The following is a 57,002-nucleotide window of genomic DNA, read 5'->3' as shown; positions in this document are numbered from 1 at the left end:
GGAAACCTCTGGATTACACCCCACGTGAATCGTTCCTCAACCCCGGCTTCCGCGTCTCTATTTACTGAGTAATTTGTGCAGCAGGGCAATTACCTGCTGCACCTCTTCCTGCGTTAATGCGCCATCTTTTGCCCACTGCACGCGTCCGTCCTTGTCGAGTACGGCGATAGCGGAGCTCTCTTCATCCAGTTGCCAGGCTTTACGCGCAATGCCATTGCTGTCGACAATGAATTGCGACCACGGGTAGAGCTTCTTATTGCTCTCCAGACTGCTGCGCACAAACATACCGGAGCCGGGAATGGCGTCATCCGTGTTGACGATAGTGGTGGTCTGGTATTTGTCGTGCGGCAGGTTGGCGGCTTTGATCGCCTCGATCAGCGTCGCATTTTTCTCTTTGGCGGAGGTGCGTCCGGCAATGTGTTGCACAATTCGCACTTTGCCTGGCAACTGCGCGCTATTCCAGCTTTTGTAGCTAAACTTATCGTTATCGAGAATCAGTTCGCCGCGATCGGCGATCCCCACCGGCGGTACGCGCTGGTCAGTCTCAAACTTATGTGCGGAGGCAATCATCGGCAGTAGCAGGCACGACAGCGCCAGCAGATTTCGTAAGGTCATAGGTTTTCCTTCTTTCTTTTATTTTGCAGGTGATCCGACCACTTGGGTCTGGAATTTAATCATATGTGCGAATGATGCTTTTTCCCGCAAGCGCGATGCCAGTTTGCGGACGGGCGCACAAATCCTGCGAAAAATGAAGGCTTATACTGAAGACAGCGAAGCGTTGAAAAGATAATTCTGAATAATTGTAACTTGAAGGTAAATAAACTTATACACGCTGGAAACATCAACGAGATAGTCTATAGTCATAGGGCATTAAAATTTGCGCCTGAGGATTGTCGGACCGATTGTGGTACCGCAAAGGCGTAATGCTCAGCAGGAGACAACAATGAAAATTTTCCAACGATACAACCCGCTGCAGGTGGCGAAGTACGTGAAGATCCTGTTTCGTGGACGGTTATATATCAAGGATGTAGGCGCTTTTGAATTTGATAAGGGTAAGATTCTTATCCCAAAAGTGAAGGACAAACTGCATTTTTCCGTGATGTCCGAAGTTAACCGTCAGGTCTTGCGTCTGCAAACTGAGATGGCTTGATCAAAGTGCTATGCAGTAGTTAAAAAAACGGCTCCTGATGGGAGCCGTTGATGTTTCTGTAAGGCGTTAAGACGCCTTTGCCTCTTCTTTTGCATCTGGCAGTTTTGGTACCAGAACGGTAGGTTTACTGTCCAGACGCGTCACCAGCAGCTGATCGATCTTGTAGTTATCGATATCCACCACTTCAAATTTGTAACCTGAATACTTCACCGAGTCGGTGCGTTTCGGGATTTTACGCAGCATGAACATCATAAAGCCGCCGATGGTTTCATAGTTGCCGGACTGCGGGAACTCGTCGATATCCAGCACGCGCATTACGTCATCAATCGGTGTACCGCCGTCGACTAACCATGAGTTTTCATCACGTGCCACAATCTGCTCTTCCAGACCCTGACCTACCAGATCGCCCATCAGCGTCGTCATAACGTCGTTGAGCGTGATAATCCCCACCACCAGCGCGTACTCGTTCATGATGACGGCAAAGTCTTCGCCTGCGGTTTTGAAGCTTTCCAGCGCTTCAGAGAGCGTCAGCGTGTCCGGGACGATCAGCGTATTGCGGATCTGTACGCCGCTGTTCAGCGCCATGCTTTGGTTTGCCAGTACGCGGTTGAGGAGATCCTTTGAATCAACATAACCAATGATGTGGTCGATATCTTCGTTACACACCAGGAATTTGGAGTGCGGATGTTCCGCCACCTTGTTCTTCAGGCTTTGCTCATCTTCATGGAGATCGAACCAGATAATATTCTCGCGCGAGGTCATTGAAGACGGGACGGTACGGGATTCCAGTTCGAACACATTTTCAATCAGCTCATGCTCCTGCTTGCGCAGAACACCCGCCAGCGCACCCGCTTCGACCACGGCGTAAATGTCGTCCGAGGTGATGTCGTCTTTACGCACCATTGGGATCTTAAACAGACGGAAAATGTTGTTTGCCAGACCGTTAAAGAACCACACCAGCGGGCGGAAGACCAGCAGGCAGAAGCGCATCGGGTTGATGATACGCAAAGCCACAGCTTCTGGCGCAATCATACCGATGCGTTTCGGGGTTAAATCCGCGAACAGGATGAACAGGCCAGTAACCAGCGAGAACGACAGAATAAAGCTTAACTGTTCGGACAGCTCTGGAGTGAAGTACTTCGAGAAAAGGCTGTAAAACGCCGGGGAGAATGCTGCATCACCGACGATACCGCCGAGAATGGCGACCGCGTTAAGGCCAATTTGCACGACGGTAAAAAACATGCCGGGGTTTTCCTGCATCTTCAAAACACGTTGTGCGTTTACGTTGCCTTCATCGGCAAGCAGTTTAAGTTTTATTTTGCGTGATGCAGCAAGCGAGATCTCAGATATCGAGAAAAACGCACTCACGGCGATCAGGCAGAGAATGACTAAAATACTGTTTAACATATCTTATCCGACCGTTCGGGTCAGATCCTCGGAAGGGAGAAGTTGATACTCATCGTCTTTCAAGCTGCAGGTGCGTTAGCTGCACTCATTCACCCCAGTCACATAGTTTTCTATGCTCCTGGGGATTCACGAGTTTGCCGCCTGCCTGCAACTCGAAATCCTTAGAGTATAAATCCAATGGAATATTCATTGAAAACCGGCTCGTGGAAGTGAGCCGGTAAATTCAGAAGCTAGTATAGCGTAAGGCACTGTAAAGTCGCCAGAGGGGGAAATTATCCTTGTGGCGGCAGGCAAACACCAATACCACCAATGCCACAATATCCGTAAGGATTTTTGTGCAGATACTGCTGGTGATCGTCCTCGGCATAATAGAACGGGGTTGCCGTAGTGATTTCCGTGGTAATGGTGCGCTCGTCGCCTGCGGCGGTCATTGCTGCCTGAAAACGCTCAAAGCTGGCCTGTGCGGCGGCGCTTTGTTCCGGCGTTAACGGGTAAATGGCGGAGCGATACTGCGTGCCCAGGTCGTTCCCCTGACGCATGCCTTGAGCCGGGTCGTGATTTTCCCAGAACACCTGCAGCAGTTGTTCGTAGCTGATAACATGCGGGTCATAGACGATGCGTACCGCTTCGGCATGCCCGGTATCGCCAGAACACACTTCACGATAGGTTGGGTTTGGGGTGTAGCCGCCGGTGTACCCGGCCGCCGTGCTGTAGACCCCTGGCAATGACCAAAATAAACGCTCAACGCCCCAGAAGCATCCCATGGCGAAATAAGCTATCTCCATACCGTCGGGCACGTTGGTCATCGAATGTTGGTTAACCGCATGCAGCGTTGCCACTGGCATCGGGGTGTTGCGTCCAGGTAGCGCATCTGCTTGAGTAACAAGATGCTTTCTATCAAATAAACTCATGGCCGTTCTCCCGAAATCAGTCATTTGGGTTAAGGTTGTAACGAGACGCGTCTTTGCCCACAATAAACGGCGTGAATACGTCTAGAGTTAAACATAAGAAATATTTGGGTTGTCGTCTGTTTTTCAACTCTTATTGTTGATTTTTTGTTAAGCCGAGGAACGGCATAGTATTTTTTTCCAGGGGTGGGAAAAAAGGATATTCAGGAGAAAATGTGCCACATATCCGTCAGTTATGTTGGGTGGGATTACTGTGCTTAAGTGGCTCCGCCGCCGCCGCGAATGTTCGCTTACAGGTCGAAGGATTATCAGGACCGCTGGAGAAAAACGTCCGTGCGCAGCTGTCCACGATTCAAAGTGATGAAGTCACTCCAGACCGACGCTTTCGTGCGCGCGTTGATGATGCCATCCGCGAAGGGCTAAAAGCGCTGGGCTACTTTGAGCCGACCATTGATTTTGAACTGCGTCCACCGCCGGCAAAAGGCCGCCAGGTGCTGATTGCCAAAGTGACCCCCGGCGAGCCGGTGCTGATTGGTGGCACTGAGGTGATTTTGCGCGGTGGCGCGCGTACGGATAAAGATTATCTGGATCTGCTGAAAACGCGCCCGGCAATCGGCACCGTGCTGAATCAGGGGGACTATGACAACTTCAAAAAGTCACTCACCAGCGTGGCGCTGCGTAAAGGTTATTTCGACAGTGAATTTAATAAAAGCCAGCTCGGGATAGCGCTTGAGCGTCGCCAGGCGTTCTGGGATATCGATTACAACAGCGGCGAACGCTATCGCTTTGGGCATGTCACCTTTGAAGGCTCGCAAATTCGCGATGAGTATCTGCAAAATCTGGTGCCCTTTAAAGAAGGTGAAGAGTACGAGTCGAAAGATCTGGGCGAACTGAACCGTCGTCTGTCGGCGACCGGATGGTTTAATTCCGTGGTCGTCGCACCGGAGTTTGATAAAGCCCGCAAAACCAAGGTGCTACCCCTGAAAGGCGTGGTCTCACCGCGAACCGAAAACACCATCGAAACCGGGGTCGGTTATTCAACTGACGTCGGGCCACGGGTGAAGACCTCGTGGAAAAAGCCGTGGATGAACTCCTACGGGCACAGCCTGACGACCAGCGCCAGTATCTCGGCGCCAGAGCAGGTGCTTGATTTCAGCTATAAAATGCCGCTGTTAAAGAACCCGCTGGAGCAGTATTACCTGGTACAGGGCGGCTTTAAGCGTACCGATTTAAACGACACCGAGCAGGATTCCACAACGCTTGCGGTTTCCCGTTACTGGGACCTCTCCAGCGGCTGGCAGCGCGCGATTAACCTGCGCTGGAGCCTCGACCACTTTACCCAGGGTAATGTCACCAACACCACTATGCTGCTCTATCCGGGCGTGATGATCAGCCGGACGCGTTCACGCGGCGGCCTGATGCCTGTCTGGGGCGATTCCCAGCGCTACTCTATTGATTACTCGAACACGGCCTGGGGTTCAGATGTTGATTTCTCCGTTTTCCAGGCGCAAAACGTCTGGATCCGCACGCTGTACGACAGGCATCGCTTTGTGATGCGCGGTAATCTCGGCTGGATTGAAACCGGAGACTTCGACAAAGTGCCGCCGGACCTGCGTTTCTTTGCCGGGGGCGATCGCAGTATTCGCGGCTACAAATACAAATCTATTTCGCCGGAAGGCAGCGACGGCAAGCTGAAAGGGGCCTCCAAGCTGGCAACTGGCTCGCTGGAATACCAGTACAACGTGACCGGTAAATGGTGGGGAGCGATGTTTGTCGATAGCGGCGAAGCGGTCAGCGACATTCGCCGAAGCGATTTCAAAACCGGTGCCGGGGTCGGCGTACGCTGGCAATCGCCGGTTGGACCTATCAAGCTCGACTTTGCCGTCCCGGTCGGCGACAAAGATGAACATGGTTTACAGTTTTACATCGGTCTGGGGCCTGAATTATGAGTTTATGGAAGAAGATAAGCCTCGGCGTGCTGGTTTTTATCCTGCTGTTGTTAGGCACGGTGGCGTTCCTCGTCGGTACCACCTCGGGCCTGCATCTGATCTTCAAAGCCGCTAATCGTTGGGTTCCGGGTCTGGAAATTGGTCAGGTCACCGGCGGCTGGCGGGATCTATCACTGAAAAATATTCGCTACGACCAGCCTGGCGTGGCGGTGAATGCTGGTGAAGTGCATTTGGCCGTGGGGCTTAACTGTCTGTGGGACAGCAGCCTGTGCGTCAACGATCTGGCGCTGAAAAACATCAACGTGGCGATCGACAGCAAAAAGATGCCGCCATCCGCGCCGGTTGAGGAAGAAGAGAGCGGTCCGCTTAATCTTTCCACGCCTTACCCCATCACGCTTTCGCGCGTGGCGCTGAACAACATCAATATCAAAATCGATGACACCACGGTTTCAGTGCTGGATTTTACTTCCGGCCTGAACTGGCAGGAAAAAACGCTGACGCTGAAGCCAACGTCATTACAGGGGCTGCTGATTGCTCTGCCTAAAGTGGCGGAAGTGGCACAGGAAGAGGTTGTCGAACCGAAGATTCAAAACCCGCAGCCGGATGAAAAGCCGCTCGGGGAAACGCTAAAAGATCTGTTCTCAAAACCGGTGCTGCCGGAAATGACCGATGTCCATCTGCCGCTCAATCTCAATATTGAAGAGTTTCGCGGCGAGCAGCTGCGTGTGACCGGGGATACGGATTTAACAGTACATAGTATGCTGCTGAAAGTGAGCAGCATTGACGGCAACATGAAGCTCGACGCGCTGGATATCGACTCGAATCAGGGAACGGTAAAAGCCAGCGGCACGGCGCAACTGACCGACACGTGGCCGGTTGATATTACGTTAAACAGCACGCTAAACATCGACCCGTTAAAAGGCGAAAAGGTGAAGCTGAAGGTCGGCGGTGCGCTGCGCGAACAGCTGGAAGTCGGCGTCAATCTGTCTGGTCCGGTGGATATGGACCTGCGTGCACAGACGCGCCTGGCAGAAGCCGGATTGCCGCTCAACATTGAGGTGGTGAGTAAGCAGGTTTACTGGCCGTTTACCGGTGAGAAACAGTTCCAGGCCGATGACATCAAGCTCAAACTGACCGGCAAGATGACCGACTATACGCTGTCGATGCGTACCGCCGTGAAAGGTCAGGATATTCCTCCGGCTACTATCACGCTGGACGCCAAAGGCAACGAGCAGCAGATTAATCTCGACAAACTCAGCGTTGCGGCGCTGGAAGGGAAAACCGAGCTGAAAGCACTGGTGGACTGGCAGCAGGCGATCAGCTGGCGCGGGGAGCTAACGCTGGATGGTATCAATACTGCGAAAGCGATCCCGGACTGGCCGTCAAAACTGAATGGCCTGGTGAAAACGCGCGGCAGTCTGTACGGCGGAAGCTGGCAGATGGAGGTTCCGGAGCTGAAGCTGACCGGCAACGTGAAGCAGAACAAGGTCAATGTGAACGGTTCGCTGAAGGGGAACAGCTACCTGCAGTGGACGATTCCGGGCCTGCATCTGGAGCTGGGACGCAACAGTGCGGACGTAAAAGGCGAACTGGGGGTTAAAGACCTCAACCTCGACGCGACGATTGATGCCCCAAGCCTGGATAACGCGCTGCCGGGGCTGGGCGGTACGGCGAAAGGGCTGGTAAAAGTTCGCGGTACGGTTGAAGCACCACAGCTGCTGGCGGATATTACCGCCCGTGGTCTGCGCTGGCAGGAACTTTCCGTTGCTCAGGTGCGCGTCGAAGGTGATGTGAAATCGGCCGAGCAAATCGCCGGTAATCTCAACGTTCGTGTAGAGCGAATTGTACAACCTGACGTGAATATTGGTCTGGTGACGCTCAACGCCAAAGGCAGTGAAAAGCAGCATGAACTGCGGTTACGTATTCAGGGTGAGCCGGTTTCAGGGCAACTGGATCTTGCCGGGAGCTTTGATCGCAAAGAACAGCGCTGGAAAGGGGAGTTAAGCAATACCCGCTTCCAGACGCCGGTCGGTCCGTGGTCGCTCAACCGGGCTATCGCGCTGGATTATCGTAATCAGGAACAGAAAATTAGTATCGGGCCGCACTGCTGGAACAACCCGAATGCGGAGCTGTGCGTACCACAAACCATTGATGCCGGTGCAGAAGGTCGCGCGGTGGTGAATCTTAACCGCTTCGACCTGGCGATGCTAAAACCGTTTATGCCGGAGACAACCCAGGCCAGCGGTGTGTTCACTGGCAAAGCTGATGTGAGCTGGGACACCACCAAAGAGGGGCTGCCACAGGGGCAGGTCACCCTGAGCGGACGTAACGTCAAGGTCACGCAAAGCGTGAATGATGCCCCGCTCCCCGTGGCGTTTGAAACGCTGAATCTGACCGCCGACCTGCACAACAACCGTGCCGAGTTGGGCTGGCTGATTCGTCTGACCAACAACGGGCAGTTTGACGGACAGGTACAGGTAACGGACCCGCAAGGGCGTCGTAATCTGGGCGGTAACGTCAATATTCGCAACTTCAATCTGGCGATGGTGAACCCCATCTTCTCGCGCGGTGAAAAAGCGGCAGGGATGATCAACGCCAACCTGCGGCTGGGCGGCGATGTGCAAAGCCCGCAGCTGCTCGGACAGCTGCAACTGAGTGGTCTGGATATTGACGGTAACTTCATGCCGTTTGACATGCAGCCAAGCCAGTTAGCCGTTAACTTCACCGGAACACGCTCAACGCTGGCGGGCGTGGTGCGTACGCAGCAGGGAGAAATTAACCTGAGCGGCGATGCCGACTGGAGTCAGATAGACAACTGGCGGGCGCGTGTTGCGGCTAAAGGCAGCAGGGTACGTATTACCGTACCGCCGATGGTCCGCCTCGACGTATCGCCGGACGTGGTCTTTGAAGCCACCCCGAGCCTGTTTACTCTCGATGGTAACGTGGATGTGCCGTGGGCGCGTATCGTGGTACATGACCTGCCGGAAAGTGCGGTTGGGGTTTCCAGCGATATGGTCATGCTTAACAACAATCTGCAGCCGGAGAAACCGCAGACCGCCGGTATTCCGATCAACAGCAACCTGAATATCCACGTCGGTAACAACGTGCGTCTTGACGCCTTTGGTCTGAAAGCGCGTCTGACGGGCGATCTGAAAGTGGTGCAGGATAAGCAAGGTCTGGGACTTAACGGGCAAATTAATATCCCGAGCGGTCGCTTCCACGCCTATGGTCAGGATCTGATTGTGCGTAAGGGCGAGCTGTTGTTCTCCGGTCCGCCGGATCAGCCGTTGCTCAACATCGAAGCGATTCGTAACCCAGATGCCACCGAAGACGACGTGATCGCTGGCGTTCGCGTCACCGGTACCGCCGATGAACCGAAGGCGGAGATCTTCTCCGACCCGGCAATGTCGCAGCAAATGGCGCTTTCCTACCTGCTACGTGGACAAGGGCTGGATAGCGAACAGAGCGATAGCGCAGCGATGACTTCAATGCTTATTGGTCTGGGGGTTGCACAAAGTGGTCAGGTTGTGGGTAAAATCGGGGAGACATTTGGCGTAAGCAATCTGGCACTGGACACGCAAGGGGTGGGCGACTCATCTCAGGTGGTTGTCAGCGGATATGTACTGCCAGGTCTGCAGGTGAAATATGGTGTGGGTATATTTGACTCCTTAGCGACACTCACGCTACGTTATCGTCTGATGCCTAAGCTATATCTGGAAGCAGTGTCTGGCGTAGATCAGGCACTTGATTTGCTCTATCAGTTCGAGTTTTAGCAATGCGAATATTTGTCTACGGCAGTTTACGAACCAAACAAGGCAACAGCCACTGGATGACCAATGCCCTGTTGCTGGGAAATTTCAGTATCGATAACTACCAGTTGTACAGCCTGGGCCACTATCCAGGCGCGGTTCCGGGAAATGGAACAGTACACGGGGAAGTTTATCGTATTGATAACGCCACGCTGGCAGAGCTTGACGCTCTGCGTACCCGCGGCGGTGAATACGCACGCCAGTTAATTCAAACGCCGTACGGAAGTGCATGGATGTACGTGTACCAACGTCCGGTTGATGGCTTAACGCTGATTGAAAGCGGTAACTGGTTAGACAGAGACCAGTACTGATATATCGTCTACCAAAATAAACAACGCCGCCTTCGGGTGGCGTTGTTTATTAAAGGCTTAAAACTCCACGCGCGCGCCGAGGTTATAGCGGCGTCCTTCCACCTGCGCGGATTCATTCCATGCAGTCGTCAGTTTCGGATCTTCATCCAGCACGTTGTAGATCCCTGCCATCAGCTGCGTGTGCTTATTGAGCTTATAACGTACGCCTACGTCGACCATCGTGTAGTCATCGTACTTATAGTTATTGCCGCTGTTGCGGTTACTGCTGCGGTAATTCACCGTACTCCATACGTCCAGACTCTGCGTTGCCGCCCAGTTCAGCGACAAGTTCGCCATATGGCGCGGATAATCGTTGAGCGCGTAGCCTTTGTTTACGCCGCTTTTCTGTTCGCTATGGTTCCAGGTGTAGTTAGCGTTGGCTTTTACATCGGCGCTAATCTGCCAGTCGGCATTCAGTTCTATGCCGTACACGTCCGCTTTGCTGACGTTGAAGTATTTACTGACGGAGTCCGCCTTGTAGCCATTCACGGAGCACTGATTCGTCGATGTAGTTTCGCAAATGGTTTGTTCAGCAATTTTGTCTTTGAACTGCGTATAGAAGACGGTGCTATCCAGTGACAGCACATTCCCTGTCCAGTAGAGGCCCAGCTCAGAGTTAACGCTTTGTTCTGGTTTCAGATCGTCGTTACCGACGGTCAGGAAGGGATAAGGTACGGTCGAGCCGTATGGGGTGACAAAGTCGCTGGATGTCGCACGCAGCTCAGGTTTTTTATAACCTGCGGAAACGCCGCCCTTCAGCGCCCAGTCATTGCTGAAGGCCCAGTTACCGTACATTTTCGGCGTAATATGTGTGCCAAAGTTATCATCCTGGTCCATACGCGCTGATGTGGTCAGGATGAAGTCGTCAATGCTCCAGCCGTCTTCAGCAAACAATGCCCAACCGTTACGGCTGATTTTTGTCACTGGCTCAGATCCGGGCAGCGTTTTGTTGGCCACATCAAAGCGGTCATTCAGCTCTTCGCGGGTGAAATTCGCCCCAACGGTCAGTTTATGGTTGTCGAGCGTGAAGGTGGTTTGCGAATTAGCGACGTAGTTCTCCATCTGCACATACTGCGGCGACTGGCCGTCATAAACGTACTTCGAACGGCCTTTTTCATAGTTTATGTAGTTGGTCGTTGCAATGGTGTCGTCGGCATACCAGCCGGTATGCGTTAAGGTGGCGGCGTTACGATCGAACAGCCATGACCACGGCGCGCCGCGCTTCTGGGTACGGTTTTTCTCCTGCTCACCGGTGACCACATTGAGGTCGAACAGGTTATTTTCGCTAGCGGCCAGGCCCAGCGTCATATCAACGGATTTACGGTTGTGTTTACCGAAATAGTTATTGCGATCGTCATCGCGACGGTCAAGCCAGTCGGCCGCTACGCTAAGGCCGAGAACATCGGGCACAATCGGCCCCATGGTAAACAGATTCATCTGGCTGGTATTACCCAAATACTGGTGTTCCTGAAGCCAGGTATTGGCGGCAATTGCCGTCGTCCACTCTTTTGCGCCATACGGTTTTTTGGTAATCACGTTGACCACACCGCCGATGGCATCTGATCCGTACAGCGAGGACATGGGCCCGCGGATAACTTCGATACGCTCAATGGCCTCCATCGGCGGTAAGAAGTTGGCTTCAGTACCGATGTCATGTCCGTAAGGGCGAGATTCACCGGTATTTTGTTTGACGCTGTTGACCATAAACGCGGTATAGGACGGGTCCATGCCGCGAATCATAATGCTGCCAGCGTTCATACCGCTGCTGTTGGTGACCGAGACGCCAGGAAGGTTTTTAATCGCTTCACCAATGCTACGGTCCGGCTGAATATCCAGCGTTTTACGATCGATAACGGAAATGGTGGCCGGCGCTTCGCGCTTTTGCTGCGAGAACCCGGATGCGGTGATCACCATTTCATCTTCGCTATTGCGTGAGGTTTCGGTGAGTTCTTCTGCCTGAGTGGGGAAAATAACACCGCCTGAGAATGCAACGATCCCTGTCAGCGTAATAAGTTGACGCGTTTTCATAATATAGACACCTGAAAAGTAAAAAATAAAAGCATCACCTTGCAGCCCAGAAAAGCTGCAAGGTGTCAGAAGCGTTTTTAATTATTAATATTTGGAGAGGTCGATTTTCAGCACATAGTCGGGCTTCACACCGGTCATTTTTTCCGGCTGTTTGACGCTGACATACAGGGTGTTGGCATCAGACGAGAGCGCCAGGCTGTTAGGTAACGCATTGGTTTCAATGCTTTGTTTTACCTGATAAGTCTTGCTGTCCACAATGCTGATGCGCTTTGCATTACGGTGGGTGATATACACTTCCTGGCGCTTTTCGTTATATATCACTGCCAGCGAGTTGATAACCTTAATGGGCGCAATAACCTTACCGGTATTAATATCAACAACCAGTACATCCGCTAAATCAGGATCGGTCAGGAATGCGCGATTATTTTTTGCATCCAAAGCAATATTCAGGAAAAAATGTTTTTTGCCTGGCTCAATACTAAAGCGGTTAATAATTTGATGGTTAGTGGTATCCAGCGTAATAAGTTCGTTGCGGCCATTTACGACATACAGGCGGTTCTTATTGGCATCTACGGCCATGCCGGTCGGATACTGGCCCATGTTTTCAAGGGTGGCGATTTTCTCGCGCTTTTGCGTATCCACCACCCAGACAATGCCCTTTTCAGCCACGCCGGAAACGTACAGGCGGTGATGCTGTTTATCGAGCACCATTTCGCGGGTATGGACAATTTCTTTCGAGTTTTTGGCTTCGCTCAGTTGCAGTATTGCCAGCTCTTTACCGCTGCGGGTATCAATGAGCGTGACCGAACCCTCCAGCGTGTTGCCGACATAGAGCACCTGGTTTCCTGCATCCAGGGCAGTGGCAAAGGCACGACGGCTGGTTTCGATAACTTCAGTCGTGGTGAGCTTCTCCAGATCGAGTTTATAGATAAGCCCGCTGGTTTTATCTTTATCAAACGACGGCGACGAGGCAGCAAAAAGCGCATTCTGCTGGCTATCAACCGCCAGTTCATACACGCCGTTGCCAACGTCGCGGGTCAGAAAATCTTGCTCAGGTAGCGTCTGCGCCACGCTGGACAGGCTGGTAAATAACAGTGCTGTGGCGAGAGCCACGCAGGAATAGCGTTTCAGGGACTTCACATTGTGGAGGTTCATTGACTTTTATTCACATTTATTTACATGCTGAGAATGATAATGAGATCCAATCTCATTCGCAATTGAGATAAATGAAATGTGACTACCCAATCTGGTAGGTCAAAAAGAAAACAGCGAAGGGGAGGGGGAAAAGAAAATAGAAATTAAAAAACCCTTACTAACCAGGGGCTGGCGTTCAGGGCTTTAAGCTAACGCGAACTTACTTCTTCGCGCGCTCGAAGGAAGCAACGATTTCAGCTTTAGCAGCTTCAGCGTTGTCCCAACCGTCAACTTTCACCCATTTGCCCGCTTCGAGATCTTTGTAGTGCTCGAAGAAGTGGGTGATCTGCGCTTTCAGCAGTTCCGGCAGGTCGGTCACATCTTTGATGTGATCGTATTCTTTGCTCAGCTTGGTGTGCGGTACCGCAACCAGTTTCGCATCTTCACCGGATTCGTCGGTCATTTTCAGTACGCCAACCGGACGGCAGCGGATCACTGAACCTGGCTCCAGTGGGTACGGAGTCGGGACCAGAACGTCTACCGGGTCACCGTCCAGAGACAGGGTGTGGTTGATGTAACCGTAGTTGCACGGATAGAACATCGCGGTGGACATGAAGCGGTCAACGAACAGGGCGCCGCTCTCTTTGTCAACTTCGTATTTGATCGGATCTGCGTTGGCAGGGATCTCGATAACAACGTAGATATCTTCCGGCAGGTCTTTACCGGCAGGGACGTTGAGTAAGCTCATGTCTGTTTCCTTTAAATAAGCTATGGCAAACAAGTGGCGGGTATTATAGCCAACTCGCGCGGAATGTCTCCGCTTGTTTTCGCTTTCTCTGCGTGCATTTTCTTCTTTTTACCTCTCTCTCGTGACAGAAAAATCCATATCTTCAGCCACATTTTTCATAGCGAGATGAAAGCGATTACAAAGTTGTGATTAACGTTTTATTTACTTTTTTGAAGTGTGATGTAACGCAATCCGTTACATGCTCAATTGTCTATAGTTTTTTCGCAACGGTTAATTAACCAACAATAATCACCCTACGAGGACGCACTTATGTGGAAGCGCTTACTTTTAGTCACAGCAGTTTCGGCAGCCATGTCGTCTATGGCAATGGCAGCCCCTTTAACCGTAGGATTTTCGCAGGTTGGCTCTGAATCCGGCTGGCGCGCCGCAGAAACCAACGTCGCGAAAAGCGAGGCCGAAAAGCGGGGAATTACGCTGAAAATCGCTGATGGCCAGCAAAAGCAGGAAAACCAGATTAAAGCAGTCCGCTCATTTGTTGCGCAGGGCGTCGACGCCATCTTTATTGCGCCGGTCGTGGCAACGGGTTGGGAGCCGGTTTTAAAAGAAGCTAAAGATGCCGACATTCCGGTCTTTTTGCTCGATCGTTCCATCGATGTAAAAGACAAATCTCTCTATATGACCACCGTCACCGCCGACAACGTGCTGGAAGGTAAATTGATCGGCGACTGGCTGATTAAACAAGTGGACGGCAAGCCGTGTAATGTCGTTGAGCTGCAAGGGACCGTTGGGGCCAGCGTGGCGATCGATCGTAAAAAAGGCTTTGCTGAAGCTATCGCTAATGCGCCAAACATCAAAATTATTCGCTCTCAGTCCGGTGACTTCACCCGCAGTAAAGGGAAAGAAGTGATGGAGAGCTTTATCAAAGCGGAAAACAACGGCAAGAACATCTGTATGGTTTACGCCCACAACGATGACATGGTGATCGGTGCGATTCAGGCGATCAAAGAAGCGGGCCTGAAACCTGGCAAAGATATTCTCACCGGTTCTATCGATGGCGTACCGGATATCTACAAAGCGATGATTGACGGCGAAGCCAACGCCAGCGTCGAGCTGACGCCAAATATGGCTGGCCCGGCATTCGACGCACTGGAGAAATTCAAAAAAGACGGCACGATGCCTGAGAAGCTGACCATTACCAAGTCGATCCTCTATCTGCCGGATACGGCAAAAGAAGAGTTAGAGAAGAAGAAAAACATGGGCTACTAAGCCTTCATGAAAATGCCGGGGGCGCTGCGCTTGCCCGGCCTACATTATGCTCTTTTGTAGGCCGGATAAGCGTAGCGCCATCCGGCGTGATGCAGGGGGAACCATGACCACCGACCAACATCAGGAAATCCTCCGCACCGAAGGATTAAGCAAATTCTTTCCCGGCGTCAAAGCGTTGGATAACGTGGATTTCAGCTTGCGTCGTGGCGAGATTATGGCGCTGCTGGGAGAAAACGGAGCCGGCAAATCGACGCTCATCAAAGCGCTGACCGGCGTTTACCATGCCGATCGCGGCACTATCTGGCTCGAAGGCCAACCGATCACCCCCAAAAACACCGCCCATGCCCAACAACTGGGGATTGGCACCGTGTACCAGGAAGTGAACCTGCTGCCCAATATGTCGGTTGCCGATAACTTATTTATTGGTCGTGAACCGCGGCGCTTTGGCCTGCTTCAGCGCAAGCAGATGGAAAAACGCGCGACGGAGCTGATGGCGTCATACGGTTTTTCCCTCGACGTGCGCGAGCCGCTGAACCGCTTTTCCGTGGCGATGCAACAAATCGTCGCCATCTGTCGGGCGATCGATCTCTCCGCGAAAGTGCTGATCCTTGATGAGCCGACCGCCAGCCTTGATACCCAGGAAGTTGAAATGCTGTTTGGCCTGATGCGGCATCTGCGCGATCGGGGCGTCAGCCTGATCTTCGTCACCCACTTTCTTGATCAGGTTTATCAGGTCAGCGATCGCATTACCGTTCTGCGTAACGGCGGCTTCGTTGGCTGCCGTGAAACCCGAGAACTGCCTCAGATCGAACTGGTCAAAATGATGCTGGGCCGTGAACTGGATACCCATGCGCTACAGCGTGCGGGCCGCACGTTGCTGAGTGATAAACCGGTGGCGGCATTCAGCGGCTTTGGCAAAAAAGGCACCATCGCGCCATTTGATCTACAGGTGCGTCCCGGTGAGATCGTCGGTCTCGCCGGACTACTGGGATCCGGGCGAACGGAAACGGCGGAGGTGATCTTCGGTATTAAACCCGCCGACAGCGGAAGTGCGCTGATCAAAGGCAAACCGCAGACCTTGCGATCGCCACATCAGGCTTCGTGTCTGGGGATCGGCTTCTGTCCGGAGGATCGCAAAACGGATGGCATTATTGCCGCCGCTTCGGTGCGGGAAAACATCATTCTGGCATTGCAGGCGCAGCGCGGCTGGCTGCGGCCTATTCCCCGGAAAGAACAAAACGAGATTGCCGAGCGGTTTATCCGCCAGCTTGGTATTCGTACTCCGAACGCTGAGCAGCCGATCGAATTTCTCTCCGGCGGCAATCAGCAAAAAGTATTGCTCTCGCGTTGGTTACTGACCAAACCGCAGTTCCTGATCCTCGATGAACCCACGCGTGGGATCGACGTTGGCGCGCATGCGGAGATCATCCGCCTGATCGAAACGCTGTGCGCGGATGGTCTGGCGCTGCTGGTCATTTCATCCGAACTGGAAGAGTTAGTGGGCTATGCCGATCGGGTCATTATTATGCGCGATCGCAAACAGGTGGCCGAGATCCCCCTGGCTGAACTGTCCGTACCGGCGATCATGAATGCCATTGCGGCCTAAGGAGACTATGGTGATGCCTCAATCTCTCCCTCAATCCAATCCGTCTAAACGGCGGTTCCGTTGGCCAAAGGGGATGCCACAGCTGGTGGCGTTACTGCTGGTGCTGCTGGTGGATAGCCTGGTCGCCCCGCACTTCTACCAGGTGATTTTGCAGGATGGTCGGCTGTTCGGTAGCCCGATTGATATTCTCAACCGTGCCGCGCCCGTGGCGCTGTTGGCGATTGGTATGACGCTGGTGATTGCAACCGGTGGCATCGACCTTTCCGTGGGGGCCGTCATGGCTATTGCTGGCGCCACTACCGCGGCGATGACGGTGGCCGGGCACAGTCTGCCGGTAGTGCTGCTTGCCGCCTTGGGCTCCGGCATTCTGGCTGGGCTGTGGAATGGGATTCTGGTGGCCATCCTCAAGATCCAACCGTTTGTCGCCACGCTAATCCTGATGGTGGCCGGGCGCGGGGTGGCGCAGCTTATCACTTCCGGGCAGATCGTCACCTTTAACTCGCCCGAACTGTCATGGTTTGGCAGCGGCTCGCTCTTACTATTCCCCACGCCGGTAATTATTGCACTGCTCACGCTGGTGGTGTTCTGGCTGCTGACGCGGAAAACGGCGCTGGGTATGTTTATCGAAGCGGTGGGTATCAACATTCGTGCGGCAAAAAACGCCGGGGTGAACACCCGCATTATCGTGATGCTCACCTATGTGCTGAGCGGCCTGTGCGCGGCTATCGCTGGTATTATCGTCACGGCGGATATCCGCGGGGCAGATGCCAATAACGCCGGTTTATGGCTGGAGCTGGATGCCATCCTGGCGGTGGTTATCGGCGGCGGGTCGCTGATGGGCGGGCGCTTTAACCTGCTGCTGTCGGTGGTAGGCGCCTTGATTATTCAGGGCATGAATACCGGGATTTTGCTGTCGGGCTTCCAGCCGGAACTGAATCAGGTGGTCAAAGCCGTGGTGGTGTTGTGTGTGCTGGTCGTGCAGTCACAACGCTTTATCAGCCTGATAAAAGGAGTGCGTGGTCATGATAAAACGTAATTTACCGCTGATGATCACCCTCGGCGTGTTTGTGCTGGGTTATCTCTACTGTCTGACGCAGTTTCCCGCTTTTGCTTCCACCCGGGTCATTTGCAATATCCTGACCGATAACGCCTTTCTGGGCATTATTGCCGTGGGCATGACCTTCGTGATCCTCTCTGGCGGGATCGACCTTTCCGTTGGCTCGGTGATCGCCTTTACCGGCGTATTTCTGGCGAAGGCCATTGGCTATTGGGGCATTTCTCCGCTGCTGGCGTTCCCTTTGGTTTTGCTGATGGGCTGCGCGTTTGGTGCGTTTATGGGGTTACTGATTGATGCGCTGAAGATCCCGGCATTTATTATCACCCTGGCGGGAATGTTCTTCCTGCGCGGCGTCAGCTATCTGGTCTCTGAAGAATCTATACCGATTAATCATCCGGTTTATGACACGCTCTCAAGCCTGGCATGGAAAATTCCCGGCGGTGGTCGCCTGAGCGCGATGGGATTGCTGATGCTGGCGGTTGTCGTCATCGGCATATTCCTGGCGCACCGTACGCGCTTTGGTAATCAGGTTTACGCGATTGGCGGCAACGCCACCTCTGCCAACCTGATGGGCATCTCAACCCGCAGCACCACCATCCGCATTTATATGCTGTCTACCGGGCTTGCGACGCTTGCCGGCATTGTCTTTTCCATTTACACCCAGGCGGGCTATGCGCTGGCGGGCGTTGGCGTCGAACTGGATGCGATAGCCTCAGTTGTGATTGGCGGAACGCTGCTCAGCGGTGGGGTCGGTACAGTGTTAGGGACGTTGTTTGGCGTCGCTATTCAGGGGCTGATCCAGACCTACATTAATTTTGACGGCACATTAAGTTCCTGGTGGACGAAGATCGCGATTGGCATTTTATTGTTTATTTTTATAGCGTTACAACGCGGTCTGACGGTGCTTTGGGAAAATCGTCAAAGCTCGCCGGTTACCCGAGTGGGTACGGCGGCAACACCAAAGTAACATCCTGATTTTGCACAAAACATTTAAATACCTAAACTTTTTCCGGTTGTAGTCGATAGGTTCTGTACAGGTCTGTTTTAACCCTACAACCGGAAATATAACGATGCCAAAATCCCTTTCAATTCGATCAAGTTTGTTGGTGTTATTGTCTCTGCTGACGTTCCTTCTGCTACTGACCGGTGGCATGGGGCTATATGCGTCTACCCGTGTCATTACCTCGTTGATTTATCACGGTATTATGAGCGCTGCAATGTTGGCTGCTATCGCATTGCTGGCGGTCATTTGGTTTATGCTGCGAAATAAGTTTCTCAAACCGTTGGATAACATGGTTGAGCAACTGGAACGTCTGGCAACGGGGGATTTGTCGCCGGTTACCGCGTTGTCGGCCAGCGCCGAATTCAACCGCCTGAACGCGGCAATGGATGACATGCGCTATGCGCTGGGCGACTCGGTACAGCGCGTACGCGATGCCAGCTCGCAAATTGATATTGGCAGTCGTGAACTGACGGCCGGTAACCAGCACCTGGCGCAACGCACTGAATCGACAGCCACTTCGCTGGAGCAGACCGCCGCCAGCATGGAAGAACTCACGGCGACGGTGAAACAGAATGCGCAGAACGCGGAACAGGCGCACCAACTGGCAAAATCGGTGTCGGATACCGCCGATCGCGGTAGCGAAATGGTATGCTATGTGATCGAGAAAATGCGCGATATTTCCGGAAGTTCCAGCCGAATCGCCGACATCCTCAGCGTGATTGATGGCATTGCTTTCCAGACCAATATTCTGGCGCTCAATGCTTCCGTTGAAGCGGCGCGGGCTGGTGAGCAGGGGCGGGGCTTTGCGGTTGTGGCTGGTGAAGTGCGTAATCTGGCCAGCCGCAGCGCCGAGGCGGCCAAAGAGATCCGTACGCTAATCAGCGATTCGCACACCCATGTGGGGGAAGGCAGTGAACTGGCGCAGCAGGCGGGCGAAACCATGGATGAAATCGCGACCGAGGTTATGCGTATGACCAAACTGATGCGTGAAATTGCCAGTGCGTCCCAGGAACAGAGTCGCGGCATAGAGCAGGTGAATATCGCGGTGATTCAGATGGATGAAACGGCGCAGCAAAACGCGGCGCTGGTACAGCAGTCTTCAGCGGCTACCCGCTCGCTGGAAGAGCAGTCTTCAGCGCTAATCGAAGCAATGGCCGTATTTAAGCTACAGAAAGCGTAAGCAGACGATGGATTTTGTAGGCCGGATGGCAACGCTACGCGTTTATCCGGCCTACGTCCGTGCGATGAATAATAATTACGCGTCCGGGAACTCGCGGATAAAGCGTTCTACATCTTCAACCATATGGTCGTTACCCACGAAGAAGGAACGGCGCTGGTGCAGACTTTCTGGGGTGATATCCAGAATGCGTTCTTTACCATCGCTGGCTTTGCCGCCCGCCTGCTCGGCCAGGAAGGCCATCGGGTTGCATTCATACAGCAGACGCAGTTTCCCTTGCGGGTGGCTGGCGGTGCTTGGGTACAGGTAGATCCCGCCTTTCAGCAGATTGCGATGGAAATCCGCAACCAGAGAGCCAATGTAGCGCGAGGTATACGGGCGCTGGGTTGGCTTATCTTCTTCCTGGCAGAATTTAATGTACTTCTTCACGCCGTTCGGGAATTTGATGTAGTTACCTTCGTTAATGGAGTACGTGCTGCCTTTCGCCGGGAAGCGCATACGTTCCTGGCTGAGGCAGAATACGCCCAGAGAAGGATCGTAAGTGAAGGCATGTACGCCACAGCCGGTGGTATACACCAGCATGGTGGAAGAACCATAAACAACGTAACCTGCAGCAACTTGCTTGTTGCCCGGTTGCAGGAAATCCTCTTCCGTGACCGGTGTGCCGACTGGGGTTACGCGGCGGTAAATAGAGAAAATCGTACCGACAGAGACGTTAACATCGATGTTGGATGAGCCATCCAGCGGATCCATTAGCACAACGTATTTAGCGTGTTCACAGCCTTCAAAGACGACGATTTCATCTTCTTCTTCTGAGGCAATGCCCGCCACAATGTCGCGCGCCTTCAGTGCAGCTTTCAGTTTTTCGTTCGCGAACAGATCGAGTTTTTGCTGAACCTCTCCCTGCACGTTCTCAGCACCGCTGGCACCCAGGATATCGACCAGACCGGCCTTATTGATATCGCGGTGGATGATCTTGGCGCCCAGCTTTATTGCCGACAACAAAGCAGTGAGCTCACCGGTAGCATGAGAAAACTCGTGCTGCTTTTCGACAATAAATTCACCTAACGTTTTCATAACACTTTCCCTGCAATTTATGTGGAGTAAAGCGACCGCAACAATATTAACAAATATTTCCTTTGTTGCGCTTAGGTGAATCGCGCCAGCAAACTGCGGAATATCCTGAAATGCGTTTCTCACTTGCCGGACATGTGCGTAAAATGGCCCCCAGATTAAAAAAGGATAGTGACGTATGCGCATTCATATTTTGGGAATTTGTGGCACTTTCATGGGCGGTCTGGCGATGCTGGCGCGCTCGCTCGGTCATGAAGTAACCGGTTCGGACGCCAATGTGTATCCGCCGATGAGTACCTTACTTGAGAAGCAAGGCATTGATCTGATTCAGGGTTACGATGCCAGCCAGCTCGACCCACAGCCGGACCTGGTGATCATTGGCAATGCCATGACCCGTGGTAATCCGTGCGTGGAAGCGGTGCTGGAAAAGAACATTCCGTACATGTCAGGCCCGCAGTGGCTGCATGACTTTGTCTTGCGCGATCGCTGGGTACTGGCGGTTGCGGGTACGCACGGCAAAACCACTACCGCCGGAATGGCGACCTGGATCCTCGAAGCCTGCGGCTATAAACCTGGCTTTGTGATCGGCGGCGTTCCGGGCAACTTTGAGGTTTCCGCGCGCCTCGGCGAGAGCGACTTCTTCGTGATTGAAGCGGATGAGTACGACTGCGCGTTCTTCGACAAGCGTTCTAAATTCGTGCATTACTGCCCGCGCACGCTGATCCTCAATAACCTTGAGTTCGATCACGCGGACATCTTTGACGATCTGAAAGCTATTCAGAAACAGTTCCACCACCTGGTGCGTATCGTGCCGGGCCAAGGACGCATCATCTACCCGGAAAATGACATCAATCTGAAACAGACGATGGCGATGGGCTGCTGGAGCGAACAAGAGCTGGTGGGCGAACAAGGTCACTGGCAGGCGAAAAAGCTGACCACCGATGCCTCCGAGTGGGAAGTGTGGCTGGACGGTGAAAAAGTCGGCGAAGTGAAGTGGGGCCTGGTGGGCGAGCACAACATGCACAACGGCCTGATGGCGATTGCAGCCGCGCGTCATGTTGGCGTCGTGCCTGCGGATGCGGCCAATGCATTGGGCTCGTTCATCAACGCCCGTCGCCGTCTTGAGCTGCGCGGTGAAGCCAATGGCGTGACGGTGTATGACGATTTTGCCCATCACCCGACGGCCATTCTGGCAACGCTTGCGGCACTGCGCGGTAAAGTGGGCGGCACGGCGCGCATCATCGCGGTGCTGGAACCTCGCTCGAACACCATGAAAATGGGCCTGTGCAAAGATGACCTGGCGCCGTCGTTAGGGCGTGCAGACGAAGTGTTCCTGCTGCAACCCCCGCACATTCCGTGGCAGGTAGCAGAAGTCGCTGAAGCCTGCGTTCAGCCGGCACACTGGAGCGGCGATGTGGATGCACTGGCAGATATGGTGGTGAAAACCGCACAGCCTGGCGATCACATTCTGGTGATGAGCAACGGCGGGTTTGGCGGTATTCATCAAAAACTGCTGGATGGTCTGGCGAAGAAAGCTCAGGCAGAAGAAGAGTAAAAAAATGCCCGGTGGCGCTACGCTTACCGGGCCTACAACGGATCGTAGGCCGGATAAGGTATTTGCACCGCCATCCGGCACTTTCGGCGGACGAAGAGGTTAGGCCTCGTTTTCCGCCAGTTCACGCAGATACTGGAAGATCTGGCGGGAAGATTTTGGCGGCTTGTTGCCCGCTTTTTCTTTCCTGGCGTTACGCACCAGCGAACGCAGTTGCTGACGGTCGGCGTCAGGCCACAGGTTCATCACTTCTTCGATAGCTTCATCGCTACCGTCAACCATACGGTCACGCAGTTGCTCCAGCTTATGGAAGACAACGACCTGTTGGTTGTGACGGTTTTTCAGCTTGTCCAACGCCTGACGGATAGGATCAACATCGCGCTGGCGCAACATTTTGCCAATCAGCTGCAGCTGACGACGGCGACCTTCCATCTTAATACGCTGGGCCAGCTCAATCGCGGCACGTAAATCCGCATCGAGCGGGATTTTATCCAGCGCGTTTTTCCCCAGTTTTACCAGTTCCACACCCAGGTGTTTTAACTCCTCGGCGTCACGTTTTATTTCACTTTTACTGACCCAGATAATTTCATCGTCTTCGTCTTCGATGTCATCACCGGGAACGTCGTCGAGCCAGTCTTCGGGCTGCTTAGTCATGTCAGGCTCCTTAAAAAAAGAGGCTAATGTTACCAGTTAAGATGCGCACTGAAAAACGGTTCTCTGTTAGACTTCAGAGAAACTCTCTCTACATTATGGCATTTGCGATGAAAGTAATCTCACAAGTTGAAGCGCAGCGTAAGATTCTGGAAGAAGCAGTCTCGACGGCACTGGAATTAGCATCAGGTAAGTCGGATGGCGCGGAAGTCGCTGTGAGCAAGACCACGGGTATTAGCGTCAGCACCCGTTATGGTGAAGTGGAGAACGTCGAATTCAATAGCGATGGTGCACTGGGGATTACGGTTTACCACCAAAACCGTAAAGGCAGCGCATCGTCCACCGATTTAAGCCCGCAGGCGATTGCACGCACCGTGCAGGCCGCGCTGGACATTGCACGTTACACTTCGCCGGACCCGTGCGCGGGCGTGGCAGATAAAGAACTGCTGGCCTTTGATGCGCCCGATCTGGACCTGTTCCACCCGGCGGAAGTTTCCCCTGACGAAGCTATCGAACTGGCTGCCCGCGCTGAACAGGCGGCACTACAGGCCGACAAACGCATCACCAATACCGAAGGTGGCAGCTTTAACAGCCACTATGGCATCAAAGTGTTTGGCAACAGCCACGGTATGCTGCAGGGCTACTGCTCCACGCGCCATTCTCTTTCCAGCTGCGTAATTGCAGAAGAAAATGGTGATATGGAGCGCGATTACGCCTACACCATTGGCCGGGCGATGGGCGATCTGCAAACGCCGGAGTGGGTGGGGGCAGATTGTGCTCGCCGTACCTTATCTCGCCTGTCTCCGCGTAAGCTGTCCACCATGAAAGCGCCGGTGATTTTCGCCAATGAAGTGGCGACCGGACTGTTCGGACACCTGGTTGGCGCCATTGCAGGCGGCTCGGTGTACCGCAAATCCACCTTCCTGCTCGACTCGCTGGGCAAGCAAATTCTGCCGGAATGGCTGACCATTGAAGAACATCCGCACCTGCTGAAAGGGCTGGCGTCTTCACCGTTCGACAGCGAAGGCGTACGGACCGAACGCCGCGACATTATTAAAGACGGTGTGCTGACTCAGTGGCTGCTGACCAACTATTCCGCACGTAAGCTGGGGCTTAAGAGCACCGGTCATGCAGGCGGGATCCACAACTGGCGAATTCCGGGACAGGGTCTAAGCTTCGAGCAGTTGCTCAAAGAGATGGGCACAGGTCTTGTGGTTACCGAGCTGATGGGACAGGGCGTAAGCGGCATTACCGGCGATTACTCGCGCGGCGCGGCGGGCTTCTGGGTCGAAAACGGCGAAATTCAGTACCCGGTGAGTGAAATTACCATCGCCGGTAACTTAAAAGAGATGTGGCGTAATATCGTCACCGTCGGCAACGATATTGAAACGCGCAGTAATATTCAGTGTGGTTCGGTCCTGTTGCCGGAGATGAAGATCGCCGGGCAATAATATCCGTCATACTTCAAGCTGTGGCGTGAATTATTGAGGGTATCTGGCGTTTGTTTATTTTTGAATAATAAAAAAGGAAGTGAGCAATGCGTAAACACCTGTTAGCGATCGTCGCAGCTTCAACGCTGGTTCTTGGTTCTTCTGCGTTTGCAGCCGATCTTGAAGACGATATGGGGATCCTCAACGACAACCTGAAAATCGTCGAAAAAACGGACAATGCGACTGAACTGAAAGATGCATTAACCAAAATGCGTGCAGCCGCGCTGGACGCGCAAAAGGGAACGCCGCCGAAGCTGGAAAACAAATCCCCGGACAGCCCGGAGATGAAGGACTTCCGTCACGGTTTTGACACGCTGATCGGTCAGATCGACGGTGCGTTGAAGCTGGCGAACGAAGGTAAAGTTAAAGAGGCGAAAGCCGTTGCGGAAGAGCTGAAAACCACGCGCAACGAAAACCACAAGAAGTTCCGCTAATCTGCGCTATCCGGCCTGCATACCCGTAGGTCGGATACAACACCCCGCTACTGCACGCCCCATAAGTAAACGCTATCCCCATCACATTTTTTCATTTTTATCGTCCATTCATTGTTCGCACTTCCTTCCATTTTTCTGCTCGCTCTTGCGATCTCAATCACATTCTTCCAGTGATAAATCGTGGTTCCAGCTCTTTTTGCGGCACAGATCACTATCGCTGCACACCTTTCCACTTCGAAGTGGAAAACAACTCGCTACAAACTCATAACCTCCGTCGCTAATTTACCCTCAGAGACATTAACGGGGTAAGACGAGTGAATAACGGAGCTGTAATGAATGACATGGGGGAATCGGTGGAACTGGCCGACCGCATGCTGGCGCAGGTGTATGCCTTGCTGCGTGAACGCAACATTATTCCCAACGCCGTACAGGAACAGATGCTGACGTCGCATGTTCGCGCCATGGCGCACCGCTCGGTAACGGGTGAACCCTTACCAGAAGTCGATGCCAGCTTGTTTGATGAAATATCTGCCGAATCAATGGCGCTTGCCCGCGACGTGGTCGCCGAGTTTGGCAATCTTCCTGAGGAAGAGGCCTGGCTGCTGTCGGTGCACTTCGAAGTCGCGAAAGACAACCTTTAAGGAGCAAAAGATGGAACAGATTACCGTAGTGATTGGCGATCGTCTGGGTAAAGGCCAGAAAGTGGCGGCAGGCGTAGAGAAAGCGGGTGGCCGTGCCGTTGTGGTGCCGGGCGTTGCAGCAGATATGAAGCTGGGTGACGTGATGAAAGCGGAAAACGCCACCTTTGGTATCTCGTTTTGCGGCAGCGGTGGTGCGGGAGCGATTACCGCGCAGACCAAATACGGCTACAAGGCGAAATACGGCATGCGCTCGGTCGATGAAGGGGTAACCGCCATCAACGAAGGGTGCAACGTACTGGGATTCGGCTTTATGGACAAAGAAGAGCTCGGCGAGCGCCTGGTGCAGGCGTGGCAAAAGAAACACGGCGCTTAAGCATGAAAGAGCAATTCACCACCACGGTGAGAGTCACGGGTAAGGGCGAGACCAAAGCTCGCGCCTTTGCCGATGCCCTGAACCACGTTCAGGCTGCGGTGATGAAAGCGTCGCCGCATATTTTACTGCGTATTGAGCCACAGGATGTGCAGGTTGTTCAAGCGCGTGAATCGGTGCGTAAAGAGGCGTTTTTATTCCTCTTTTTGCGCCGGGAAAGACGCACTTTCAGCGTGGAGCTGGACGTGACCGTCAACGTGACTGCCATCAATCTCGACAAGGTGGATTTCGTTACGCAACGCTGATTTTCTATTAAAAGGCATAATTATGTTCCTGATAATATTAATAAAATCGCTCATCATCGGCGCGTTGGTTGGCGTTGGTGTCGGCGCTGGGGCTGCACGCATGTTTCATGCGCCTACCACTCAAGGGATGGGCGCGTTTCGTACTCTGGGAGAACTGAATTCCTGCGAAGGGGATCCGGCTTCTCACTTCTCGTTCGGCCTGGGTTTCTTCTTTAACGCCTGGGCTTCCTCTGTTGCGGCGGGGGCGTTCACGCAGGACGTCGACCATCGCATCATCCCCAACTGGGGCGCCGCCGCGCTGATGATTAAAAATCGCAACGTCGGTGAAACGCTGCACGACCCCAAACGCATGGCAATTGCCTGCGGCGTTATCGGGATGATCGTGGTGACCTTCCTGAACCTCACCGCATCATCCGTACCGGAAGCGTTGCAGGTTACCGCCGTCAAGGTGCTGGTGCCCGCGGCTAACCTGCTGGTTAACACCGTGATGCCAGTAATCTTCTGGCTGGCGGCGATTGACGCCGGTAAGAAATCTGGCTTCTGGGCCACCGTTTTTGGCGGCGCGGCGCAGCTGATCATGGGTAACGCCGTTCCGGGTCTGGTTCTCGGCATTCTGATCGGCAAAGGTGTTGAAGAGAGCGGCTGGAACCACGTCACTAAAGTGATGATGGTGGCTATCGTCGCGCTGTTTGTCCTGAGCGGCTTCTTCCGTGGCTTCGACATGAAGATGATCGAATCCTTCCATCTGACCGTGCCTAACTGGCTCGAACTTATCCACAACTCGCTCAGCGGCAAATAACGGAGGTCATCATGGAACAGAATAAAGGTTTTTGGTTCGCTGACTGGTCGTTCCCGATCTTCGTGGGCCTGCTCTCCTCTGGCGTGTTTGCCGGAACACACATGTACTACCTGTACGGTATTGGCGCATTTAACGAAGTGGCTTTTGTGGCGATGCTGAAGGCGGGAATGGATACCGGCTCCTACGGAGCGGTGGCGGCATTTGGCGCAAGCTTCCTGTTTGCCCGCATCATTGAAGGTTCGCTGGTGGGGATTTTGGATATCGGCGGGGCGATTCAAACCGGGGTTGGGTTAGGTGTTCCGGCGCTGCTGCTGGGCGCGGGCATTATCTTCCCGGTCGCCAACTTCGCCGCCTCGCTGGTCACCGGTCTGGTGATTGGTCTGGCGATTGGCTACATCATCATTCTGGCGCGTAAGTTCACCATCAACCAGAGCGACTCGACCTACGGTGCGGACGTCATGATGGGGGCCGGTAACGCCTCCGGACGCTTCCTCGGACCGTTGATTATCCTCAGCGCGATGACGGCTTCTATTCCTATCGGAATCGGTTCTCTGGCGGGTGCGCTGCTGTTTTACCTGTGGCAAAAACCGATTACCGGCGGGGCGATCCTCGGCGCAATGATCCTCGGGTCTATTTTCCCGATTGCCATTAGTTGATGGTGTGTCGTTGTAGGCCGGATAAGGCGCAGCCGCCATCCGACAATGACGCCTGATGGCGCTGCGCTTATCAGGCCTACACGACCGCCCCCATTTCAACAGGAGAGAGACATGTTTGATTTACTCCTGCGCCGTGCGCGCCTCGTTGACGATACGGTGAGCGATATTGCGCTCAAAGACGGCAAGATCGCGGCGTTGGGTGACGTTGATGGTCCGGCGCTGAAAACCATCGAGCTGGGCGGTGAGTGCTACGTCAGCGCAGGCTGGATTGACTCCCACGTTCATTGCTACCCGAAATCCCCGATTTATCACGACCAGCCGGATAGCGTTGGTATTGCGACCGGCGTCACTACCGTAGTGGATGCGGGCAGTACCGGGGCGGATGACATCGACGATTTTTACACCCTGACCCGGGAAGCTGCCACCGAAGTGTACGCGTTGCTGAATATCTCCCGCGTTGGGCTTATTGCCCAGAACGAGCTGGCCAACATGGTCAATATTGACGCTGATGCGGTGCGAGAGGCGGTGAAACGCCACCCTGATTTTATCGTCGGTCTGAAGGCACGTATGAGCAGCAGCGTAGTCGGTGAAAATGGCATCACGCCGCTGGATCGCGCCAAAGCGATGCAAGCGCAGAACGGTGACCTGCCGCTGATGGTGCACATCGGCAACAACCCGCCGGACCTGGATGAGATCGCCGAGCGCCTGAGCGCGGGTGACATCATTACCCACTGTTACAACGGTAAGCCGAATCGCATTCTGACGCCGCAAGGCGAGCTGCGGGCGTCAGTGACGCGGGCGATTTCACGCGGCGTGCGTCTGGACGTTGGGCATGGCACCGCCAGCCTGAGCTTTGCGGTGGCAAAACGCGCTATCGAACTGGGTATTTTGCCGCACACCATCAGCTCCGATATTTACTGTCGTAACCGTATCAGCGGCCCGGTGCATACCCTGGCGAATGTGATGTCGAAATTCCTCGCCATTGGGATGTCGCTTCCGCAGGTCATTGAATGCGTTACCGCCAATGCCGCCGATGGTCTGCGCCTGAAACAGAAGGGGCGGCTGCAGATCGGTCTGGATGCCGATTTAACCCTCTTTACGCTTAAGCGCCAGCCAACCGTGCTGGTAGATGCAGAAAACGACAGCCTGCAGGCTGAACAACTGCTGGTGCCGCTTGCCGCAATACGTGCGGGCAAGGGCTATATGACCGAACAAGGGAGCGCGGAACATGCCTTCGATTTTTGAGAAATACGATTTAAAACAGGTGATTAATACCTCCGGCCGCATGACGGCGCTCGGCGTTTCCACGCCGCGACCAGAAGTGGTTGAAGCCGCGATGGCGGGGATGAACCAATATTTCGAGATGAAAGACCTGGTCAATAAAACCGGCGACTACATCGCGAAATTACTGGAAGTGGAGGGGGCAACGGTTGTCTCTTGCGCATCGGCCGGGATCGCCCTGTCGGTGGCTGGCGTATTGGTTAAAGACAGCGACTGGCTGCTGGAGAACCTGCACGTCACGCCCATCGAGAACAACGAAATCGTGCTGCCCAGAGGTCACAACGTCAACTTTGGCGCACCGGTGGGCACCATGGTAGCGCTTGGCGGTGGCAAGTTAGTGGAAGCCGGTTATGCCAACGAATGTTCCGCGGCACAGCTGGCGGCGGCCATTACACCGCGTACGGCGGCCATTCTGTATATCAAATCTCACCACTGCGTCCAGAAAAGTATGCTCAGCGTGGAGCAGGCAGCGGTGGTGGCGCGTACGCATAATCTGCCGCTGATAGTGGACGCGGCGGCGGAAGAGGATTTGCAGTGCTACTACCGGGTTGGTGCAGATCTGGTGATTTATAGCGGCGCCAAGGCGATAGAAGGACCAACCAGCGGTCTGGTGATTGGTAAAACCCAATATGTTGAGTGGGTGAAGCGCCAGACGGCGGGGATTGGCCGGGCGATGAAGGTGGGCAAAGAGGGGATTCTTGGCCTGACCTGCGCCATCGAACTGTATCTGAACGCGCAGAAAGAGAGCGGCGCGGAGATGGTCGAGAAAATGACGCCGTTCATTAATGCGTTGAACCAGCTTAACGGCGTGAGCGCCCGCGTGGTGTGGGATAGTGCAGGGCGCGACATCGCACGCACGGAAATTAAGTTTGATGAAGCGGTAACCGGGAACGCCACGGGGGAACTGGTCGACGCGCTGAAACAGGGGGAGTACGCGATTTACTTCCGTGGTTACAAAGCCAATGAAGGCATTATCGAAGCCGATGTGCGCAGCGTCGATCGCGCGCAGCTGGAGATTGTGGCCCGTCGAATTGGTGAAGTGATTTCGCAGGAGAAAAACGCATGAAACTGACCCCTAACTTTTATCGCGACCGCGTCTGCCTGAACGTGCTGGCAGGCTCCAAAGAAAATGCCCGGGATATTTATGCGGCGGCGGAAGGACACGTGCTGGTTGGCGTGTTGTCAAAAAATTACCCGGATGTCGCAAGCGCGGTAGCGGATATGCGTGAATACGCGGCCCTTATCGACAATGCGCTCTCCGTGGGGCTGGGGGCGGGCGATCCTAACCAGTCGGCGATGGTCAGTGAAATCTCTCGTCAGGTGCAGCCACAGCATGTCAATCAGGTCTTTACCGGCGTGGCCACCAGTCGCGCGCTGCTGGGCCAGCAGGAGACAGTGGTCAATGGTCTGGTCTCGCCAACCGGCACGCCGGGCAGGGTGAAAATCTCCACTGGTCCGCTAAGCAGCCAGTCGCCGGACGGTATTGTGCCGGTAGAAACCGCGATTGCGCTGCTCAAAGACATGGGCGGTAGCTCAATTAAATACTTCCCGATGGGCGGCCTGAAATGCCGTGACGAGTACATTGCGGTCGCGCAGGCCTGCGCCCGTCATGACTTCTGGCTGGAGCCAACCGGCGGTATCGATCTGGATAATTTCACTGAAATCCTGCAAATTGCCCTCGATGCCGGAGTGAGTAAAATCATTCCTCACATCTATAGTTCGATTATTGATAAGGTGAGTGGTAACACTCGCCCGGACGACGTACGCCATCTGATGGCGATGACCCGGGCCTGCGTAGGCTAACTGACTGATGAGGAAACTGACGTGCGATTCCCCAACCAACGTTTAGCACAGCTGTTTGACATGTTGCAAAACGAAGCGCTTCCACAGGACGAGCTGGCGCAGCGGTTGTCGGTTTCCACACGCACCGTACGGGCGGATATCACCGCGCTAAACGCGCTGCTCAACCAGTACGGCGCACAGTTTGTCCTCAGCCGGGGTAATGGTTATCAGCTCAAAATTGACGACCCGGCAAGCTTTCACACCCTGCAAACGCAGCAGCCCAATACGTTGCTGCGCATCCCACGCACCAGCCAGGAACGGATACACTGGCTGGTGGTGCGTTTTCTGACGTCGGCTTTCTCGCTGAAGCTGGAAGATTTGGCTGATGAATGGTTTATCAGCCGCGCGACGCTGCAAAACGATATGGCTGAGGTGCGCGAGCATCTGCAACGTTATCATCTGACGCTGGAAACGCGTCCCCGTCACGGCATGAAGCTGTTCGGCAGCGAAATGGCGATCCGCGCCTGTTTGACCGATCTGCTGTGGACGCTGGCGCAGCAGGATCCGCAGCATCCGTTAGTGACGCAAGAAGCGCTGAATGCGGGGCTTCCTGAACAGTTGCAACCCGTTTTGCAGGACATTTTTGCCCGTTTCCATATTCGTCTGACCGATGAGGGCGAGCTGTTTTTACGCTTGTACTGCGCGGTGGCGGTACGGCGGATTAGCGAAGGATATCCACTCCCGGATTTTGCCGCAGAAGAGGCCGATCAATCGGTGTGCCTGGCCACGCGGGAAATCGCGGCGGTACTGCACCGCCTGGCAGACAAACCGCTTTCCGTTTCCGAAGAAAACTGGCTACAGGTGCATATTGCTGCCCGCCAGGTTCAGGAGATCGCGCCCAGTGCTATCAATGCGGATGATGACGAAGCGCTGGTCAATTACATCCTGCGTTTTATCAACACCCAGTACAACTACAACCTGTTGAATGATAAACAGTTGCATGCTGACCTGCTGACGCATATTAAGACGATGATCACCCGGGTGCGTTACCAGATAATGATCCCCAATCCGCTGTTGGAAAATATTAAACAGCATTACCCCATGGCGTGGGACATGACGCTGGCCGCCGTCTCGGGATGGGGAAAATATACGCCGTACACCATCAGTGAAAATGAGATTGGCTTCCTCGTGCTGCATATTGGCGTCGGGCTGGAGCGTAGTTACAACATTGGTTACCAGAGGCAGCCGAAGGTTCTGCTGGTATGCGATGCCGGAAATGCGATGGCGCGGATGATTGAAGCGGTACTGGCGCGTAAGTATCCGCAGATAGAGATCGTCGATACCGTAACGCTTCGCGACTACGAACAGCGGGAAAGCATCAGCGAAGATTTTGTCATCTCAACCGCGCGGATTGGTGAAAAAGATAAGCCGGTGGTGATGATTGCGCCATTCCCTACCGATTATCAGCTGGAGCAGATTGGCAAACTGGTGCTGGTCGACAGAACCCGTCCGTGGATGTTGAACAAATTCTTCGATGCCGCCCATTTTCGTGTGATTGACGAGTCAATGGATCAACAAACGTTGTTCAAAACCTTATGCCGTCAGTTGCAGGATGAAGGTTTTGTCGACGCGGAGTTTCTTGATTCGGTGGTTGAGCGTGAGGCCATCGTCAGCACCATGCTGGGTGACAGCATTGCCTTGCCGCACGCCCTTGGTCTGCTGGCAAAGAAAACGGTGGTCTACACCATCCTCGCCCCACAGGGTATCGCCTGGGGAGATGAAACGGCCCACGTGATCTTCTTGCTCGCTATCAGCAAGAGTGAATACGAAGAGGCGATGGCTATCTACGATATCTTCGTCACCTTCCTGCGCGAACGCGCGATGACGCGACTCTGCGCGTGCCGGAATTTCACCGAGTTCAAAGCGGTTGCGATGGAGTGTGTGAGCCGTTTTTGAGAGGCGGATAACAGAATGTTTACCGCCTGAAAGTTAACGCAAATGATGTACAACCTGGTTGCTGCTACCGCGCCAGATCAGCGCCGGGTCTTTAAGATCCTGCACAAATTTACCATCGACCAGCACGTTGATGAGATCCACCACCTGCATTTGTGCGGCGTTGAGTTCATCAAGCTTGTAGCCGGTCCACACCCAGATATCTTTCCCCGGACACTCAGCGTGAATACGCTGTACCAGTTGCAGGATATCCGGCACGTTTTGCGGATGCAGCGGATCGCCGCCGGACAGCGAAATACCCTGGCGAGGGATTCGCGTGTCGTTCAGATCGGCAATGATCTTGTCTTCCATCTCTTTGGTAAACGGCTGGCCGGAATTGAGTCGCCAGGTGCTTTTGTTATAGCAGCCAGGGCATTCATGCACGCATCCCGACACAAACAGGGTGCAGCGAGTGCCGGGGCCGTTGACGATATCGACAGGATAGTATTGATGGTATCGCATTTTCGCTTCTCAATTGACGCCATTACTGCGTTGTCTGCGCTCGCTCACCCGGGTCACTTACTTATGTAAGCTCCCCGGGATTCGCTTGCTTGCCGCCTTGTCCTGGCGCCAATTGCTTTGCGAAAAGCGTCTCATCGCCAGGCAATAATACTGTCGAAATTAACCTATCTGCCCATTACCTAAATGCTTAACGCGGCGCTTCACTTCTTCCTGCTTACCGGCGTTAAACGGACGAGCGTCCGGGCTGCCTAAATAACCGCATACGCGGCGGGTGACCGACACGCGCGCGGCGTCGTGGTTACCACATTTCGGGCAGGTAAAGCCTTTGCTGGTGCACTCGAACTCACCGGTAAAGCCGCACTCGTAGCATTCATCGATTGGCGTGTTGGTCCCGTAATACGGCACGTGCTGATAGCTGTAATCCCAGACGTCTTCCAGTGCTTTCAGGTTGTGCTGAATGTTCGGGTACTCGCCGTAGCAAATGAAACCTCCGTTCGCCAGCGGAGGGTACGGCGCTTCGAAATCGATCTTGTCGTACGGGTTAACCTTTTTCTCCACGTCGAGGTGGAAGCTGTTGGTGTAGTAACCTTTGTCGGTAACACCCGGCACCACGCCAAACTCGGCGGTATCCAGACGGCAGAAACGATCGCACAGGTTTTCACTTGGTGTACTGTACAGACTAAAGCCGTAGCCGGTTTCGTCTTTCCACTGATCGACCGCCTGACGCAGACGTTCCACAATGGCGATAGCTTTAGCGCGAAGCTGCTCGCTGTCGTACAAGTGTTTGTCGCCAAACAGCGCGTTGATGGTTTCGTGAATGCCGATGTAACCCAGAGAAATCGATGCGCGGCCGTTTTTAAAGATTTCAGACACGTCATCATCTGCTTTCAGGCGTACGCCGCAGGCCCCTTCCATATACAGGATTGGTGCAACGCGGGCCTTCACGCCTTCCAGACGCGCAATGCGGGTCATCAGCGCTTTACGCGCCAGGATCAGACGGTCGTCGAGCAGTTTCCAGAAGGTGGCTTCATCGCCATGAGCTTCCAGCGCGATACGCGGCAGGTTAAGGCTGATAACGCCGAGGTTGTTACGGCCATCGTGAACCTGTTCGCCGTTCTCGTTTTCCCATACGCCCAGGAAGCTGCGGCAGCCCATTGGCGTTTTGAACGAGCCGGTCACTTTAACCACCTGATCGTAGTTCAGGATGTCCGGATACATACGCTTGCTCGCGCACTCCAGCGCCAGCTGCTTGATGTCATAGTTCGGATCGCCAAACTTGTGGTTCAGACCGTCACGAATCGCAAACACCAGTTTCGGGAACACGGCGGTTTTACGATTTTTACCCAGGCCGGCAATGCGGTTACGCAGAATGGACTGCTGGATCAAACGCGATTCCCAGCTGGTTCCCAGGCCGAAACCGAAGGTGACGAACGGCGTCTGACCGTTGGCGGTATGCAGGGTATTCACTTCATACTCAAGGGACTGGAATGCGTCGTAGCACTCTTTCTCGGTACGGGAATGCGCATAACCGTCGGCATCTGGGATCTGCCACTCTTCAGCGGTTTTGCGATGCTTATTAAAGCTCTCGGTCACGAACGGTGCGAGAACTTCGTCAATACGGTTAATGGTGGTACCGCCATAAATATGGCTGGCAACCTGCGCGATAATTTGCGCGGTGACGGCCGTCGCGGTGGAGATGGATTTTGGCGGCTCAATCTCCGCGTTACCCATCTTAAAGCCCTGCGTCAGCATACCTTTCAGGTCGATCAGCATGCAGTTAAACATTGGGAAGAACGGAGAGTAGTCGAGATCGTGATAGTGAATATCACCACGCTCGTGCGCCTGGACGACATCACGCGGCAGCAGGTGTTGACGCGCATAGTGTTTGGCGACGATACCGGCCAGCAGGTCGCGCTGGGTCGGGATCACTTTGCTGTCTTTGTTGGCGTTTTCGTTCAGCAGAGCAGAGTTGGTTTGCTCAACCAGACCACGAATTTCCTGGTTCAGACGGCCACGTTTTTCACGCTGTATATCACGGTCGTGGCGATATTCGATGTACGCACGGGCGAGTTGTTTGTACGGACCAGACATCAGTTGGTTTTCAACCGCTGTCTGGATCTCGTTGATATCGACCTGGCTGCGCTCATTCATCTGGCTACTAACGACTTCTGCGACGGTGGCACAGTAATCTGCGTCATCGACTCCCGCTGCTTTAGCTGCACGCAGAATGGCTTCTTTGATGCGCTCTGATTTAAACGGCACTTTACAGCCATCTCGTTTCATCACATGCGGTGTCATGATCACTCCATATTTATAAGAACAGGTTATCCACAGAGGTTGGAGAAGCGGCCATGGCTTTATTCATCTATCTGGCCAATGACTTCCCGCAATCCTGACCCACTTTATCCACAATTCCACCGTTAAACGGTGCACTGTAGTTGTAGCAATTGTAGTCGATTAATACAACATATTGGGTCGGCGTGCATTTTAAGTTCTATATGTAGTGATTTGCATCAAGGATGTTTACGATTTATTTGATGTAGCGCAAAGTAAAAATCGGAGCGTACAGATGACGGGCAGTACAGCGATTGTAAATTGTGGGCAGAAAATTCTGATTAATTATTCAACAAAAACAGGAAGCTAAGCTAAGCGTATATAGCAACGCCCGGTAGCGCTATGCGTACCGGGCCTGAACATAATTGCAAGCTATTTTTGCAACCACCAGACGGCCTCAAAAGGACGCAGTGTCATGTCCCCTGGTTGGCTGGCAACCTCGGCATAGTTGTGCATCAGCACCTGCCAGTTTCCGTCGGTCTGGGATGGCTGCCAGCTCTGGAAGGTACCGCTCAGATTGGCAATGACCAGCAGCCGCTGCCCTTGCCACTCTCGTTGATAGCACCACAGATGCGGGCTGTCCGGTAGCAGATCCTGGTAGTCGCCCCAGGTGATAACCGGCTCCGCTTTGCGCAAGGCGATCAGCTTCTGATAGGTGTAGAACACCGAGTCGGCATCGTTCAGTGCTGCCGCCACGTTAATGTCTGCTGCGTTGTCACACAGATTGATCCACGGCTCGCCGTAGGTGAAGCCCGCGTGTTTGCTGCTATCCCATTGCATCGGCGTGCGGCTGTTATCGCGAGATTTACTGGCGAGGATCGCCAGCAGTTCTTGCGCATCGCGTCCCTGGCCGTTCAACTCGGCAAACATGTTATGGCTTTCCACATCGCGATAATCGGTAATCTGGCGGAAGTGCGGGTTGGTCATGCCAATCTCTTCACCCTGGTAGATGTAGGGGGTGCCCTGCATGCCATGCAGCACCATCGCCAGCATTTTGGCCGACGGAACGCGGTATTTACCTTCATCGCCAAAACGCGACACGATGCGCGGCTGATCGTGGTTACACCAGAACAGCGCGTTCCAGGCCTGATTGTACATGCCCTGCTGCCAGTGGCGGAACAGGGCTTTTAGCGCCACATAATCGGGTTTTGCTAACGTCCACTTCTCACCGTTGGGGTAATCCACTTTCAGGTGGTGGAAGTTAAAGGTCATCGACAGTTCACTACCATCTTGTGCGGCGTACTGCTGGCAATGTTCAAGCGTAGTGGAAGACATTTCGCCGACCGTCATCAGGTTGCGTGGAGTAAAAACATCGCGGTTCATCTCACGCAAAAATTCATGCGCCCGTGGGCCGTCGGTATAAAAACGCCGTCCATCGCCGTCGGGATCGTTCGGGAAGTCCTGGTCTTTAGAGATAAGATTCACCACGTCGAGGCGCAATCCGTCCACGCCGCGATCGGCCCAAAACTCGCATACTTTCTTAAGCTCGGCGCGGACCGCCGGGTTTTCCCAATTCAGGTCGGCTTGCTCCGGAGCAAAGAGGTGCAGATAGTACTGCTCGCTTTCGGCGTGCCAGCCCCAGGCGTTGCCACCAAACTTGGAGCGCCAGTTATTCGGCGGGCAGTCTGGCGTGCCGTCGCGCCAGAAATAAAACTGACGATACGGGCTGTCTTTATCCAGCGCTTCACGAAACCAGGCGTGCTGGGTTGAGGTGTGGTTAAACACCATGTCGAGAATAATACGGATGCCGCGCGCTTTCGCCTGCGCCACAAGTTCGTCAAAGTCTTCCAGCGTGCCGTAGGCCGGATCGACAGATGTGTAGTCTGCGACGTCGTAACCGTTATCAACCTGCGGCGAAATATAGAACGGCGTCAGCCAGATGGCATCAACGCCCAGCTTTTGCAGATAGTCGAGGCGCTGCGTCACGCCGCGTAAATCTCCGGTGCCGCTGCCGGTGGTGTCCTGAAAACTCTTGGGGTAAACCTGATAGATAACGCCGTTTTGCCACCAGTGGGGAATAGTCATGGTTGTTTCCTGGAAATACGCTGGGGCGCAACTGCGCCCCGAAGAAAAGTTAGACAATCTGTAATGTGCCCAGACGGTGTTTACGCTGGTAAACGAATGAGGTCAGTATCATTGGGATGACAATCGCAATGACCATCGCCATACCAAAGACCTGCCAGTAAGTCGGCTGGATGGAGAGGATGCCCGGCAAACCGCCGACGCCAATCCCGTTCGCCAGCACACCGTTCAGGCCGCACAGCAGTCCGGCGAGACCGGAGCCGATCATCGCGCACAGCATTGGGAAGCGGTATTTCAGGTTGATCCCGTACATCGCTGGTTCAGTTACCCCGAGATAGGCGGAGATCGCGGCTGGAACGGAGATTTCACGTTCGTTGTGTTTGCGGCTGGAGATAATGATCCCGACCACCGCAGAGGCCTGAGCGATATTCGACAGTGCGATCAGTGGCCATACCGGCGTGCCGCCCATGCTCTGAATCATCTGCATGTCGATAGCCAGCGTGGTCTGATGCACACCGGTGATCACCAGCGGGGCGTACAGGAAGCCGAACAGCGCCGCGCCAATCGGAGCAAAACTGCCGGTCAGCAGATGACGGACCGCAAACGCGACACCGTCGCCAATCATGCGGCCAAATGGACCGATAAAGGCATGCGCAAGGAATACCGCAAGGATCAGCGAGCACACCGGGACGATCACCAGATACAGGTAATCCGGGACGATGCGCTTCATGCGTGTTTCAATAAACCCGAGCGCCAGCCCGGCCAACAGTGCCGGAATGACCTGCGCCTGGTAGCCCACTTTCTCAATGCTGAACAGGCCGAAGTTCCACACGTCCGGCACCTGCTGACCGAGCAAATAGGCGTTCATCAGTTGCGGAGAAACCAGGGTCACGCCCAGCACAATACCGAGGATCGGCGTACCGCCCATTTTCTTGACCGCCGACCAACAAATCCCGACCGGCAAATAGAAGAAGATCGCTTCGCCAATCAGCCACAGGAAGTCATAGAGGGTTTTCAGCGAAGGATGCATCTGCGCCAGCGTCTGCCCGTTACTCATGGGCAGATCGCCGATCACGTTACGGAAACCTAAGATCAGGCCGCCGCTAATCAGCGCTGGCAGCAGCGGGAAGAAGATCTCCGCGAAGTGAGAAATCAGCTGCTCGTGCCACTTCATGTTCTGCCGCGCCGCTTTCTTTGCCTGCTCTTTGTCGGCACTGGCTTGTCCGGTGGTCGCCAACAGCGCTTTGTAGTAATCGCCCACCTCGGTGCCAATTACCACCTGAAACTGCCCGGCGTTGGTGAAGCAGCCTTTGACCATTGGCAACAATTCGATCTCTTTCGGCCTGGCGTTTGCAGGCTGATTCAGCACAAAACGCAGGCGAGTAATGCAGTGACTCACCGTAGCGATATTGTCGCGCCCGCCAACCAGCTCAATTAGCCGGTCGATGTCTGCTTGTTTTATTTTGCTCATGATGGTGTGTGTTCCCCGTAGACCGGAAAAGACGCTGTTGCGTCGTCATTCGGCAACTCTCTCGTTGTTGGCGCCAGAGTATATCTTCGATGAATATTTAAGAATGGGAACGTTCCCGAAACGCAGCGAAGATCACAAATTAATGCTCAGAAAGCGATCAGGAGAGGGTGGAAGGAATAACGATTTGTCGTGGTTCGCTACGGCCGTTGATCTGTTCGATCAGCTGCGAGGCCGCTTGTCGCCCGGCTTCGGCGTATCCTGGATCGACGGTGATAATTTCCGGATGGAGGAATTTCATCAGCGGCGTGCTGCCCACGCTCGCCAGCTGCAGGTTCTCAATCCGCTGCTCCTGCAGGTATTTGCTGACGCCAAGGGCAAGGGTATCCGTCGCACAGACTAAAGCGGTGGTTTCCGGGGTGATGACGTTGGCGGCCTGCTCATAGCCCTGCTTCATGGCCAGACCCGGCAGCGCGGCCACAGGATGTAGTTTGTGTTTTTTACAGAATGCCAGGTAGGCCTCATGGCGGCGTTTACCAGTGGTCACATCGCTATGCGGAACACCAAGAAAGCTAATATGGCGATGCTCGCGTTCGTATAAACGCTGCATCAGGGTACGAATGGCACCCTCATCGTCATAGCAGACGGAGGCATAGCCTTTTGCATCTCTTGCCAGCAGCACCAGAGAATCCTGCCAGGAGGCGAGCATGGCTTCAGTAATGCCGGTAAAACCAAACAGCACCACGCCATCAATGTTGCGGCGTCTGAGCATGCCGAGGTGTTCTTCAACCAGCTCGGGCGAGAACTGGCTTTCCATCATGATCGGATCGTAGCCCTGTTCATAAAAGGCGGGCAGCATGGTCTGCACGGCGAGATTTTCCGAAAGCGAGTCCAGACGCGTGACGATAATCGCCACCACCTTGTCGCTTTGTCCGCGCATAGCGCGTGCGGAGCGGGAAGGGGAAAAACCGTGCTGATTCATCACCGCCTCAACGCGTTCGCGGGTGCGTTCACTCACGCCGCTTTCATTGTTGAGCACACGGGAAACGGTTGATTTTCCCACACCGCTTAAGCGGGCGATGTCTTTAATGGTCAGCCGATTTTGCATCCTGTTTTCCCGTGTTGCGTGTGAAGTTATGCCAAATAGAGAATAACTTTACTCAAGCGCGGCGCAATGGGCAAAGTCTGGTATACGTTTGGTTTAGTTTCCATGGTTTATCATACCGCCATAATTGCCACAAACCTTATGGTTTTCTGCGTATAATCCGCGGCGCAACTCATTCACTTACCGGAGGCTATATGGATCCCGATCCCACCCCTCTCCCGAGATGGAGAAACAACCCTTTCCGGTAAGCCTGTCTTTCACTGTCTTACCGGAGCAGTAAGACAGTGACGTTCTGACGTCCCTGTTGTGATTTTAATATTGCCACCAGGCAAGGCTTTGCCACGCCTGAAGGATTTACTGCGCCTGTTTATACAGGTGCAGAGGGACTGCCTATGTTCAAAAATATGACCCGCCAGCTGTTTGCCCGGCTAAACCGCCATTTACCGCATCGTCTGGTGCATCGTGATCCATTGCCGAATGCTCAGACCGTTGCCAGCACGCCGATCCCGCCATCGCTAAGCGAACATTGCCTGAAAATGGCGCTGATGGACGAAGACGCGCTGTGGAAAACGTTCGGCGCTCATCCGGAAGGCTTAAACGCCGCAGAAGTCGAAAACGCCCGCGAAATACATGGCGAGAACCAGTTGCCGGCGCAGAAGCCGTCGCCCTGGTGGGTGCATCTGTGGGTCTGCTACCGCAATCCGTTTAATATACTGCTGACCATTCTCGGGGCGATTTCCTATGCCACCGAAGATCTGTTTGCCGCTGGCGTCATCGCCCTGATGGTCGTCATCTCTACGCTGCTGAATTTTGTGCAAGAGGCGCGTTCCACCAAAGCGGCTGATGCGCTGAAAGCGATGGTCAGCAACACCGCCACGGTGCTGCGCGTCATCAACGAGAAAGGGGAGAACGGCTGGGTTGAACTGCCGATCGACCAGTTGGTTCCCGGCGATGTCATCAAGCTGGCGGCAGGGGATATGATCCCAGCCGATCTGCGCGTGGTGCAGGCGCGTGACCTGTTCGTAGCCCAGGCTTCACTGACCGGTGAATCGCTGCCGGTGGAGAAAGTGGCAACCAGTCGCGATCCACAGCAAAGCAACCCGCTGGAATGCGATACCCTGTGCTTTATGGGCACCAACGTGGTGAGCGGCACGGCGCAGGCCATCGTGATTTCAACCGGAGCCAATACCTGGTTTGGGCAACTGGCCGGTCGCGTCAGCGAGCAGGAAAGCGAGCAGAATGCCTTCCAGAAAGGGATCAGCCGCGTCAGCATGCTGCTGATCCGCTTTATGCTGGTGATGGCGCCCATCGTGCTTATTATCAACGGTTACACCAAAGGTGACTGGTGGGAAGCGGCGCTGTTTGCCCTGTCTGTGGCGGTGGGACTGACTCCAGAAATGCTGCCGATGATCGTCACCTCAACGCTGGCGCGTGGGGCGGTGAAGCTGTCAAAACAAAAGGTTATCGTTAAACATCTCGACGCTATCCAGAACTTTGGTGCGATGGATATCCTGTGCACCGATAAAACCGGCACCCTGACTCAGGATAAAATTGTACTTGAGAATCATACGGATATCTCTGGAAAGCCCAGCGAACATGTCCTGCATTCTGCGTGGCTGAACAGCCATTATCAGACCGGGCTGAAGAATCTGCTGGATACGGCGGTGCTGGAAGGTGTGGACGAAGAATCAGCCCGCCAGCTCTCGACTCGCTGGCAGAAAATCGATGAGATCCCGTTTGATTTTGAACGTCGCCGCATGTCGGTAGTGGTGGCAGAAGAAACCGATGTGCACCAGTTGGTCTGTAAAGGGGCGCTACAGGAGATCCTCAGCGTGTGTACCCAGGTGCGTCACAACGGTGAGATAGTCCCGTTAGATGACAACATGCTGCGTCGGGTGAAACGCGTTACGGACACGCTGAACCGCCAGGGGCTGCGTGTGGTGGCGGTGGCGACGAAATACCTGCCAGCGCGTGAGGGTGATTACCAGCGTATTGATGAATCAGATCTGATCCTCGAAGGCTATATTGCGTTCCTCGATCCGCCGAAAGAGACCACCGCACCTGCGCTTAAAGCGCTGAAAGCCAGCGGCATTACGGTGAAAATCCTCACTGGCGATAGCGAACTGGTGGCGGCAAAAGTGTGTCATGAAGTGGGCCTGGATGCGGGCGATGTGGTTATCGGTAGCAGCATTGAAGGGTTAAGCGATGATGAGCTGGCTCGGCTTGCTCAGCGCACCACGCTGTTTGCCCGTCTGACGCCAATGCACAAAGAGCGCATTGTCACGCTGCTCAAGCGCGAAGGCCATGTGGTCGGCTTTATGGGCGATGGTATAAACGATGCCCCGGCACTGCGCGCGGCGGACATTGGTATCTCCGTTGACGGCGCGGTTGATATTGCGCGTGAAGCGGCGGATATCATCCTGCTGGAAAAGAGCCTGATGGTGCTGGAAGAAGGGGTGATTGAAGGACGCCGTACCTTCTCTAACATGCTGAAGTACATCAAAATGACGGCCAGTTCAAACTTCGGTAACGTGTTTAGCGTGCTGGTGGCGAGCGCCTTCTTACCGTTCCTGCCGATGTTACCGCTGCACTTACTGATTCAGAACCTGCTGTACGATGTATCCCAGGTGGCGATTCCGTTTGATAACGTCGACGAAGAGCAGATCAAAAAGCCGCAGCGCTGGAATCCCAGCGAATTGGGCCGCTTTATGATCTTCTTTGGACCGATCAGCTCGATCTTCGACATTCTGACCTTTTGCCTGATGTGGTTCGTCTTCCATGCCAATACGCCTGAACATCAGACGTTGTTCCAGTCTGGCTGGTTCGTGGTGGGCCTACTGTCGCAAACGTTGATTGTGCATATGATCCGTACCCGTCGCGTGCCGTTCATCCAGAGCCGCGCCGCGTGGCCGCTGATGCTGATGACGCTGGTGGTGATGGTCGTCGGCATTGCATTACCGTTCTCGCCGCTGGCCAGCTATCTGCAATTGCAGGCATTGCCGCTGAGCTACTTCCCGTGGCTGATTGCGATTCTGGCGGGTTACATGACATTGACTCAATTAGTGAAAGGTTTTTATAGCCGTCGCTACGGCTGGCAGTAAACATCAAAGGCCTCAGCAGGATGGTGTTAATACCATCCTGCATTCCTCATTTTCATTCGAAGATATTACCTCGCAACATTAGTGTTTTATTTTTATTGAAATGCTAACGGGTGTTATTAGTATCAAATCGCCTTCCTTGCGTTGTTTTTTTATCAATAAAACGATCTGCATTGCAAAAATGAAACAGCGTGCTAAAAATTTTAAGCATCTGCGATTTTTTGTGAACGCAGTCATCGAAATAAATTGTTACACCAGTTAGTCTGCGCAGGTAACGTCGTTAAGAAAGTTTCTCGCTGCCCGTTTTTAATTCCGGCAGTCATTTGCTCTGCAAGCTATTCCTGTTAATGGATATTATGAACTTCTGGAGAAGGACAAATGAAACTGACAAAAAACCTGTTAAGTCTGTGTATTGGCGCGTCTGTATTCCTGGCGAGTCATGCAACGCTGGCACAAACTTTTCGCGCCGCAGATGTGCATCCGGCTGATTACCCGAACGTTGTCGCAGTGAAACATATGGGGGAAAAACTTAGCGCTGCGACCGACGGCCGTCTGGAGATTAAAACATTTCCTGGTGGCGTGTTAGGCGATGAAAAACAGATGATTGAACAGGCGCAATTAGGCGCTATCGATATTATTCGTGTCTCAATGACGCCTGTTGCCGCCATTCTCCCTGAAATTAACGTGTTTACACTGCCATATATTTTCCGCGATGAGGACCATCTGCATAAGGTTCTCGACGGCATGATCGGGCAGGAAATTGGCGATCGTCTGACGGCCAATACCAAATCGCGGCTGGTGTTTCTCGGTTGGATGGATGCCGGCACGCGTAACCTGATCACCAAAAATCCGGTGGTGAAACCGGAAGATTTACACGGTATGAAAATCCGCGTTCAAGGAAGTCCGATAGCGCTGGATACCCTGAAAGCGATGGGCGCTAACTCCGTTGTCATGGGCGTCAGTGAAGTATTTAGCGGCATGCAGACCGGCGTTATTGATGGCACGGAAAATAACCCGCCAACGTTTGTTGCGCATAACTATTTGCCGGTCGTGAAAAACTATACCTGGAGCAAACACTTTATTATTCCTGAGCTTTTTCTGTTTTCGAAAGCTAAATGGGATAAGTTGAAAAAAGAAGATCAGGATCTCATTATTAAACTCGCCAAAGAAGCACAGATAGAGCAACGAAAACTTTGGCAGGATTATAATGCGAAATCACTGGAGACCATGAAAGCCAACGGCGTTCAGTTCCACGATATTGATACGGATTATTTCTATAAAGCCACGCAGTCAGTGCGGGATAATTATGGTAAAGACCACCAGGATTTGATCAAACGTATTCAGGATGTGAAGTAATTCATCAGGTGGAGGATATCAACCCTCCGCCTGAATCTTTTGATTAATTCGAGGTGATAATTATGGGTGAATGCTATTCATCGGTAATGGATTTTCTTTATCGGGTGTCAATGTGGATTGCCGGTATCGCATTATTGGTCATGGTCGCCATTATCCCCATTGGCATATTCGCGCGTTATGTTCTGAATAACGCCCTGTCATGGCCTGAACCCGTCGCTATTCTCTGTATGGTGACATTCACCTTTATTGGCGCGGCGGTGAGCTATCGTGCAGGCTCGCATATCGCGGTGAGCATGGTGATTGACCGTCTGGGGGATGCTTCCCGCCGTTATTGCTCGGTAATCGCTGACGTTATGTTGGTGGCGATAAGTCTGTTCATTCTGTGGTACGGAACCAATCTCTGTCTTGAACTGTGGGACCAGCCCGTGGCGGAATTCCCGCTTTTAAGCGCCGGGCAAAACTATCTTCCGTTGCCGATAGGCTCTGCCATAACGCTGCTGTTTATCGCTGAAAAGATTTTCCGTGGTCCGCAGTACCAACGTCCCGTTGTCATGCTGGGATCGACCAGCTAGTTACCGCCCCCATTTCAGAAAGGAAAGCAGATGGATGCATTTATTCTCGTCTTTACGCTCGGCATTATGCTGGCGATTGGGGTACCGGTAGCGTACGCGGTTGGCATTAGCGCCATCATTGGGGCCTGGTACATAGATATTCCGCTGGAAGCGGTAATGATCCAACTGACCAGTGGGGTGAATAAGTTTTCGCTGCTGGCGATCCCATTCTTTATTCTGGCCGGGGCTATTATGGCCGAAGGGGGAATTGCGCGGCGACTGGTGAACTTTGCCTATATTTTTGTTGGTTTTATCCGCGGCGGACTGTCGCTGGTAAATATTGTGGCATCAACCTTTTTTGGCGCAATTTCCGGATCGTCTGTGGCTGATACCGCGTCCATCGGTTCGGTAATGATCCCGGAGATGGATAAAAAAGGTTATCCGCGTGACTTTGCCGCAGCGGTAACGGCCAGCGGTTCGGTACAGGCGATTCTTACGCCGCCCAGCCATAACTCGGTTATTTACTCGCTGGCGACCGGCGGCACGGTGTCGATTGCCGCGCTGTTCATCGCCGGGATCCTGCCGGGGCTGCTGTTAAGCCTCAGCCTGATGGTGATGTGCGTGGCTTTTGCGCACAAGCGCGGTTATCCAAAAGGAGAACGTGTACCGTTTCGCCAGGCGCTGAAGATTTTCGTCGATACGCTGTGGGGCCTGATGACCGTTGTGATCATCATGGGCGGTATCCTGTCAGGTATCTTTACCGCAACGGAGTCTGCGGCAATTGCCTGCCTGTGGGCCTTCTTTGTCACCATGTTTATCTATCGTGACTATAAATGGTCTGAGCTGCCGAAGCTGATGTTCCGCACAGTGAAAACGGTCACTATCGTCATGATCCTGATAGGTTTTGCCGCCGCGTTCGGTGCTGTCATGACTTATATGCAGTTGCCGATGCGTATCACTGAAGCCTTCACCAGCATCTCGGACAACAAATACGTCATCCTGATGTGTATTAACATCATGCTTCTGCTGATCGGTACGCTGATGGATATGGCACCGCTGATCCTCATTCTGACGCCGGTTCTGCTGCCGGTGACCAACGCGCTCGGCATTGATCCGGTCCATTTTGGCATGATCATGCTGGTGAACTTAGGGATCGGCCTGATTACGCCGCCGGTAGGTTCGGTGCTGTTTGTGGCCAGTGCGGTGAGTAAACAGAAAATAGAGCAGGTGGTGAAGGCGATGTTGCCATTCTACCTTGTGCTATTCCTGGTGCTGATGCTCGTGACGTACATTCCGGCGATTTCGCTGTTCCTGCCGAAACTGTTTGGCGTGATGTGATAAATGCCCGGTGGCGCTTACGCTTACCGGGCCTGTAAACGACCCGTGCATTGGCCGGACGAGGCGAAGCCGCCATCCGGCACAAGGAGACTTAGCGACGAACGGCGATCGCTTCAATCTCGATTTTCACGTCTTTCGGCAGACGGGCAACTTCTACGCAAGAACGCGCAGGGAAGGTCGCGTTGTGTTCGGTGAAGAACGCTTCGTAGGTCGCGTTTACGGTTGCGAAATCGTTCAGGTCTTTAACGAAAACGGTCGTTTTTACGATGTCGCCCACTTTCAGGCCTGCTGCTTCAACGATAGCTTTTACGTTTTCCAGCGACTGACGTGCCTGAGCGGACACGTCTTCCGCTACGGCACCGGTTTTCGGATCGACCGGGATCTGACCGGAAGTGATTACCATGCTACCCAGGTCAACGCCCTGAACGTATGGGCCGATTGCTGCTGGTGCATTTTCCGTCGCGATAGTCTTGCTCATGATTTCTCCTGAATTACAGCGGTAGTAGAATGTTCCCGCTCATTATAGGGAGCCGGGATCTCATAACCAACCCCAATTAGTTGGCCAGCACCACATAATGCGAAAACTCTTTTTCACAGTATTTGCATTTGAGTGCGATGTCATCGGCACGCTTTTTCACTGCAAAACTGGAGGAAACCGGCTCAGCATGGCTGATACAGTTGCTGTTCGGGCAAACCAGTACGTTGTCGATACGCTCAGGCAGGCTCGGACGTGATTTACCCACCACGTCGTAATCGTCAATGCGGTTTACCGTTGCCTGCGGCGCGTACAGGGAGAGCTGGTTTACCTGCTCATCGGTCAGGAACGTGTTTTCAATTTTAATCAGGTCCTTACGGCCCATCTCGCCTGACGGCAGGTTCAGACCGATGGTGATACGCTGGTCGGTTTCCGTCAGTTTGAACAGCGTCAGCAGCTTAAAACCAACCTGTGCGGGAATATGGTCAATCACGGTGCCACGTTTGATGGCTTCAACCTGCAGTTTGTTATCGTGTGTCATCTCTTTTTCTCCCTTACAGTGCCAGTTCGCTATTCAGTACCAGTGCCAGTAACGCCTGGCGGGCGAAGATGCCGTTGCCAGCCTGCTGGAAATACCAGGCATGCGGCGTCTTGTCGACGTCGGTGGTGATCTCATCGATACGCGGCAGCGGATGCAGTACCTTCATGTTTGCTCTGGCGCCGTTCAGATCGCTGGCGCGCAGAACAAACTGCGCTTTCACGTTGGCGTATTCGGACGGGTCCAGACGCTCTTTTTGTACGCGGGTCATGTAGAGGATATCGACCTCCGCCATCACCTCTTCAATAGTGCCGTGCAGGCTCCAGGCGATACCTTTTTCATTCAACATATCCAGAATGTATTGTGGCATGGCCAACGCGTCCGGGGCGATGAAGTAGAAACGGTTACCTTCGAACTTCGCCAGCGCCTGGGTCAGGGAATGGACGGTGCGGCCATATTTCAGGTCACCCACCATGGCGATGTGCAGATTGTCCAGGCGACCCTGAGTTTCCTGAATGGTGAACAGATCCAGCAGCGTTTGGGTGGGATGTTGGTTGGAGCCGTCGCCTGCGTTCAGTACCGGAACGTTACCGGAGAACTCCGTAGCCAGACGCGCGGCGCCTTCCTGCGGATGGCGCATTACGATGGCGTCGACATAGGTGCTGATGACGGAAATGGTATCGGCCAGCGTTTCACCTTTTTTGCCCAGAGAGGTGTTGCTGCTGTCAGAGAAACCCACCACGCTGGCGCCCAGGCGGTGCATGGAGGTTTCAAAGGATAAACGGGTGCGGGTTGAGGCTTCAAAGAAGCAGCTGGCGATAACCTTATGCTTTAACAGCTCCGGCTGTGGGTTAGCTTTTAATTTCGCCGCTGTTGCGAGGACCAGATTGAGGTCATCGCGGCTGAGGTCGTTTATGGAAATGATGTGTTTTTGATAGAGCGGGTTAGCCATGTTTATCTCCTGACGCCTGGGCAAAAAAAAAGCCCCTCAATTGAGGGGCTCGGAATGGGTGATCAACGGAAAGAAAAACGGCAGGCCAGCGTCCTTTTTCAGACGCGGTAAGACAAAATGTCGTACACACTGAACCATACATCCTCCCGGCAAATTGTCCGCGATTATACTCAGCTCCGTTATGGGATCAAGCGAAAAATGCACAAATTATTCATCGCAAACGATTCTCATGAATATTCATTCACCCTGAGTGCCAAACAGCAACAATGAGATAAACATGCGTTGACGCAAAATATCGGCAAATAGCAGTAGTATGGCAGACCGTTTTTTCGTATAACAACTAAAATGAAACGATGTTTTAATTAAGGGGTTTGAGATGATTGTCGGCAATATTCACAACCTGGATGCCTGGCTGCCGGAAGAGCTGCGTCAGGCGATTGAACACATTAAAGCGCATGTGACGGATGAGACGGAAAAAGGTAAGCACGACATCGACGGCGATCGTCTGTTTTATCTGATTGCTGAAGATATGACGGAGCCGTTTGCACAGCGCCGCGCCGAGTATCACGCGCGCTATCTGGATATTCAGATCCTGCTCAAAGGTCAGGAAGGCATGACCTTCAGCACGCAGCCTGCGGGCGCGCCGGAAACTGACTGGCTGGCGGATAAAGATATCGCCTTCCTACCGGAAGGGGTACAGGAAAAAACGGTGGTGCTGAACGAAGGTGATTTCGTGGTGTTCTATCCGGGCGAAGTGCATAAACCGCTGTGCGCGGTCGGTGCACCAGCGCTGGTACGCAAAGCCGTGGTGAAAATGCGGGTGGCATAAGCGTATTTGCCGGGGGCGGCTTCGCCTTACCCGGCTTACGGGAGCGCGGTTGTAGGCCGGATAAGATGCTTAGCATCGCTATCCGGCATTCTTTTCATCCATGCTCTTACTTCGCCAGCGTCGCCACCATCACCGCTTTGATGGTGTGCATCCGGTTTTCTGCCTGATCAAATACGATACTGGCGGAGGATTCAAAGACTTCATCGGTCACTTCCATTCCACCGTGCAGACCATATTCCTGTGCCATTTGTTTGCCAAGCGTGGTTTGATCGTCATGAAACGCGGGCAGGCAGTGCAGGAATTTCACCTGCGGATTGCCGGTCAACGCCATCATCGCGCTATTAACCTGGTACTTACGCAGCAGCGCAATACGTTCGGCCCACTTCTCTTTTGCCTCGCCCATTGATACCCAGACGTCGGTATAGATGAAGTCCGCGCCTTTCACGCCCGTGGCGACATCTTCGGTCAGCGTAATATTGCCGCCGTTTTTCTGTGCCAGCGCTTTGCACTCCGCAACCAGACTTTCTTCCGGCCAGCAGGCTTGCGGTGCGACCAGACGCAGATCCAGCCCGGTTAACGCGGCGGCTTCCAGCATGGAATTGCCCATATTGTTACGGGCATCGCCGGTGTAGACCAGCGTCATCTCATTAAACGCTTTACCCGGCAGGTGTTCCTGCATAGTTAACAGATCCGCCAGCAGCTGGGTGGGATGAAACTCGTTGGTTAATCCGTTCCACACCGGAACTCCGGCATATTCCGCCAGCGTCTCGACAATCTCCTGACCGTGGCCCCGATACTGAATACCGTCGTACATGCGGCCGAGCACGCGGGCGGTGTCTTTGATCGACTCTTTATGGCCAATCTGGCTGCCGCTCGGCCCGAGATATGTCACGCGCGCGCCCTGATCGTATGCGGCAACTTCGAAAGAGCAACGGGTACGGGTTGAGTCTTTTTCGAAGATGAGCGCGATGTTTTTACCGGTGAGCTTTGCGACTTCAGTGCCGTTTTTCTTATCCGCCTTCAACTGTGCGGCGAGCTGAAGCAGTGACGTGAGTTCAGCAGAGGTGAAATCAAGCAGTTTCAAAAAATGTTTCTGATAAAACGCAGACATGGTTCCCTCACATGGCTTAGGCCATTTATTGAATTAAAATTCAATTTATATGTATGTTTATTCATTTGCAACCTTGTTTAACAAATCTTTCCTGGAAAGGTGGAGGCAATGACAGCGGTATGTGACAATAAGAGTATCGGCAGGACATTATGAGGAACGAGCCATGGCAAACCCGGAACTACTGGAAGAACAGCGTGAAGAAACGCGCTTGATTATTGAAGAGTTACTCGAAGATGGCAGCGATCCAGACGCGCTGTACACCATCGAGCATCACCTTTCCGCGGATGACTTCGAAACCCTGGAAAAAGCGGCAGTAGAAGCCTTCAAGCTGGGTTATGAAGTGACCGAGCCGGAAGAGCTGGAAGTGGAAGAAGGCGACACGGTTATTTGCTGTGACATTCTGAGCGAATGTGCACTGAATGCGGAGTTGATCGATGCTCAGGTTGAGCAGCTGATGAACCTGGCTGAAAAATACGATGTGGAATATGACGGTTGGGGCACCTATTTTGAAGACCCGAACGGCGAAGAAGGTGAAGACGGCGACGATGAAGACCTCGTCGACGAAGATGATGACGGCGTGCGTCACTAAGTCATCAACTGACCTGCGGTAGCCCAGGCTGCCGCAGGCCAAGGACAACGTATGGATTACCTGCAAATACTCTCCCCGATCCACAACTTCCTGCACTGTAAAACACCCCAGGCCTGGCTTGATAAAGCGCGAGACCCGGCGAATCTGCCTCTGTTATTGACCGATCACCTCGTCTGTGAGCTGAAAGCGGCGCAAACGGCGATGCTGTTGGTGCGTAAGTATGTTGCGGATAAACAGGGATCGCAGGCGCTGTTGGACTGGCTGAAACCCTATGAAGCGTTTGCTTTCAGAGAAGGAGATGAGCCGGATTTTATCGCGCTGAATAAACAGATAAGCAAAAGCGTGATGCCGCAAACCGACGACCCGTGGGGACGCAAGCTTATCGACAGCATGGTTTTGCTTATCAAAGAAGAGCTGCATCACTTCTGGCAGGTGCGTGAGGCGATGATGAGCCGCAACATTCCCTATATCAAGATTACCGCCAGCCGTTATGCCAAAGGCATGCTCAAAGAGGTACGCACCCATGAGCCTTTAACGCTAATCGATAAACTGATTTGCGGGGCTTACATTGAGGCGCGTTCCTGCGAACGGTTCGCCGCGCTGGCGCCGTATCTGGATGACGATTTGCAGGCGTTTTATCTGTCGCTGCTGCGATCCGAGGCGCGGCACTATCAGGATTACCTGGCGCTGGCGCAGCAGGTTTCAGCCGATGATATCAGTAGCCGGGTGCGGTTTTTTGGCGAAGTAGAAGCCGCGTTGATCACCTCTCCTGACGATGAATTCCGCTTCCACAGCGGTGTGCCAGCTTAGTTCCTTTGTTTGACGCGCGGTGTCCATCGCCGCGCGGATTAATCCTTCCTGTTTCTGTTAGCAAAATCTGGTGGCTGGAAATCGCTCGCTGCTGCCGTAATAATCAAAACACACGAAGGGGAAATATATCCCCGTAACAGAGATGATTTGGCATAAGGATGGTTAATGAACTGGGCACACGTTTTGTTGGCAGGTTATATCGGGGCGGTGATTGCTATCGTCGTCGGCATGTTTCGCAAAAAAGGCTGGCTGGGCAAGATCTCCGGCGCGGTGGTTTTTGTGGTGGCGATTATCGCGTGGAATCTGTTTGATGTGCACTACCTGATCCCACGCGAAAGCCCGGATTATGGTCTGACCGAAGAGCAGCAGTTTGAAAAGGCGATGCTCTCCAATCCGGCGTTTCAGGTGATTAAGGAGCAGGAACCTGAGCTGACACAAAAAATTATCAGCCAGGCTGCGCAGATGAAGAAAGCAGGGAGTAGCGAACAGCAGGTTATCGACGCGATACAGCCGCAAATTCTTCAGTTGCAAATGGCAAGATTGCAGCAGGCGCCAGATGCCAATGTCATTGAATATATGAAAATTAACCTTGAGCAGATCGCTGCTGTGGCCAAAATCGGTGATGACGAATGCTTCCGCTTTCTGTTTCCGGCAGTGAAAGGGGGGATTAACCCGGCACGTCTGGTTCCGCATGAGATCATGAACCGTCGTATGGCGAGTGATATGAGTATGATGCGTGCTGCCTATGGTCCGAACAAACATACGGTCACGGCAGAAGAGAAACAGCTGGCGCTGCAGGATCTGCAAGCAATAAGTCCTGGGCTAGTACAGCGCTATGGGCCGGATATTCAGATCATGGCCGATCCGACTAAAGCGATCGGCAAAGAGAAGATTGCCTGTGAGATAGTGCAGGATCTCTGGTCACAGGTACTGAAGCTGCCAACCGCCCGCGCGGCTGGCGTTATTCGACTGATGCTCTCAGCCGAGATGCAGTAACGCGGCTAAAGCCTCTCGGCGTAAGGTCAGAGGGGCTTTAACATCCGCACTTCACAATCCACGTGCCCGGTACAGCCCAGCGCTTCGCTGATATGCTCAAAGCCTAAATGCTCATACAGGCGGATTGCCTCTGTCAGAAACGCTGTGGTCTCCAGATAGCACTGTTTAAAACCCTGCTCGCGGGCATGTTCGAGCGCCATCAGCGCCAGTTTTTTCGCCAGCCCCTGACCGCGCGCGCTCGACAGGAAGTACATCTTTTGCAGCTCGCAAATGTCCGGTTCACTACATCCTAATGGTGCAACACCGCCGCCGCCCACGACTTCACCATTTTGCTCAACCACCCAGTAGGCCGCGCCCGGCTGGCTGTAAACCTGGAACAGTTCGTCCAGATTAGGGTCGGCAACGGTATACCCCTTATCGGCGGTAAGCCCGTATTCAGCGGAAACTTTGCGGATAACGCGGGCAATTGCGGCGTTATCATCGGCAGAAATTCGACGCAGCGTTGCCGCGACGGAGGTAATGGCACTCATAGCGAACTCATGACATAAAAGTGAGACATATGCAGTTAATACCACTGCGGCGAGGGGAAGCGCAAGCGAGGATAATTCAATAAAAAGCCTCTGAGCATATGCGTCAGAGGCTTTATCGTCTGTGGTGTCGGATGCGCTACGCTTATCCGACCTACGATGACGGTGCCCGTTTGCCGGATAAGCGCAGCGCTATCCGGCATAGGCAATTACAGCGCGGCGATGACCGCCTGCTGTTCAATCAGCTTCGCTTTGGCTTCTGCGTAACCATCCAGCTTCTCACGCTCTTTGGCGATGACTGCTTCCGGTGCGCGGGCAACGAAACCTTCGTTGGAAAGTTTGCCTTCGATACGGGCAATCTCACCTTCGATTTTCGCCACTTCTTTCGCCAGACGCGCCAGCTCATCTTCTTTGTTGATGAGGCCAGCCATCGGGATCAGCAGCTCGGCGCCGTCGATGATTTTGGTCACGGAGACCGGACCTTTGTCATCGGCTGGCAGCACGGTAATGCTTTCCAGACGTGCCAGGTTCAGCAGGAAGCTGCGGTTGTCGTTCACACGACGCATCGCATCAGCGCTGCAACCACGCAGCAGCAGCTCCAGCGGTTTGCCCGGGGCGATGTTCATTTCCGCACGGATGTTACGTACGGCGACGATCGCCTGCTTCAGCCATTCGGTATCGGCCAGCGCCGCTTCATCAACCTGTGCGGCGTTATATTCCGGGAACGGCTGCAGCATGATGGTATCTGCAGTGTTGCCACAAATCACTTTCACTCGCTGCCAGATGGTTTCGGTGATGAACGGAATGATTGGGTGCGCCAGGCGCAGCAGACCTTCCAGCACGGTAACCAGCGTATTGCGAGTGCCGCGCAGTTCAGATTCGGAACCACCGTTCATGACCGGCTTGGTCAGCTCCAGATACCAGTCGCAGAACTGGTTCCAGGTGAACTCGTACAGAATGCCCGCGGCGATATCGAAGCGGAAGTTATCCAGCGCTTCGCGGTACGCTTTGATGGTCTGGTTGAATTCAGCGAGGATCCAGCGGTCCGCCAGAGACAGGGTCATTTCGCCGCCGTTGAAGCCGCAATCCTGATCTTCGGTGTTCATCAGCACGAAGCGGCTGGCGTTCCACAGCTTGTTACAGAAGTTACGGTAACCTTCCAGACGCTTCATGTCCCAGTTGATATCGCGACCGGTAGAGGCCAGCGCTGCCAGGGTGAAACGCAGGGCGTCGGTGCCGTGCGGCTCGATGCCGTCCGGGAACTGCTTCTCGGTACGTTTGGCAATTTTCTCAGCCAACTGCGGCTGCATCATGTTGCCGGTACGTTTCTCCAGCAGTTCTGCCAGAGAGATACCGTCGACCATATCCAGCGGGTCAATCACGTTACCCTTGGATTTGGACATCTTCTGGCCTTCGTCGTCACGAATCAGACCGGTCATGTAGACGGTCTTGAACGGAACCTGTGGCTTGCCGTTTTCATCTTTGATGAAGTGCATGGTCATCATGATCATGCGGGCAATCCAGAAGAAGATAATGTCGAAGCCGGAAACCATCACGCTGGTTGGGTGGAACTGACGCAGCGCGTCGGTATTTTCCGGCCAGCCCAGCGTAGAGAAGGTCCACAGTGCAGAAGAGAACCAGGTATCGAGAACGTCTTCGTCCTGACGCAGCGCAACGTCGGCGCCGAGGTTGTTTTCCTGACGCACTTCGTCTTCGGTACGGCCAACGTAGACATTGCCGTCGTTGTCATACCATGCCGGGATACGGTGACCCCACCACAGCTGACGGGAAATACACCAGTCCTGAATATCACGCATCCAGGAGAAGTACATGTTTTCGTACTGCTTCGGTACGAACTGGATGTCGCCATTCTCAACCGCTTCAACCGCCGGTTTTGCCAGCACGTCGGCACGGACGTACCACTGGTCGGTCAGCATCGGCTCGATAACCACGCCGCCACGGTCGCCGTAAGGTACGGTCAGGTCGTGCGGTTTAATTTCTTCCAGCAGGCCCAGGGCATCAACGGCGGCAACCACCGCTTTACGCGCAGCAAAACGTTCCAGCTTCTGGAACTCAGCCGGGATTTCATTGGAGTAAACGTCGGACTCTTCGCCTTTGGTGTCGTAAACTTCCGCGGTTTCGCGGATGTCGCCGTCAAAGGTCAGAATGTTGATCATCGGCAGGCCGTGACGTTTCCCGACTTCGTAGTCGTTAAAGTCGTGCGCCGGAGTGATCTTCACGCAGCCGGTGCCTTTTTCCATGTCGGCGTGTTCATCGCCGACGATCGGAATGCGACGGTTAACCAGCGGCAGGACAACGAATTTGCCGATCAGATCTTTGTAGCGCGGATCTTCCGGGTTAACGGCTACGCCGGTATCACCCAGTACGGTTTCCGGACGGGTGGTGGCGACGACCAGGTAATCTTTACCGTCTGCGGTTTTCGCGCCGTCAGCCAGCGGATAGCGGATGTGCCACATGGAGCCTTTAGACTCGCGGTTTTCCACTTCCAGATCAGAAATAGCGGTGCGCAGTTTCGGGTCCCAGTTGACCAGACGCTTGCCACGGTAGATCAGATCTTCTTTGTACAGGCGAACAAAGACTTCTTTCACGGCATTGGAAAGACCTTCGTCCATAGTGAAGCGTTCGCGCTCCCAGTCAACGGAGTTGCCGAGACGGCGCATCTGACGAGTAATGGTGCCGCCGGATTCCGCTTTCCACTGCCAAATTTTGTCGATAAACGCTTCGCGACCGTAGTCGTGACGGGTTTTACCTTCTTCAGCGGCAATCTTACGCTCAACCACCATCTGGGTAGCGATACCCGCGTGGTCGGTACCGGCCTGCCACAGGGTGTTTTTACCCTGCATGCGCTGGTAGCGAATCATGGTATCCATGATGGTTTGCTGGAAAGCATGACCCATATGCAAACTGCCGGTGACGTTCGGCGGCGGGATCATGATGCAGAAGGACTCTTTGCTTTCATCGCCGTTAGGTTTGAAATAGCCCTGCTTTTCCCAGTGCTCGTAAAGCGGCTGTTCGATATCTTGTGGGTTGTATGTCTTTTCCATTATTTCCAGGTTGCCGTATTCAGGTTAAAACCAGCCACGCGGTAAGCTTTGTAGCGATCGCGTGCCGATTGTTTCAAAGAATCTTCGTAAGGAACGAAGTCTATCACTTCTGTGAAAGCGGTGGCAAAATCTGCAAAGCCAACGCGCAAACTGATGAGCAGGTCGCGCGGGCTGCTATTGCGTTTCTCCGGCCAGGCAATCTCTACCGGCGCGCCACCTCTGGGGCCTTCTCCCGCCAGATTATGCGGAACAAAACTTTCTGCCGGTCTTGCCCACAGAGCTTCATCCAGTCGAAGAGCCTGCTTTTCGTTTTCACAGGCGATCAGCACGCGCTTGCCAGCACGCCAACGTTCTGCGGCAATTTCACACACCAGTTGTTCAACGGCGCTTAAGCCATCGACGGTGTTGTCATTGTCCAGAATATAGAACGTTGCGTTTCTCATGATATGGGGCTTCTTGTTGTGGATTTAAATGCAAAGCCGGGTGGCGCTACGCTTACCCGGCCTACGGTTGAGTGACGTTGTAGGCCGGGTAAGGCGAAGCCGCCACCCGGCGTTTTACATCACTCTTCGCCGTTAAAACCGGCACGATTGAGCAGGAACTGCGACAGCAGCGCGACCGGACGACCGGTTGCGCCTTTGGCTTTCCCTGAACGCCATGCGGTACCAGCGATATCCAGGTGCGCCCAGTTGTACTTACGGGTAAAGCGTGACAGGAAGCAGCCCGCGGTAATGGCACCGCCAGGACGTCCGCCGAT

Annotated in this window: 55 protein-coding genes (2 of these 55 cut by a window edge); 32 read left to right on the top strand and 23 right to left on the bottom strand. The window is 53.8% G+C overall.

All coding sequences use genetic code 11. The features are described 5' to 3' along the window. Positions 1–68, top strand: the 3' portion of a protein-coding gene (gene cysQ / locus OGX83_RS03290) for a 3'(2'),5'-bisphosphate nucleotidase CysQ (RefSeq protein WP_008786026.1). It extends 673 nt beyond the left edge of the window; the window shows 68 of its 741 coding nt (coding positions 674–741); its start codon lies beyond the left edge, outside the window; the stop codon is at positions 66–68. Here the strand turns inward: cysQ and OGX83_RS03285 are convergent. Further along, positions 58–615 carry a YtfJ family protein gene (locus tag OGX83_RS03285; RefSeq protein WP_235125690.1) on the bottom strand — a complete coding sequence of 186 codons (558 nt, stop codon included), beginning with the start codon at positions 613–615 and terminating at the stop codon, positions 58–60. The two genes, cysQ and OGX83_RS03285, sit on opposite strands and share 11 nt — an antisense overlap. 328 nt (positions 616–943) lie before the next feature. Between OGX83_RS03285 and OGX83_RS03280 the strand changes: the two genes are divergently transcribed. After that, positions 944–1,150, top strand: a complete 207-nt coding sequence (locus tag OGX83_RS03280; protein ID WP_003025710.1) for a DUF1107 domain-containing protein — start codon at positions 944–946, stop codon at positions 1,148–1,150. Between the two features lie 66 nt (positions 1,151–1,216). Here the strand turns inward: OGX83_RS03280 and paeA are convergent, their stop codons facing one another. Further along, positions 1,217–2,557 carry a polyamine export protein PaeA gene (gene paeA / locus OGX83_RS03275; RefSeq protein WP_003830418.1) on the bottom strand — a complete coding sequence of 447 codons (1,341 nt, stop codon included), beginning with the start codon at positions 2,555–2,557 and terminating at the stop codon, positions 1,217–1,219. A gap of 272 nt (positions 2,558–2,829) precedes the next feature. Then, positions 2,830–3,468 carry a peptide-methionine (S)-S-oxide reductase MsrA gene (msrA, locus tag OGX83_RS03270; RefSeq protein ID WP_174770784.1) on the bottom strand — a complete coding sequence of 213 codons (639 nt, stop codon included), beginning with the start codon at positions 3,466–3,468 and terminating at the stop codon, positions 2,830–2,832. A gap of 212 nt (positions 3,469–3,680) precedes the next feature. Here msrA and tamA point away from each other — a divergent pair, with 212 nt between their 5' ends. From tamA to OGX83_RS03255, 3 genes are read left to right on the top strand one after another with little or no spacing between them, the layout of a single operon-like run. Continuing rightward, on the top strand, positions 3,681–5,414 hold the full coding sequence (gene tamA / locus OGX83_RS03265; RefSeq protein WP_003025718.1) for an autotransporter assembly complex protein TamA: 1,734 nt from the start codon (positions 3,681–3,683) through the stop codon (positions 5,412–5,414). Then, positions 5,411–9,187: an autotransporter assembly complex protein TamB gene (gene tamB / locus OGX83_RS03260; RefSeq protein WP_267438622.1), complete on the top strand. Its 3,777-nt coding sequence runs from the start codon at positions 5,411–5,413 to the stop codon at positions 9,185–9,187. Before tamA ends, tamB begins: the two co-directional genes overlap by 4 nt. A 2-nt stretch (positions 9,188–9,189) precedes the next feature. Continuing rightward, positions 9,190–9,534: a gamma-glutamylcyclotransferase family protein gene (locus OGX83_RS03255; protein ID WP_003025723.1), complete on the top strand. Its 345-nt coding sequence runs from the start codon at positions 9,190–9,192 to the stop codon at positions 9,532–9,534. A gap of 57 nt (positions 9,535–9,591) precedes the next feature. Here the strand turns inward: OGX83_RS03255 and OGX83_RS03250 are convergent, their stop codons facing one another. The 3 genes from OGX83_RS03250 to ppa all read right to left on the bottom strand — a co-directional run bounded on the left by OGX83_RS03250 (position 9,592) and on the right by ppa (position 13,483). Next, positions 9,592–11,601, bottom strand: a complete 2,010-nt coding sequence (locus tag OGX83_RS03250; RefSeq protein WP_267438624.1) for a TonB-dependent receptor domain-containing protein — start codon at positions 11,599–11,601, stop codon at positions 9,592–9,594. A gap of 84 nt (positions 11,602–11,685) precedes the next feature. Beyond that, entirely contained in the window at positions 11,686–12,756 is a 1,071-nt protein-coding gene (gene yncE, locus OGX83_RS03245; RefSeq protein ID WP_286587349.1) for a 7-bladed beta-propeller protein YncE, read from the bottom strand. Positions 12,757–12,955: 199 nt separating this feature from the next. Beyond that, positions 12,956–13,483 (bottom strand): inorganic diphosphatase, encoded by a 528-nt coding sequence (gene ppa / locus OGX83_RS03240; protein WP_003025726.1) that lies wholly within the window; start codon positions 13,481–13,483, stop codon positions 12,956–12,958. Positions 13,484–13,792: 309 nt separating this feature from the next. Here ppa and ytfQ point away from each other — a divergent pair, with 309 nt between their 5' ends. From ytfQ to OGX83_RS03215, 5 genes are all read left to right on the top strand, one after another. Further along, positions 13,793–14,749 (top strand): galactofuranose ABC transporter substrate-binding protein YtfQ, encoded by a 957-nt coding sequence (gene ytfQ / locus OGX83_RS03235; RefSeq protein WP_008786033.1) that lies wholly within the window; start codon positions 13,793–13,795, stop codon positions 14,747–14,749. Positions 14,750–14,852: 103 nt separating this feature from the next. Then, entirely contained in the window at positions 14,853–16,355 is a 1,503-nt protein-coding gene (ytfR, locus tag OGX83_RS03230) for a galactofuranose ABC transporter, ATP-binding protein YtfR (protein ID WP_048215067.1), read from the top strand. Positions 16,356–16,368: 13 nt separating this feature from the next. Next, complete coding sequence (ytfT, locus tag OGX83_RS03225) at positions 16,369–17,391, top strand: galactofuranose ABC transporter, ATP-binding protein YtfT (protein WP_003830397.1); 1,023 nt, start codon at positions 16,369–16,371, stop codon at positions 17,389–17,391. Further along, the gene (yjfF, locus tag OGX83_RS03220; RefSeq protein WP_008786036.1) at positions 17,378–18,379 is read left to right on the top strand and encodes a galactofuranose ABC transporter, permease protein YjfF; all 1,002 of its coding nucleotides are present in this window, start codon (positions 17,378–17,380) and stop codon (positions 18,377–18,379) included. Before ytfT ends, yjfF begins: the two co-directional genes overlap by 14 nt. A 103-nt stretch (positions 18,380–18,482) precedes the next feature. Beyond that, positions 18,483–19,595, top strand: coding sequence for a methyl-accepting chemotaxis protein (locus tag OGX83_RS03215; protein ID WP_286587347.1), 1,113 nt, complete (start codon positions 18,483–18,485; stop codon positions 19,593–19,595). A gap of 75 nt (positions 19,596–19,670) precedes the next feature. On the opposite strand, the gene fbp is transcribed toward OGX83_RS03215, so the two are convergent. Continuing rightward, a complete protein-coding gene (gene fbp / locus OGX83_RS03210) occupies positions 19,671–20,669 on the bottom strand; it encodes a class 1 fructose-bisphosphatase (protein WP_003830390.1) in 999 nt (332 codons plus the stop codon). Positions 20,670–20,844: 175 nt separating this feature from the next. Between fbp and mpl the strand changes: the two genes are divergently transcribed. Next, positions 20,845–22,221 carry a UDP-N-acetylmuramate:L-alanyl-gamma-D-glutamyl-meso-diaminopimelate ligase gene (gene mpl / locus OGX83_RS03205; RefSeq protein WP_003830388.1) on the top strand — a complete coding sequence of 459 codons (1,377 nt, stop codon included), beginning with the start codon at positions 20,845–20,847 and terminating at the stop codon, positions 22,219–22,221. Positions 22,222–22,320: 99 nt separating this feature from the next. On the opposite strand, the gene yjgA is transcribed toward mpl, so the two are convergent. Then, positions 22,321–22,872 carry a ribosome biogenesis factor YjgA gene (gene yjgA, locus OGX83_RS03200; RefSeq protein WP_008786039.1) on the bottom strand — a complete coding sequence of 184 codons (552 nt, stop codon included), beginning with the start codon at positions 22,870–22,872 and terminating at the stop codon, positions 22,321–22,323. Positions 22,873–22,967: 95 nt separating this feature from the next. Here yjgA and pmbA point away from each other — a divergent pair, with 95 nt between their 5' ends. From pmbA to OGX83_RS03145, 11 genes are all read left to right on the top strand, one after another. Beyond that, a complete protein-coding gene (pmbA, locus tag OGX83_RS03195; RefSeq protein WP_003830385.1) occupies positions 22,968–24,320 on the top strand; it encodes a metalloprotease PmbA in 1,353 nt (450 codons plus the stop codon). Positions 24,321–24,406: 86 nt separating this feature from the next. Next, positions 24,407–24,793, top strand: coding sequence for a cytochrome b562 (gene cybC / locus OGX83_RS03190; RefSeq protein ID WP_003025756.1), 387 nt, complete (start codon positions 24,407–24,409; stop codon positions 24,791–24,793). A gap of 332 nt (positions 24,794–25,125) precedes the next feature. Further along, positions 25,126–25,434 carry a glycine dehydrogenase gene (locus OGX83_RS03185; RefSeq protein WP_003025758.1) on the top strand — a complete coding sequence of 103 codons (309 nt, stop codon included), beginning with the start codon at positions 25,126–25,128 and terminating at the stop codon, positions 25,432–25,434. A 10-nt stretch (positions 25,435–25,444) separates the two neighbouring features. After that, the gene (locus tag OGX83_RS03180; RefSeq protein ID WP_003830384.1) at positions 25,445–25,807 is read left to right on the top strand and encodes an SFCGS family glycine-rich protein; all 363 of its coding nucleotides are present in this window, start codon (positions 25,445–25,447) and stop codon (positions 25,805–25,807) included. Positions 25,808–25,809: 2 nt separating this feature from the next. Then, the gene (locus tag OGX83_RS03175; RefSeq protein ID WP_003025762.1) at positions 25,810–26,109 is read left to right on the top strand and encodes a DUF4312 family protein; all 300 of its coding nucleotides are present in this window, start codon (positions 25,810–25,812) and stop codon (positions 26,107–26,109) included. A 22-nt stretch (positions 26,110–26,131) separates the two neighbouring features. Beyond that, positions 26,132–26,908 (top strand): DUF4311 domain-containing protein, encoded by a 777-nt coding sequence (locus OGX83_RS03170; RefSeq protein ID WP_003025764.1) that lies wholly within the window; start codon positions 26,132–26,134, stop codon positions 26,906–26,908. An 11-nt stretch (positions 26,909–26,919) separates the two neighbouring features. Then, on the top strand, positions 26,920–27,564 hold the full coding sequence (locus OGX83_RS03165; RefSeq protein ID WP_003830379.1) for a DUF4310 family protein: 645 nt from the start codon (positions 26,920–26,922) through the stop codon (positions 27,562–27,564). A gap of 111 nt (positions 27,565–27,675) precedes the next feature. Beyond that, complete coding sequence (locus OGX83_RS03160; RefSeq protein WP_286587345.1) at positions 27,676–28,809, top strand: amidohydrolase/deacetylase family metallohydrolase; 1,134 nt, start codon at positions 27,676–27,678, stop codon at positions 28,807–28,809. Next, a complete protein-coding gene (locus OGX83_RS03155) occupies positions 28,793–29,911 on the top strand; it encodes a DgaE family pyridoxal phosphate-dependent ammonia lyase (RefSeq protein WP_286587343.1) in 1,119 nt (372 codons plus the stop codon). Before OGX83_RS03160 ends, OGX83_RS03155 begins: the two co-directional genes overlap by 17 nt. Further along, positions 29,908–30,648 carry a 2-dehydro-3-deoxy-phosphogluconate aldolase gene (gene dagF, locus OGX83_RS03150; RefSeq protein ID WP_048236265.1) on the top strand — a complete coding sequence of 247 codons (741 nt, stop codon included), beginning with the start codon at positions 29,908–29,910 and terminating at the stop codon, positions 30,646–30,648. The genes OGX83_RS03155 and dagF overlap by 4 nt, the downstream gene beginning before the upstream one ends. A 21-nt stretch (positions 30,649–30,669) precedes the next feature. Then, a complete protein-coding gene (locus OGX83_RS03145) occupies positions 30,670–32,583 on the top strand; it encodes a BglG family transcription antiterminator (protein WP_020996256.1) in 1,914 nt (637 codons plus the stop codon). Positions 32,584–32,616: 33 nt separating this feature from the next. On the opposite strand, the gene nrdG is transcribed toward OGX83_RS03145, so the two are convergent. The 5 genes from nrdG to treR all read right to left on the bottom strand — a co-directional run bounded on the left by nrdG (position 32,617) and on the right by treR (position 40,013). Beyond that, positions 32,617–33,081: an anaerobic ribonucleoside-triphosphate reductase-activating protein gene (nrdG, locus tag OGX83_RS03140; protein WP_048227187.1), complete on the bottom strand. Its 465-nt coding sequence runs from the start codon at positions 33,079–33,081 to the stop codon at positions 32,617–32,619. Between the two features lie 159 nt (positions 33,082–33,240). Further along, entirely contained in the window at positions 33,241–35,379 is a 2,139-nt protein-coding gene (gene nrdD, locus OGX83_RS03135; protein ID WP_003830363.1) for an anaerobic ribonucleoside-triphosphate reductase, read from the bottom strand. 408 nt (positions 35,380–35,787) lie between these two features. Beyond that, positions 35,788–37,440 (bottom strand): alpha,alpha-phosphotrehalase, encoded by a 1,653-nt coding sequence (gene treC / locus OGX83_RS03130; RefSeq protein ID WP_286587340.1) that lies wholly within the window; start codon positions 37,438–37,440, stop codon positions 35,788–35,790. Positions 37,441–37,489: 49 nt separating this feature from the next. Continuing rightward, on the bottom strand, positions 37,490–38,908 hold the full coding sequence (gene treB / locus OGX83_RS03125; protein WP_008786051.1) for a PTS trehalose transporter subunit IIBC: 1,419 nt from the start codon (positions 38,906–38,908) through the stop codon (positions 37,490–37,492). A gap of 157 nt (positions 38,909–39,065) precedes the next feature. After that, the gene (gene treR, locus OGX83_RS03120) at positions 39,066–40,013 is read right to left on the bottom strand and encodes a trehalose operon repressor TreR (protein WP_008786052.1); all 948 of its coding nucleotides are present in this window, start codon (positions 40,011–40,013) and stop codon (positions 39,066–39,068) included. Positions 40,014–40,204: 191 nt separating this feature from the next. Here treR and mgtL point away from each other — a divergent pair, with 191 nt between their 5' ends. From mgtL to OGX83_RS03100, 5 genes are all read left to right on the top strand, one after another. After that, a complete protein-coding gene (gene mgtL / locus OGX83_RS22765) occupies positions 40,205–40,258 on the top strand; it encodes a mgtA regulatory leader peptide MgtL (RefSeq protein ID WP_223240846.1) in 54 nt (17 codons plus the stop codon). A gap of 144 nt (positions 40,259–40,402) precedes the next feature. Further along, a complete protein-coding gene (gene mgtA, locus OGX83_RS03115) occupies positions 40,403–43,111 on the top strand; it encodes a magnesium-translocating P-type ATPase (RefSeq protein WP_048215054.1) in 2,709 nt (902 codons plus the stop codon). Between the two features lie 375 nt (positions 43,112–43,486). Then, entirely contained in the window at positions 43,487–44,464 is a 978-nt protein-coding gene (locus OGX83_RS03110) for a TRAP transporter substrate-binding protein (RefSeq protein ID WP_048215053.1), read from the top strand. A gap of 62 nt (positions 44,465–44,526) precedes the next feature. Beyond that, complete coding sequence (locus OGX83_RS03105; RefSeq protein ID WP_020996255.1) at positions 44,527–45,036, top strand: TRAP transporter small permease; 510 nt, start codon at positions 44,527–44,529, stop codon at positions 45,034–45,036. A 30-nt stretch (positions 45,037–45,066) separates the two neighbouring features. After that, on the top strand, positions 45,067–46,353 hold the full coding sequence (locus tag OGX83_RS03100) for a TRAP transporter large permease (RefSeq protein WP_003830349.1): 1,287 nt from the start codon (positions 45,067–45,069) through the stop codon (positions 46,351–46,353). Positions 46,354–46,444: 91 nt separating this feature from the next. On the opposite strand, the gene ridA is transcribed toward OGX83_RS03100, so the two are convergent. The 4 genes from ridA to pyrL all read right to left on the bottom strand — a co-directional run bounded on the left by ridA (position 46,445) and on the right by pyrL (position 48,456). Continuing rightward, positions 46,445–46,831, bottom strand: coding sequence for a 2-iminobutanoate/2-iminopropanoate deaminase (gene ridA / locus OGX83_RS03095; protein ID WP_000047544.1), 387 nt, complete (start codon positions 46,829–46,831; stop codon positions 46,445–46,447). A gap of 76 nt (positions 46,832–46,907) precedes the next feature. Beyond that, entirely contained in the window at positions 46,908–47,369 is a 462-nt protein-coding gene (gene pyrI, locus OGX83_RS03090; protein ID WP_003025816.1) for an aspartate carbamoyltransferase regulatory subunit, read from the bottom strand. Between the two features lie 13 nt (positions 47,370–47,382). Continuing rightward, positions 47,383–48,318, bottom strand: a complete 936-nt coding sequence (pyrB, locus tag OGX83_RS03085; RefSeq protein WP_003025818.1) for an aspartate carbamoyltransferase — start codon at positions 48,316–48,318, stop codon at positions 47,383–47,385. Positions 48,319–48,354: 36 nt separating this feature from the next. After that, complete coding sequence (gene pyrL / locus OGX83_RS03080) at positions 48,355–48,456, bottom strand: pyr operon leader peptide (protein WP_003025819.1); 102 nt, start codon at positions 48,454–48,456, stop codon at positions 48,355–48,357. Between pyrL and OGX83_RS03075 the strand changes: the two genes are divergently transcribed. Both OGX83_RS03075 and OGX83_RS03070 read left to right on the top strand, forming a co-directional pair. Continuing rightward, positions 48,436–48,588: a hypothetical protein gene (locus OGX83_RS03075; protein ID WP_167820377.1), complete on the top strand. Its 153-nt coding sequence runs from the start codon at positions 48,436–48,438 to the stop codon at positions 48,586–48,588. The two genes, pyrL and OGX83_RS03075, sit on opposite strands and share 21 nt — an antisense overlap. A gap of 106 nt (positions 48,589–48,694) precedes the next feature. Continuing rightward, positions 48,695–49,147 (top strand): YhcH/YjgK/YiaL family protein, encoded by a 453-nt coding sequence (locus OGX83_RS03070; RefSeq protein WP_048215052.1) that lies wholly within the window; start codon positions 48,695–48,697, stop codon positions 49,145–49,147. A 106-nt stretch (positions 49,148–49,253) separates the two neighbouring features. On the opposite strand, the gene argF is transcribed toward OGX83_RS03070, so the two are convergent. Beyond that, positions 49,254–50,258: an ornithine carbamoyltransferase gene (gene argF / locus OGX83_RS03065; protein WP_286587337.1), complete on the bottom strand. Its 1,005-nt coding sequence runs from the start codon at positions 50,256–50,258 to the stop codon at positions 49,254–49,256. Beyond that, the gene (gene argL, locus OGX83_RS22835; protein WP_373371225.1) at positions 50,228–50,323 is read right to left on the bottom strand and encodes a putative translational regulatory protein ArgL; all 96 of its coding nucleotides are present in this window, start codon (positions 50,321–50,323) and stop codon (positions 50,228–50,230) included. Before argL ends, argF begins: the two co-directional genes overlap by 31 nt. Positions 50,324–50,421: 98 nt before the next feature. On the opposite strand from argL, the gene rraB reads away from it, so the two are divergent. The 3 genes from rraB to OGX83_RS03050 all read left to right on the top strand — a co-directional run bounded on the left by rraB (position 50,422) and on the right by OGX83_RS03050 (position 52,653). Then, a complete protein-coding gene (gene rraB, locus OGX83_RS03060) occupies positions 50,422–50,847 on the top strand; it encodes a ribonuclease E inhibitor RraB (RefSeq protein WP_003025845.1) in 426 nt (141 codons plus the stop codon). 51 nt (positions 50,848–50,898) lie between these two features. Then, a complete protein-coding gene (miaE, locus tag OGX83_RS03055; RefSeq protein ID WP_008786061.1) occupies positions 50,899–51,657 on the top strand; it encodes a tRNA isopentenyl-2-thiomethyl-A-37 hydroxylase MiaE in 759 nt (252 codons plus the stop codon). 165 nt (positions 51,658–51,822) lie between these two features. Then, entirely contained in the window at positions 51,823–52,653 is an 831-nt protein-coding gene (locus OGX83_RS03050) for a hypothetical protein (protein WP_032942198.1), read from the top strand. A 26-nt stretch (positions 52,654–52,679) separates the two neighbouring features. Here the strand turns inward: OGX83_RS03050 and OGX83_RS03045 are convergent, their stop codons facing one another. The 4 genes from OGX83_RS03045 to pepA form a co-directional block, all read right to left on the bottom strand. Beyond that, positions 52,680–53,183 carry a GNAT family N-acetyltransferase gene (locus OGX83_RS03045; RefSeq protein ID WP_003025856.1) on the bottom strand — a complete coding sequence of 168 codons (504 nt, stop codon included), beginning with the start codon at positions 53,181–53,183 and terminating at the stop codon, positions 52,680–52,682. 206 nt (positions 53,184–53,389) lie between these two features. Beyond that, complete coding sequence (locus OGX83_RS03040) at positions 53,390–56,245, bottom strand: valine--tRNA ligase (protein ID WP_008786064.1); 2,856 nt, start codon at positions 56,243–56,245, stop codon at positions 53,390–53,392. Beyond that, positions 56,245–56,688 carry a DNA polymerase III subunit chi gene (gene holC / locus OGX83_RS03035; protein WP_003830256.1) on the bottom strand — a complete coding sequence of 148 codons (444 nt, stop codon included), beginning with the start codon at positions 56,686–56,688 and terminating at the stop codon, positions 56,245–56,247. The genes OGX83_RS03040 and holC overlap by 1 nt, the downstream gene beginning before the upstream one ends. Before the next feature lie 119 nt (positions 56,689–56,807). Further along, positions 56,808–57,002, bottom strand: the end of a protein-coding gene (gene pepA, locus OGX83_RS03030; RefSeq protein WP_003025870.1) for a leucyl aminopeptidase. 1,317 nt of this gene lie beyond the right edge of the window; 195 of the gene's 1,512 nt are visible here — the last part of the coding sequence; its start codon lies beyond the right edge, outside the window — the gene reads right to left on this strand; its stop codon occupies positions 56,808–56,810.

The organism is Citrobacter sp. Cpo074 (assembly GCF_030332745.1).
In the GTDB taxonomy this organism is placed as follows: domain Bacteria; phylum Pseudomonadota; class Gammaproteobacteria; order Enterobacterales; family Enterobacteriaceae; genus Citrobacter; species Citrobacter portucalensis.
This window is presented reverse-complemented; position numbering and strand designations above follow the sequence as displayed.

What these genes read in the sequence shown, in the direction of transcription:
- OGX83_RS03285 (WP_235125690.1), bottom strand. Translation starts at nt 615, where the DNA reads ATGACCTTACGAAATCTGCTGGCGCTGTCGTGCCTGCTACTGCCGATG.
- OGX83_RS03280 (WP_003025710.1), top strand. Translation starts at nt 944, where the DNA reads ATGAAAATTTTCCAACGATACAACCCGCTGCAGGTGGCGAAGTACGTG.
- paeA (WP_003830418.1), bottom strand. Translation starts at nt 2,557, where the DNA reads ATGTTAAACAGTATTTTAGTCATTCTCTGCCTGATCGCCGTGAGTGCG.
- msrA (WP_174770784.1), bottom strand. Translation starts at nt 3,468, where the DNA reads ATGAGTTTATTTGATAGAAAGCATCTTGTTACTCAAGCAGATGCGCTA.
- tamB (WP_267438622.1), top strand. Translation starts at nt 5,411, where the DNA reads ATGAGTTTATGGAAGAAGATAAGCCTCGGCGTGCTGGTTTTTATCCTG.
- OGX83_RS03255 (WP_003025723.1), top strand. Translation starts at nt 9,190, where the DNA reads ATGCGAATATTTGTCTACGGCAGTTTACGAACCAAACAAGGCAACAGC.
- OGX83_RS03250 (WP_267438624.1), bottom strand. Translation starts at nt 11,601, where the DNA reads ATGAAAACGCGTCAACTTATTACGCTGACAGGGATCGTTGCATTCTCA.
- yncE (WP_286587349.1), bottom strand. Translation starts at nt 12,756, where the DNA reads ATGAACCTCCACAATGTGAAGTCCCTGAAACGCTATTCCTGCGTGGCT.
- ppa (WP_003025726.1), bottom strand. Translation starts at nt 13,483, where the DNA reads ATGAGCTTACTCAACGTCCCTGCCGGTAAAGACCTGCCGGAAGATATC.
- ytfQ (WP_008786033.1), top strand. Translation starts at nt 13,793, where the DNA reads ATGTGGAAGCGCTTACTTTTAGTCACAGCAGTTTCGGCAGCCATGTCG.
- ytfR (WP_048215067.1), top strand. Translation starts at nt 14,853, where the DNA reads ATGACCACCGACCAACATCAGGAAATCCTCCGCACCGAAGGATTAAGC.
- ytfT (WP_003830397.1), top strand. Translation starts at nt 16,369, where the DNA reads ATGCCTCAATCTCTCCCTCAATCCAATCCGTCTAAACGGCGGTTCCGT.
- yjfF (WP_008786036.1), top strand. Translation starts at nt 17,378, where the DNA reads ATGATAAAACGTAATTTACCGCTGATGATCACCCTCGGCGTGTTTGTG.
- OGX83_RS03215 (WP_286587347.1), top strand. Translation starts at nt 18,483, where the DNA reads ATGCCAAAATCCCTTTCAATTCGATCAAGTTTGTTGGTGTTATTGTCT.
- fbp (WP_003830390.1), bottom strand. Translation starts at nt 20,669, where the DNA reads ATGAAAACGTTAGGTGAATTTATTGTCGAAAAGCAGCACGAGTTTTCT.
- mpl (WP_003830388.1), top strand. Translation starts at nt 20,845, where the DNA reads ATGCGCATTCATATTTTGGGAATTTGTGGCACTTTCATGGGCGGTCTG.
- yjgA (WP_008786039.1), bottom strand. Translation starts at nt 22,872, where the DNA reads ATGACTAAGCAGCCCGAAGACTGGCTCGACGACGTTCCCGGTGATGAC.
- pmbA (WP_003830385.1), top strand. Translation starts at nt 22,968, where the DNA reads ATGGCATTTGCGATGAAAGTAATCTCACAAGTTGAAGCGCAGCGTAAG.
- cybC (WP_003025756.1), top strand. Translation starts at nt 24,407, where the DNA reads ATGCGTAAACACCTGTTAGCGATCGTCGCAGCTTCAACGCTGGTTCTT.
- OGX83_RS03185 (WP_003025758.1), top strand. Translation starts at nt 25,126, where the DNA reads ATGAATGACATGGGGGAATCGGTGGAACTGGCCGACCGCATGCTGGCG.
- OGX83_RS03180 (WP_003830384.1), top strand. Translation starts at nt 25,445, where the DNA reads ATGGAACAGATTACCGTAGTGATTGGCGATCGTCTGGGTAAAGGCCAG.
- OGX83_RS03175 (WP_003025762.1), top strand. Translation starts at nt 25,810, where the DNA reads ATGAAAGAGCAATTCACCACCACGGTGAGAGTCACGGGTAAGGGCGAG.
- OGX83_RS03170 (WP_003025764.1), top strand. Translation starts at nt 26,132, where the DNA reads ATGTTCCTGATAATATTAATAAAATCGCTCATCATCGGCGCGTTGGTT.
- OGX83_RS03165 (WP_003830379.1), top strand. Translation starts at nt 26,920, where the DNA reads ATGGAACAGAATAAAGGTTTTTGGTTCGCTGACTGGTCGTTCCCGATC.
- OGX83_RS03160 (WP_286587345.1), top strand. Translation starts at nt 27,676, where the DNA reads ATGTTTGATTTACTCCTGCGCCGTGCGCGCCTCGTTGACGATACGGTG.
- OGX83_RS03155 (WP_286587343.1), top strand. Translation starts at nt 28,793, where the DNA reads ATGCCTTCGATTTTTGAGAAATACGATTTAAAACAGGTGATTAATACC.
- dagF (WP_048236265.1), top strand. Translation starts at nt 29,908, where the DNA reads ATGAAACTGACCCCTAACTTTTATCGCGACCGCGTCTGCCTGAACGTG.
- nrdG (WP_048227187.1), bottom strand. Translation starts at nt 33,081, where the DNA reads ATGCGATACCATCAATACTATCCTGTCGATATCGTCAACGGCCCCGGC.
- nrdD (WP_003830363.1), bottom strand. Translation starts at nt 35,379, where the DNA reads ATGACACCGCATGTGATGAAACGAGATGGCTGTAAAGTGCCGTTTAAA.
- treC (WP_286587340.1), bottom strand. Translation starts at nt 37,440, where the DNA reads ATGACTATTCCCCACTGGTGGCAAAACGGCGTTATCTATCAGGTTTAC.
- treB (WP_008786051.1), bottom strand. Translation starts at nt 38,908, where the DNA reads ATGAGCAAAATAAAACAAGCAGACATCGACCGGCTAATTGAGCTGGTT.
- treR (WP_008786052.1), bottom strand. Translation starts at nt 40,013, where the DNA reads ATGCAAAATCGGCTGACCATTAAAGACATCGCCCGCTTAAGCGGTGTG.
- mgtA (WP_048215054.1), top strand. Translation starts at nt 40,403, where the DNA reads ATGTTCAAAAATATGACCCGCCAGCTGTTTGCCCGGCTAAACCGCCAT.
- OGX83_RS03110 (WP_048215053.1), top strand. Translation starts at nt 43,487, where the DNA reads ATGAAACTGACAAAAAACCTGTTAAGTCTGTGTATTGGCGCGTCTGTA.
- OGX83_RS03105 (WP_020996255.1), top strand. Translation starts at nt 44,527, where the DNA reads ATGGGTGAATGCTATTCATCGGTAATGGATTTTCTTTATCGGGTGTCA.
- OGX83_RS03100 (WP_003830349.1), top strand. Translation starts at nt 45,067, where the DNA reads ATGGATGCATTTATTCTCGTCTTTACGCTCGGCATTATGCTGGCGATT.
- ridA (WP_000047544.1), bottom strand. Translation starts at nt 46,831, where the DNA reads ATGAGCAAGACTATCGCGACGGAAAATGCACCAGCAGCAATCGGCCCA.
- pyrI (WP_003025816.1), bottom strand. Translation starts at nt 47,369, where the DNA reads ATGACACACGATAACAAACTGCAGGTTGAAGCCATCAAACGTGGCACC.
- pyrB (WP_003025818.1), bottom strand. Translation starts at nt 48,318, where the DNA reads ATGGCTAACCCGCTCTATCAAAAACACATCATTTCCATAAACGACCTC.
- OGX83_RS03075 (WP_167820377.1), top strand. Translation starts at nt 48,436, where the DNA reads ATGTCGTACACACTGAACCATACATCCTCCCGGCAAATTGTCCGCGAT.
- pyrL (WP_003025819.1), bottom strand. Translation starts at nt 48,456, where the DNA reads ATGGTTCAGTGTGTACGACATTTTGTCTTACCGCGTCTGAAAAAGGAC.
- OGX83_RS03070 (WP_048215052.1), top strand. Translation starts at nt 48,695, where the DNA reads ATGATTGTCGGCAATATTCACAACCTGGATGCCTGGCTGCCGGAAGAG.
- argF (WP_286587337.1), bottom strand. Translation starts at nt 50,258, where the DNA reads ATGTCTGCGTTTTATCAGAAACATTTTTTGAAACTGCTTGATTTCACC.
- argL (WP_373371225.1), bottom strand. Translation starts at nt 50,323, where the DNA reads ATGAATAAACATACATATAAATTGAATTTTAATTCAATAAATGGCCTA.
- rraB (WP_003025845.1), top strand. Translation starts at nt 50,422, where the DNA reads ATGGCAAACCCGGAACTACTGGAAGAACAGCGTGAAGAAACGCGCTTG.
- miaE (WP_008786061.1), top strand. Translation starts at nt 50,899, where the DNA reads ATGGATTACCTGCAAATACTCTCCCCGATCCACAACTTCCTGCACTGT.
- OGX83_RS03050 (WP_032942198.1), top strand. Translation starts at nt 51,823, where the DNA reads ATGAACTGGGCACACGTTTTGTTGGCAGGTTATATCGGGGCGGTGATT.
- OGX83_RS03045 (WP_003025856.1), bottom strand. Translation starts at nt 53,183, where the DNA reads ATGAGTGCCATTACCTCCGTCGCGGCAACGCTGCGTCGAATTTCTGCC.
- OGX83_RS03040 (WP_008786064.1), bottom strand. Translation starts at nt 56,245, where the DNA reads ATGGAAAAGACATACAACCCACAAGATATCGAACAGCCGCTTTACGAG.
- holC (WP_003830256.1), bottom strand. Translation starts at nt 56,688, where the DNA reads ATGAGAAACGCAACGTTCTATATTCTGGACAATGACAACACCGTCGAT.